Source organism: Traorella sp. mt218 (assembly GCF_055420025.1).
In genome coordinates this window covers 1-41,466 of the sequence record NZ_JBVAYM010000020.1, presented here as the reverse complement: position 1 = coordinate 41,466, position 41,466 = coordinate 1, and the positions used below count along the sequence as shown (strand labels likewise).

At 37.4% G+C, this 41,466-nt stretch carries 41 protein-coding genes and 3 tRNA genes; 5 read left to right on the top strand and 39 right to left on the bottom strand.

Translation table 11 applies throughout. From position 1 onward, the window contains the following. Positions 1 to 112: 112 nt before the first annotated feature. The 13 genes from ACZYT3_RS10010 to ACZYT3_RS09950 all read right to left on the bottom strand — a co-directional run bounded on the left by ACZYT3_RS10010 (position 113) and on the right by ACZYT3_RS09950 (position 13,150). Complete coding sequence (locus ACZYT3_RS10010; RefSeq protein ID WP_071441738.1) at positions 113 to 298, bottom strand: hypothetical protein; 186 nt, start codon at positions 296 to 298, stop codon at positions 113 to 115. A 67-nt stretch (positions 299 to 365) separates the two neighbouring features. Beyond that, on the bottom strand, positions 366 to 4,985 hold the full coding sequence (locus tag ACZYT3_RS10005) for a SpaA isopeptide-forming pilin-related protein (protein ID WP_464088548.1): 4,620 nt from the start codon (positions 4,983 to 4,985) through the stop codon (positions 366 to 368). Positions 4,986 to 5,238: 253 nt separating this feature from the next. After that, positions 5,239 to 6,255, bottom strand: coding sequence for a hypothetical protein (locus tag ACZYT3_RS10000; RefSeq protein ID WP_464088547.1), 1,017 nt, complete (start codon positions 6,253 to 6,255; stop codon positions 5,239 to 5,241). Between the two features lie 15 nt (positions 6,256 to 6,270). Then, the gene (locus tag ACZYT3_RS09995) at positions 6,271 to 6,531 is read right to left on the bottom strand and encodes a hypothetical protein (RefSeq protein WP_464088546.1); all 261 of its coding nucleotides are present in this window, start codon (positions 6,529 to 6,531) and stop codon (positions 6,271 to 6,273) included. A gap of 492 nt (positions 6,532 to 7,023) precedes the next feature. Next, positions 7,024 to 7,491: a hypothetical protein gene (locus tag ACZYT3_RS09990; RefSeq protein ID WP_071441744.1), complete on the bottom strand. Its 468-nt coding sequence runs from the start codon at positions 7,489 to 7,491 to the stop codon at positions 7,024 to 7,026. Positions 7,492 to 7,555: 64 nt separating this feature from the next. Beyond that, the gene (locus ACZYT3_RS09985; protein WP_464088545.1) at positions 7,556 to 10,270 is read right to left on the bottom strand and encodes an InlB B-repeat-containing protein; all 2,715 of its coding nucleotides are present in this window, start codon (positions 10,268 to 10,270) and stop codon (positions 7,556 to 7,558) included. Further along, a complete protein-coding gene (locus tag ACZYT3_RS09980) occupies positions 10,257 to 10,493 on the bottom strand; it encodes a hypothetical protein (RefSeq protein ID WP_464088544.1) in 237 nt (78 codons plus the stop codon). Before ACZYT3_RS09980 ends, ACZYT3_RS09985 begins: the two co-directional genes overlap by 14 nt. Before the next feature lie 20 nt (positions 10,494 to 10,513). Then, entirely contained in the window at positions 10,514 to 10,954 is a 441-nt protein-coding gene (locus ACZYT3_RS09975) for a hypothetical protein (RefSeq protein ID WP_464088543.1), read from the bottom strand. Positions 10,955 to 11,154: 200 nt separating this feature from the next. Next, positions 11,155 to 11,520: a DUF1492 domain-containing protein gene (locus ACZYT3_RS09970; RefSeq protein WP_464088542.1), complete on the bottom strand. Its 366-nt coding sequence runs from the start codon at positions 11,518 to 11,520 to the stop codon at positions 11,155 to 11,157. Next, positions 11,495 to 11,857: a UPF0175 family protein gene (locus tag ACZYT3_RS09965; protein WP_464088541.1), complete on the bottom strand. Its 363-nt coding sequence runs from the start codon at positions 11,855 to 11,857 to the stop codon at positions 11,495 to 11,497. Before ACZYT3_RS09965 ends, ACZYT3_RS09970 begins: the two co-directional genes overlap by 26 nt. Continuing rightward, a complete protein-coding gene (locus tag ACZYT3_RS09960; protein ID WP_464088540.1) occupies positions 11,847 to 12,077 on the bottom strand; it encodes a hypothetical protein in 231 nt (76 codons plus the stop codon). The genes ACZYT3_RS09965 and ACZYT3_RS09960 overlap by 11 nt, the downstream gene beginning before the upstream one ends. Beyond that, on the bottom strand, positions 12,052 to 12,843 hold the full coding sequence (locus ACZYT3_RS09955; RefSeq protein ID WP_464088539.1) for a hypothetical protein: 792 nt from the start codon (positions 12,841 to 12,843) through the stop codon (positions 12,052 to 12,054). Before ACZYT3_RS09955 ends, ACZYT3_RS09960 begins: the two co-directional genes overlap by 26 nt. A gap of 10 nt (positions 12,844 to 12,853) precedes the next feature. Next, a complete protein-coding gene (locus tag ACZYT3_RS09950; protein ID WP_464088538.1) occupies positions 12,854 to 13,150 on the bottom strand; it encodes a hypothetical protein in 297 nt (98 codons plus the stop codon). Positions 13,151 to 13,473: 323 nt separating this feature from the next. Between ACZYT3_RS09950 and ACZYT3_RS09945 the strand changes: the two genes are divergently transcribed. Then, on the top strand, positions 13,474 to 14,130 hold the full coding sequence (locus tag ACZYT3_RS09945) for a hypothetical protein (protein ID WP_464088537.1): 657 nt from the start codon (positions 13,474 to 13,476) through the stop codon (positions 14,128 to 14,130). A gap of 850 nt (positions 14,131 to 14,980) precedes the next feature. On the opposite strand, the gene ACZYT3_RS09940 is transcribed toward ACZYT3_RS09945, so the two are convergent. From ACZYT3_RS09940 to ACZYT3_RS09815, 26 genes are all read right to left on the bottom strand, one after another. After that, a complete protein-coding gene (locus tag ACZYT3_RS09940) occupies positions 14,981 to 15,181 on the bottom strand; it encodes a hypothetical protein (protein ID WP_464088536.1) in 201 nt (66 codons plus the stop codon). A gap of 5 nt (positions 15,182 to 15,186) precedes the next feature. Then, positions 15,187 to 15,603 carry a hypothetical protein gene (locus ACZYT3_RS09935; protein ID WP_464088535.1) on the bottom strand — a complete coding sequence of 139 codons (417 nt, stop codon included), beginning with the start codon at positions 15,601 to 15,603 and terminating at the stop codon, positions 15,187 to 15,189. Then, positions 15,593 to 15,778, bottom strand: coding sequence for a hypothetical protein (locus tag ACZYT3_RS09930; RefSeq protein WP_464088534.1), 186 nt, complete (start codon positions 15,776 to 15,778; stop codon positions 15,593 to 15,595). The genes ACZYT3_RS09935 and ACZYT3_RS09930 overlap by 11 nt, the downstream gene beginning before the upstream one ends. Next, positions 15,759 to 15,893, bottom strand: coding sequence for a hypothetical protein (locus ACZYT3_RS09925; protein WP_464088533.1), 135 nt, complete (start codon positions 15,891 to 15,893; stop codon positions 15,759 to 15,761). The genes ACZYT3_RS09930 and ACZYT3_RS09925 overlap by 20 nt, the downstream gene beginning before the upstream one ends. 228 nt (positions 15,894 to 16,121) lie before the next feature. After that, positions 16,122 to 17,339 carry a hypothetical protein gene (locus ACZYT3_RS09920; protein WP_464088532.1) on the bottom strand — a complete coding sequence of 406 codons (1,218 nt, stop codon included), beginning with the start codon at positions 17,337 to 17,339 and terminating at the stop codon, positions 16,122 to 16,124. An 88-nt stretch (positions 17,340 to 17,427) separates the two neighbouring features. After that, positions 17,428 to 17,706, bottom strand: a complete 279-nt coding sequence (locus tag ACZYT3_RS09915; RefSeq protein WP_464088531.1) for a helix-turn-helix domain-containing protein — start codon at positions 17,704 to 17,706, stop codon at positions 17,428 to 17,430. Positions 17,707 to 17,759: 53 nt separating this feature from the next. Beyond that, positions 17,760 to 18,485 carry a ParB/RepB/Spo0J family partition protein gene (locus ACZYT3_RS09910; protein WP_464088530.1) on the bottom strand — a complete coding sequence of 242 codons (726 nt, stop codon included), beginning with the start codon at positions 18,483 to 18,485 and terminating at the stop codon, positions 17,760 to 17,762. Further along, a complete protein-coding gene (locus ACZYT3_RS09905; protein WP_464088529.1) occupies positions 18,482 to 19,342 on the bottom strand; it encodes a ParA family protein in 861 nt (286 codons plus the stop codon). Before ACZYT3_RS09905 ends, ACZYT3_RS09910 begins: the two co-directional genes overlap by 4 nt. A 35-nt stretch (positions 19,343 to 19,377) precedes the next feature. After that, the gene (locus ACZYT3_RS09900) at positions 19,378 to 19,641 is read right to left on the bottom strand and encodes a cold-shock protein (protein WP_464088528.1); all 264 of its coding nucleotides are present in this window, start codon (positions 19,639 to 19,641) and stop codon (positions 19,378 to 19,380) included. Positions 19,642 to 19,689: 48 nt separating this feature from the next. After that, the gene (locus ACZYT3_RS09895) at positions 19,690 to 20,157 is read right to left on the bottom strand and encodes a hypothetical protein (RefSeq protein ID WP_464088527.1); all 468 of its coding nucleotides are present in this window, start codon (positions 20,155 to 20,157) and stop codon (positions 19,690 to 19,692) included. 468 nt (positions 20,158 to 20,625) lie between these two features. Next, a tRNA-Gly gene (locus ACZYT3_RS09890) sits at positions 20,626 to 20,699 on the bottom strand. 1 nt (position 20,700) lies between these two features. After that, positions 20,701 to 20,776 (bottom strand) — tRNA-Asp (locus tag ACZYT3_RS09885). 19 nt (positions 20,777 to 20,795) lie between these two features. After that, a tRNA-Ser gene (locus ACZYT3_RS09880) sits at positions 20,796 to 20,886 on the bottom strand. A 252-nt stretch (positions 20,887 to 21,138) separates the two neighbouring features. Further along, positions 21,139 to 22,140 carry an ABC transporter permease subunit gene (locus tag ACZYT3_RS09875; RefSeq protein ID WP_294561134.1) on the bottom strand — a complete coding sequence of 334 codons (1,002 nt, stop codon included), beginning with the start codon at positions 22,138 to 22,140 and terminating at the stop codon, positions 21,139 to 21,141. Between the two features lie 12 nt (positions 22,141 to 22,152). Then, on the bottom strand, positions 22,153 to 23,661 hold the full coding sequence (locus tag ACZYT3_RS09870) for a sugar ABC transporter ATP-binding protein (protein WP_464088526.1): 1,509 nt from the start codon (positions 23,659 to 23,661) through the stop codon (positions 22,153 to 22,155). Positions 23,662 to 23,719: 58 nt separating this feature from the next. Further along, positions 23,720 to 24,718: a galactose ABC transporter substrate-binding protein gene (locus tag ACZYT3_RS09865; protein WP_464088525.1), complete on the bottom strand. Its 999-nt coding sequence runs from the start codon at positions 24,716 to 24,718 to the stop codon at positions 23,720 to 23,722. A 121-nt stretch (positions 24,719 to 24,839) separates the two neighbouring features. Continuing rightward, on the bottom strand, positions 24,840 to 25,835 hold the full coding sequence (locus ACZYT3_RS09860; protein WP_464088524.1) for an aldose epimerase family protein: 996 nt from the start codon (positions 25,833 to 25,835) through the stop codon (positions 24,840 to 24,842). Next, a complete protein-coding gene (locus ACZYT3_RS09855; RefSeq protein ID WP_464088523.1) occupies positions 25,807 to 27,477 on the bottom strand; it encodes a glycoside hydrolase family 2 protein in 1,671 nt (556 codons plus the stop codon). The genes ACZYT3_RS09860 and ACZYT3_RS09855 overlap by 29 nt, the downstream gene beginning before the upstream one ends. Before the next feature lie 173 nt (positions 27,478 to 27,650). Continuing rightward, entirely contained in the window at positions 27,651 to 28,985 is a 1,335-nt protein-coding gene (gene glmM, locus ACZYT3_RS09850) for a phosphoglucosamine mutase (protein ID WP_294561129.1), read from the bottom strand. A 9-nt stretch (positions 28,986 to 28,994) separates the two neighbouring features. Further along, positions 28,995 to 30,371 carry a CdaR family protein gene (locus tag ACZYT3_RS09845; RefSeq protein WP_294561128.1) on the bottom strand — a complete coding sequence of 459 codons (1,377 nt, stop codon included), beginning with the start codon at positions 30,369 to 30,371 and terminating at the stop codon, positions 28,995 to 28,997. Continuing rightward, on the bottom strand, positions 30,371 to 31,585 hold the full coding sequence (cdaA, locus tag ACZYT3_RS09840) for a diadenylate cyclase CdaA (protein ID WP_464088522.1): 1,215 nt from the start codon (positions 31,583 to 31,585) through the stop codon (positions 30,371 to 30,373). The genes ACZYT3_RS09845 and cdaA overlap by 1 nt, the downstream gene beginning before the upstream one ends. A 108-nt stretch (positions 31,586 to 31,693) precedes the next feature. Next, positions 31,694 to 33,121, bottom strand: coding sequence for an ABC transporter permease (locus tag ACZYT3_RS09835; RefSeq protein WP_464088521.1), 1,428 nt, complete (start codon positions 33,119 to 33,121; stop codon positions 31,694 to 31,696). After that, positions 33,118 to 33,789 (bottom strand): ABC transporter ATP-binding protein, encoded by a 672-nt coding sequence (locus ACZYT3_RS09830; RefSeq protein WP_294561125.1) that lies wholly within the window; start codon positions 33,787 to 33,789, stop codon positions 33,118 to 33,120. Before ACZYT3_RS09830 ends, ACZYT3_RS09835 begins: the two co-directional genes overlap by 4 nt. 152 nt (positions 33,790 to 33,941) lie before the next feature. Beyond that, positions 33,942 to 35,171, bottom strand: coding sequence for a hypothetical protein (locus tag ACZYT3_RS09825; RefSeq protein ID WP_464088520.1), 1,230 nt, complete (start codon positions 35,169 to 35,171; stop codon positions 33,942 to 33,944). 12 nt (positions 35,172 to 35,183) lie between these two features. Then, positions 35,184 to 36,782, bottom strand: a complete 1,599-nt coding sequence (locus ACZYT3_RS09820) for an FtsX-like permease family protein (protein WP_464088519.1) — start codon at positions 36,780 to 36,782, stop codon at positions 35,184 to 35,186. 90 nt (positions 36,783 to 36,872) lie between these two features. Then, positions 36,873 to 37,274: a hypothetical protein gene (locus ACZYT3_RS09815; RefSeq protein ID WP_464088518.1), complete on the bottom strand. Its 402-nt coding sequence runs from the start codon at positions 37,272 to 37,274 to the stop codon at positions 36,873 to 36,875. A 270-nt stretch (positions 37,275 to 37,544) separates the two neighbouring features. Here ACZYT3_RS09815 and ACZYT3_RS09810 point away from each other — a divergent pair, with 270 nt between their 5' ends. The 4 genes from ACZYT3_RS09810 to ACZYT3_RS09795 all read left to right on the top strand — a co-directional run. After that, the gene (locus ACZYT3_RS09810) at positions 37,545 to 38,507 is read left to right on the top strand and encodes a zinc dependent phospholipase C family protein (protein ID WP_464088517.1); all 963 of its coding nucleotides are present in this window, start codon (positions 37,545 to 37,547) and stop codon (positions 38,505 to 38,507) included. Beyond that, complete coding sequence (locus tag ACZYT3_RS09805; RefSeq protein ID WP_294561120.1) at positions 38,494 to 39,429, top strand: dipeptidase; 936 nt, start codon at positions 38,494 to 38,496, stop codon at positions 39,427 to 39,429. Before ACZYT3_RS09810 ends, ACZYT3_RS09805 begins: the two co-directional genes overlap by 14 nt. A gap of 104 nt (positions 39,430 to 39,533) precedes the next feature. Continuing rightward, the gene (hpf, locus tag ACZYT3_RS09800; protein WP_294561119.1) at positions 39,534 to 40,055 is read left to right on the top strand and encodes a ribosome hibernation-promoting factor, HPF/YfiA family; all 522 of its coding nucleotides are present in this window, start codon (positions 39,534 to 39,536) and stop codon (positions 40,053 to 40,055) included. Positions 40,056 to 40,146: 91 nt separating this feature from the next. Next, the coding region (locus tag ACZYT3_RS09795) for an HdeD family acid-resistance protein (RefSeq protein ID WP_464088516.1) at positions 40,147 to 41,466 on the top strand (1,320 nt) is incomplete at its 3' end.

The following is a 41,466-nucleotide window of genomic DNA, read 5'->3' as shown; positions in this document are numbered from 1 at the left end:
TCATTTTATAAGTTCATATTCCTGCATTTTATTTTTTATGTGGGAATTGTAGTAAATTTTAAGCATTTTCCCTTGATGTCCATAAATGATTGCCTCTAAACAAATTATAGCATCATTTCTCGTTGAATTCTAGAATTTCCAGTTTTGGATCAAGAAAAATTATGTTTTCATTTTCAATTTTAAGTAGATCCATGATGTTGCATATACTCATACCAGTGATTTTTTTGTATGAAATTTTTGTATCATGCCTCTTTATTTTTAATTCTTTTTCAGAATTAGAAGAATTTTTGTTATTCATATTTTTACACTCTTTTCCTTTCTACATGGCAAATTGCCATGTAATAAAAAGAAAAAAGTGAGGCTAGTTATCTAACCTCACTAGTTTTTCTGTGCTTTAACAAAATAAAAATAAATGCAAACAAACTACATAACATAGCTATTAAATAGCTTTGCAATGGTGTGCTGTCATCTGTTTTTACAGAATCATCAGGAAGAATCGTATTTAAATAAGCGATAGAATAGTATCCATCTTCACCGGATTCAACAAGCTCGCCATTGACGAATAGGCCGGCATCGTTGTATTCAACTTTTACGACTTCATCTGATAATCGGTAACCCTGTGGAGCGGATGTTTCTTTAATGTACCAAGTACCATACGTTAACTCGAACTCAGCATAACCATCTGCAGTATTTCCTGCAACAGTTAGAATTTCTTCTGTGCATTTCGCATCACTGTATAATGTGAATGCGAAATCTTTGCTCAGAATAGCTTCACCGGTCTGAGAATCGATCTTGTTTACATGAACATAAGCCCATTTCAGTTCGTTCATGATAGCTTCACCATCGTTGATCGTGATCAGAACATTATCTTCATGCGACTGATCGATGCTGAAGTCGTGTTCATTTTCATCAAGAATGTAGGCACTGTTTGTAGACAATTCCTTGAGATAATAATTTCCTATAGGAAGACGAGGTACATCGACAAGATGACCTTCTTCATCGATGCCTACGGTAGCCACTAAGGTATCCGGTTCAATTGCGACATTGCCCATGTAATCATAAGTATCATCTCTCGTAAAGATGCCAAACACAACATCCTTATAGGCATCCGGATGCTCTGTATAGCCTTCTTCAAATGTCTTGGTAAAGTCCAGCTCATAGGAAGGAAGATCATTGACCAGTGTTGATTCGATCAGCTGTACTTCTGTAGACTGGCTGTCCTCGATTTTAAAATAGTGTCTTTCTGTATCTGGAATATATCCGATTGGTGTTTTGGTTTCAACATAATAGTAAGATCCTACCAGAAGATTCCTGCTTTCTACGGCATCCCAGTCACTTTCTAAGGTTTGAATGGCTTGATCCTTTTTGTAATAAGTATGATTACCGATCGTGATATCTTCAGCTGCATAGATCGTGATTTCAGCACCTAAAATGTTGGTTTCTTCAAATACCGGCGATTCAACGATACCGAATTCTGTCATTCCAATAACAGTGTGTGTAAAGATTTCTCCGGTTTTGTTCCATACAAGTCTTCCAACGACAAGTTCATCGTACATCTCTACTGTCTGAACCTCACCGGTAGGAAGTACAGTAAATTCAACATCCTGTGCGATCGCATATCCGTAAGGAGAGCTGGTTTCACGAAGAACATAGGTAACACCGACTTCCAGACCTTTGATCAGATGCGGTTTAATGCTTCCGTCTTCATTTTTGCCATCCTGTCCGGAGATCCATGTATCAAATACTGCTCCCGGATCGTCTTTCGGGAAGACAGTCAGATGAGCGTCTTCGATTTCCTCGCTGTTAGTAATATCCTTTTTGGATACTTCCACTTTAGTGATTTCATTGAGATCGTTAAAAGAGTTATTGACTGTCGTAATGGTCTGTTCTTTGAACTTCGTATCGACATCAAAAACAGCATCAGATAATACATACCCTGAAGGCTGTTTGATTTCCTTGACATAGAAGTGAACTTCATCATCTAAAGAGATTGGAAGATCTGCTTTAAATGCAAGCTTGCCATTCTCATCTGTAACAGCTTTTTCAATTAATGTATCAGCTGGTAATAAAACATTGCCATCAAGAATCAGATCCGTTTTGGAGTATAAGCCATAGACAGCACCGGATAACAAGGTTCCTTCATCATCTTTCTTCGTAAGTTCTATATTTACTTTCTGACGGTCATTTTTAAAACTGATCGCTTCTGAAACGACTTCTACTGTCTGATCTTCATATTCAAGTTTTACCTTCTGAATTTCAGTATTCAGTACCATGCCATTCTGTACCTTGATTTCTTCTACTCTGTAATCACCTAAAGGTAATTTACTAGAAGTAGCATATCCATCAGCACCAGTCGTAATCGTTTCTATGACTTCATCCTTTTCGTATAGAACGGTGCCATCATTGCTTGGATCTAGAATATCTGCATCCGCAATGATCTGGAATTCTGTATCGGACTGTCCTTTTGATTCATAATCAAAGGAATAGCTTCCGTCATCGTTCTGATGAATGCCACTCAGTTCTTCTCCCAGCTTGCTGACTGTAATCTGTCCTTTTACGGATAGATCTTCCATTTCTACAGTAATGACAGGTGTTTCACCGTCAGGACCGGTTTCATAGATTCCGTCCATCGAAACTGTAAATTTTACTGGCTCAGTGTTCAATACATAGCCATTTGGAGCAGTAATTTCTTCCAGCTGATAATTTCCATACATAACAACATCATTCAGGTAAACAATACCCTGATCTGTCGTAGACCAGGTATCAACCGTATGAGGAAGAGGGAACCAGACAAACTGTGTCAGATACTCTCCAGTATCAAGATTCCTGATCTTGAAGGTCGTATTTGGCAGCAATACCGTCTTGCCGGTTTCAGCATCTTTCTTCACGAGCTTCAGCATACCCTCAAACGGCTCATCATTCATGATGATCCAAGGCTGAGGTTCATCGCTGTCTTCGGTGATCGTAATGATGAAGTCTTCCACCGCATAATGTTCATCAGGAACTTTTGTTTCTCTTACGATATAAGTACCGTAAGGAAGCAGTCCGGATTCAAGATAGCCTTTTGAATCCGTTGTAGATACATCATAGACAGGAGCATTGTCCCAGCCTAGACGGTCTACATCAGATTTCAGTTTAGCTGTAAATTCTGCACCCTCAAGTGTCGGAATTTCACCAGCTGAACCGTTGCTTCCGGTTTTAATCAGACTGTATGCCTGTTCATTCGGCTTATCCTTATGTGTCACGAATACACTCACATTTGGAGTATTCTGATCTGCATACTCAACATCAGCTTGTACGTCCACAGTATTCACAACGACCGTACCATTACTTGTCACTTCATGGACGTCGTAAGATCCTAGATATAGATCAGTCCATATGATCTTGCCATCAGCATCTGTCTGTTTTGAAGTATTTGGAATCAGTGATCCCGCACTGTAGAGAACAGATCCATCCGCAGGATTTAAGATATTCTCATGAGCGAGAAGCTCATAGGTAACGCCATTCAAAACAGCATCGCCGGTCATGCCTGATTCTGTATCATCAAATTCTTTCTGAAGTGTGATACTTCCTTTGACTCTTGTATTGCTAATATCAATCGAATAGGTCTGATTGTTTACAATTACAGCAATCGGATTGCTTTCGCTTACGTTGACTGTATAGCCATTCGGTGCAGTTTTTTCTTTGACTTTATATGTTCCGTAATCAAGAAAATCTGAAATTGCGACACCTTCAGAGTTAGTCGTAATGGTTTGTACTACCTGATTACTGGTATTCAAGATATCAAACTGAGTACCTGCTTTTTTTACGGTTTCACCCGTTTCAGCATCTTTCTTTACGACTTGGATCTTTCCTTGTTTCCAGTTATTCGTTGCGGTAAAGAAAACAGTTTCATTCGGAACGATCGTAATGGAACGAATCGTGCTGTCAAGAATTAAATGATCGGGAACACTTACTTCCTGAACATAAACCGCCTGTGACAACAATTCATTGATCGTTACCGTACCATCAGAACCTGTTGTGTAGGTTCCAATCGGATCGCTCATATCTGAATTGTAGCTAATTCTAAACATTGTATTTGGCACAAAATTACCTTTGTCATCTTTCTTGGCAATGTTTAAATTACCGTATTTATTCACGGTAATGTTAATTGTCGCAATAGCAGGGTCGTAAACTTTTAAAGAAGATACGGCCTGTGCGTTGGAGTCAGTTGCACTTCTTACAACGAAATTAGTACCTAAAGCAGACAGTGAAATATTTCTTCTTAGTGAAATTGTTGCATTTTCCGAGGAGGATGATGTTGCTGTAATTGTCAGCTGATTTCCATTTTGTGACATGGTTAATCCTCCATCATACGTTACTATATATTGGCTTAGAATATTGTTTGTATCCGTCAATGTAATGGACTGGCCAACGTTGAGTGTATAGCTTCCACCATTGAAAGAAGGTCGAGTTTCCATTGCATTTACCTGAGCCAGTACATTAGCTCTCCATGCCATTTCGTTTGTACGGTCATATCGTGGATAACCAGCAGAAGCATTATAATAGTAATTGGCAGCTGGTGCGCCTAATTCTGCCCAGATCAAATTCTGAGTCAGCATATAGTTTGTATCGGTTGGATTTAATCTATATCCAATATAAGCAATATAAGCTAATCTCTTTCTTTGCGCTTCAGAGATACCTAAAGATGCCCATGAGATTTCATTCTGAACACCTTCTACGGCAGCATGTCCTGGTTCCACACAGAACGCAATCTCACCATCTAAAAGCATTCTTGTTCCCTGGCCAGGTGATCCATCAGGTAAACTCAAGTGATTGGCATACCAGCCAGTCACGAATTCTTCTACCAGTGTCGGACTAACCGCTTTAGCAGGCATGGTCATATTGGATAAGATCATGCCTAAGGCCAGAACACTCATTAAACATGATTTTAATTTATTCTTCATTTTACGTATGAATGAAGAATGTTTTTTCCTATCGTCCATATCTGTATTCCTTTCTGAGTTTTATACTCAATTTTGATCATTCTATAAAAAAAGAAGAAAGTATCCATTTCTTTCTTCCATAAAAGCAGCAATGATCATTTCTTTTTTTTGAATAGGAATTACTGTGGGCATAGATTGATCAGATCCTGTATTCCACCACCTTTTATTCTATACGGTCAACGCCGAAAGAGATATTGTAAATAATATAAAAGCATAAAATTCACCTCATAAAAAAAACATGGTCAAACCATGTTTATCTAAACCAAATTGCCCACATTTCATTCCAGACTCCACTTTGTTCACATATTGAACAATGAACTCTGTCTATACCATAATTACTAGGATATCCATATTTTTCAACAAATTCAGGAGTACCAATTTGATTGGCTAAAGCGTCACCTTTTATCTCTGCTTCTTTTGAAGTTGAACAGAATAATTCATCATCATAAGCATATACATTTCCATAGTCGTCTACCCAGACATGCGTATGAGCTGTCGGCTGGCTTGGAGGAGTTGTAGTTGATCCACCTGAACCAGATGATCCAGTGTTACTGCTTCCACTTGAACTACCAGTATTTGATGAGCCTCCTGTATTTGAACTGTTATTAGAACCACTGCCAGTTGAACTGTTGCTACTTCCAGATGAGGAATTAGAACTACTAGAACCTCCCGAAGATCCTCCTGAAGTATTTGGTGTTTCTACGGCTACTTCTTTTTCAGTGATTACGATGCTGCAGTCCTTTTCTGTAGCATTTTCATACTCGTCCTTTGCAGTCACTTTTACAGGATATGTACCAGCAGTATTGAAATCAACATTACCTTCAACAGTAATTTCTACACTAGAAGCATCTTCAGCTTTAAAAAGATTCTCTAAAGTAACATCAGCAGTACCCTGTTCGATAGATATCGTATCATTAAAATCTACAAATTCTGGTGCCGTAGTGTCCTCAACTGTAACATTTACATCCTCTACCTCATCATTGTATGAAAGCGATAGAATGTAATTGCCAACTTCAAGGTCTGATCCATCAGTTCCGAGTGCTTCTTCAGCTTTGACATCGCCTTCTACAACGAATACCTCAGCTGTTACTTCACTCAGAATATCCTCAGCAGTATCTTCAGCCAGATACTCTTTTGGATCAAGTGATAATGGATCACCATATTCAACAGTTATTTCTGTAACCTCCAGCTGAAGATTATCAGCTGATGAACAGGCGGCTACTGAGAGCATCAGTGCTATAGATAATAAACCCTTCATTAACTTTTTCATATTCAAGACCTCCTTTTATTTTCTCTTTATAATAGCGGGAATAATTTCTCTCTCCGACTGCAAATAAGCATAATAGATATTCAGACCATATATCAGTTTGTATCCTTCTGAACTAAAAGCTACTAAAATAGGTTCTGTTTCTTCTCCATTTTTCAATATATTTTTGTTTGCCTCGATTTCATTTGGATTAAAATCTTCTGCTACCGGGAGAGAAACTTTAATATCTTTTGTTCTTAAAGGTAATACTTTATTTTTTTTAGGGTTAATAATTACCACCTCTTATTCTTCAATTAGATTATAAAGCATAAAATTTTACGAATTCAATAACTTTGAAAGAAAATATAAAACCTTTTGTTGAATTTATAATATGCTATAATATTCACGGAGGTATTAGTCATGAATAATACTATCCTGATGTACCATTGCCACTCTACGACAAATGGATATAGGAATTATCATTCAGTTGATATTTCTTTATCTCATAGTCAAAGAGATAAAAAGAAAAGACTAGTCACCTAGTCTGATCTCAGGGCAATGGTACTAAAAAAGAGAGGACGGCAATCCTCTCTTTTCCGTAGTGGTTTTATTGCCACTCTACGACACCTAAATTATACCATATCCCGAAAGAATGTCAATTTTGAGTCAATGCCCGATATTTTCAAGACTATAGATAATTCTGCATGGCAAATTGCCATGTAGTTAATTTTCTTATTTACGACTTGCTGAAGACACAGGATCGGATGTATCTTCAGCAAGCCGCAAAACTTTTTATTTTACGACCTGAATAATCGTTTCCTGTGAAACACTGTTGCAAGGTTCCAGTGTTTCTATATCCAGTGTGTCCATCTGAATAGTAAGATTGTATTTTCCTTCATCTAAGGATGAATACAGATCCGGCGTAACCATTTTGTTTGGCGGAATGTAATCCGATTGATAGATCTGAGTACCATTTACGAATAAAGTAAACTGAAATAAAACAGTATTGTTTTCAGGATTAATCAGATAGATTGTTGGGTTAGCTTTATTGATCGCATAGCTTGAATCAAACCCAGGTACCTCAATGGCTTCCGTTTCGCCGTCATCCATGTATAATGGTTCGTTTATGACAATCTCTTCGCCACCGACCACAACTGTACGTGTTTCCTGGCGGTTCCATAATATATAAAAACCGGTTCCTATTCCAGCCAGCAGAAGAAGCACCAATAGAACCAGTCCTCTTTTCTTTTTCTTGCTCATATTTTTCCTTTCTTCTAATAAAATAATCAAAAGGCAGAGCTGACTCCGCCTTTTGATTGAAATCTTAACCTTTCGTTACAGTGATTTCACATGAACGGACATATTCCGTACCATCCGCATCAGTTACCGTACCGACAATAGCGGCAACACCTTCCTGTATCATCCAGAAATCGGCTCCATCTATTAGTATGACTTCCGAGTCTGTGGACTCCACCTGTATGCCGATATGAATATCATTCGGATCATAGCAGTACAGCAGACTTCCATATTTTAAGCTGAAAGTGACGGTGATCTTTGCAGGAGAATCATTTTCCAGTACACCTTCGAGGCTTTCAGGTTCAACAGTAAAGTATGAATCTTTTATTTTCAGATAGACTCCATAGTTTTTGCTTTCAGGTTCAGTACGTGTGCTGACCGCAGCGGAAGTAAATGAATCGTCGTCTCCAGTAACTAGCAGAATAGATCCTTCATTGATTGAAGCACCTTCAAACATACCAATAATATGCCAGCCTGTTTCGGAATTTCCTACTTTTGGAAGATTCAGAGTCATAATACCATCCAGTGACTGACAGTCTTTGAACATGTAGGAAGCATACTGAACATTAGACAAATCCATTTCCTCTAATGGTATTGATATCAAACTAGTACATCCGCTGAACATATATTCTGCATAGATCGTTGTACTGAAATCGATATTTTCAAGACCATCAATAGAAGTTAAAGAAGCAGCATTTTCAAATAGCCGGCTGCTGTTTTCATTAGCAATAATATGAATGCCTTTTCGCTGAGTTGATACTTTCCACGTAGTGCTATCCAGCCATGCGACAATGCCTTTGTCCTGGGCTGCAGATACATCTACTGCTTCAATTCCTTCAGGAGCAGCCTCATCCGTGAAGACAACAGATGTAACGCCTTCAGGTATATCCTCGCTGAATCTGGCTCCTGTTTCAAGAACTGTCGAAAGCTCTATCTTTTCCCAGACAGCCGTCAGATGCCTGTTTCCTGACGTTCCGGCTTCGATGGACTGAATTGTTTCACCGCTGTCCGCATCATGCCATCCGATAAATCGGTATCCTTCCTTCAGGGCATCCGGAAGAATAACTCTCCGGTCGCTTGTATATTCCGTAGGGTATTCAGCAGGCAGAGTGCCTCCGGCCGTATCGTAAGTGATTGAATAGGTTTCAGCAGGCTCCCACTGTGCTGTCAGGTTCAGATCGCCTGTAGATCCGACAGGAATGGAAGTAATGGCTTCTCCGGCAATTTTGATATTGCTGACTTCACATTCGCTAGGAGATCCGGAGGATATGATGAGCTGATAGCTTCCAGATTCGAGTTCGTGGGATATGTTGTAAACATAACCCGTACTCATCAGAGATTGTCCGGTCACGAGCGAACCGTCTTTATAAATGCTGTAGTACGGATATTCCCAAACCGGCATCCTCGACTGATTTACAAAATCAAACGATAAAGCTGCAGGATTGAATATTTCAAAATTGATTACCAGCTGTTTTTCACCATCATGTGTAAAAACGCCATTGTTTTCTGTCCATTCGCTTGAAGGATCTACTTCGTAAGGGATCATTTCTGCCCATCCGACAAATAAATATCCGTCTTTAGTCGGGACAGGCAAAGAATCAAGACCCTCTTCTGAATAATAATATGTCTGATATTCATCCGGCATTGTTCCGCCTGCCGGATCATAGCTGATCGAATAGGTAACAGCCGATTCCCAAACAGCTGTTAGATTCAGATTCCCGCTAGTTCCTTTAGGAATAGAATTTAATACCGGTTGAGAAACAACATTGAAATCTCTTACTGTTTCTGTAACACCTTGCTTCATTCCGATTAATTCTACATAGCCTTCAAAAATAATTTGATAATTTCCAGCTTCCAGATTTCTTGAATAATCCATTGTGCCTTTGATAAGTTCGCCTGTGCCTGAAGGAGTAAATTCATCTATCAGAGTCTCGTCTTTATATAGATAGAATTTTCCACCGCCTTCAGTCGAAGTGACTTCTGAAATTTTTCTTTCATAGTCAAACGAGAAACTCAGCATTGCTCCACTTTCCACCGGGAAGGTGATTTCACGATAAAGCGGCTTCACTCCATATATTTCAGGTGCTTTTGGCTGAGGGCCGCTATCTGCACCTGCATACAGATCGCTTACAAGCAACTTGCCGTCTTCACTGGTTTCCCAGTAATCGCCTAATTTGTATTCAATGGGTTCACCCCAGCCTAGAAATTTAGAATTTTCTTTAGTCGGAACTGGTAAAGAATCCAATCCTTCATCAGAATAATAATAAGTTGGATATGCTTCAGGCATTACGCCTCCAACAGGATCATAAGAAATATTGTAGGATTCTTTATGTGTGACAGTGAAATTGAGCTCACCAGTGTAAGTTCCTACTTTTTTCTCACCAAAAGAGATCGTACCCGTTTTTTCTATATATGAGTCGGTCTTCAGTTCGTTTCCGCTCCATTCTGCAGAAAAATCAACCGTTGCCGTATTGAGATAGTATTCATCGCCCGCACGCTTCATCGCAACCTCTTTATCAGCAGAAACTGTCACGATATCGTTATCATTCAGTTTGCCCTTTGCCTGCACAGAGAATGAAGCAATGTCTGCATTTCCCATATCAATATTTTTAGGAATTAATATGGAAAGATTGCTTGTGTTCTGAACAGATATATTGTCATTAGCAGAAATGGAGGCTGGCAGATAACTGGCACATAACGCTGCTACCAGAAATGAAAACATAGATTTTTTAATCAGTTTCATGCCGTTTCCTCCTTCCTTTCATCAGAATAGCTACCGATCCGGATGCTGTGAGCATCATCATATAGGAAGATATGCTAGACAAATCTGAAGTGTTTGGACTTTCTTGATTGTCTTCATCACCGTACCGGATTGCTGTCACTTCAGCAGTTTCGGCAGAAGCACTGACAGGATTTATCAGTGCTGCCGCCAATACTAAAGCGAATGTCAAAAAAAGCTTTTTCATAAGCTTTTCCTCATTTGATATTACTGCAATGTTACAGTAAATTCTGCTGTACCTGTGTATGAGCCGGCTTTAGTTTCTTCAAAAGTAACTGTACCGTTCTTTGAAGTATAATCAGAAGTCAGTGCATTTCCTGTCCATGTAGCATCTGCCAGTTCAGCAGTTGCACTTCCGCTGTATCCTGCATCACCAGTACGAGTCATGGCAATTGTTTCCTCGACAGTTACGCTAAGAGTCTGTGTAGGAGCAATGTTGCCTTTAGCCTGTACTGCAAACTCTTTTTCTGTAGCTGTACCCAAGTCGATTGCTTTAGGGATTAGTACGCTGTAGCTGCTTTCATTTGTTTTAGTTACTGTAGCCTGAGCGCCACCGTCATTTGTGATTTCAGTATCCTCAGCATGAACACCAACAACGGCAACAGCCATCATAGAAGCTACAGTTAATAAAGAAAGTAATTTTTTCATTTTTTTTGTCCTCCTTAGCCATTTTCGGCTTTTAAATGAAAATAAAAAAGACACATTTCCATGTGCCTGATAAAAAATTCAGTTTTCTTTTGGTACAGGAATTACATCAATCATATGTACAGCATGTTCGACCACCTTTTATCTGTTACGGTCTTAGCCGTCGCCTGACCCTCCGGTTAATATTTACTTCAAAATCAATCTTATTTAAACGATTCATACTCCTTCTCCTTGAATTGCATATTTATCCATTCTTTCCGTAAACGATAAAAAGTCGCACGAGCAATATTGAGCTTCTGCATAGCCTCTTTTGCAGTAATATCCTGACTATCGTAAATCTTCATAATCGCTTGTACTTTTTTATCTTTAATTGTTATTTTCCTCCGTCTTCCGAACCTGTATCCTGCCTGCTTCACTCTTTGGATACCTTTCATCTGGTTTTCTTTGTGTTTCTGCTGCTGCTTAAGAATTGTTTCCAGTTCTTTTTCGTCCTGTCTGATCTTTTCCAACAGTTCGTCATGTCCGAAAAGAATGGATTCAAGTTTATCCATTTCTTCTTTGCTCAGCATCTTTATTCACCTTCTGTTCTTTATACAGCTTTAAAAAGGCTGACTTCGATATATCCAGCATCGCTGCAGCCTGGCTGGAAGATACATGTTTTTCTTCATATAGATCTATGACTTTATGAAGTTCTTTCTGGTTCACTTTTACCCTCTTCCTTCCAACTCTGACACCGTTTTCTTTTGCTCTTTTCATTCCTTCGGCTATTTTTTTGCGTGTTTTTTCCTTCCTCGCAATTAATTCACCAAGCTGTTTCTGATCATCTGCAATCTTCTTAAACAGATCTTCACTGTTTTCTTCTTTCAGCAGATTTTCAAGAAGTATCATTTCTTCCTTACTCAGCATCTCTATTCCTCCTTCGATTTCTATAAATCAAAAATATAATGACAGCTGCAATAATGATAATCAGTATAATGACTATGAGCTTATCCATATTCGAGCCTGCTGCTAAAACTGCCCCGCCAATAGAAGCTAAAAGAATAGCAGCCACCGCTATAAGCGAAACGAACATCATCGATTTGAAATTCTTCCATAAATTTTTAAAGAATATGTCTATGAATCTCATTCTCCTTCTCCTTTCCATAATTTAAGCGTTGTTTGTTCAACTCATCATCAATGACAGCTGTCACTTCCTCAGATGCCAGGTCATAGCTAAATAGTGGCTTTTTGATTTCTAAGTTTTTTTCCACGTTTCTTTCGATTTCATAATGATTAAACCAGTCATCTGAGTCATAGACGCTGGACAGACGATTCTTTCTATATTGAATTCTTTCAGAAAGTTCATCTCTGAATTTGGATAAAGAAAAATCGGGTGTCTTTCCCGATTCCGATAAAAGCCATTCATTCATAATTGTTTTCTTTTCCTGTGGTATCTTGTCATCAATAAGATCTTTAATAAATTCATGCACTAGCTCTTTTCCTGTCATTTTTCTTGAAGCGGCGACTTTATTTAGTTTAGAAATATCATTTTCGTTCAGTTTTATGACGAGGCATTCTTTTTCGATTCTATCAATGTAAGCATTTAAATGTTTAAGAGCCTGTCTGGATCCATTCAGTGTTTCAAGATCATATTCCACTTCAAGCCTATTTGCAATACTTGTCTTTATTTCGGAGGGAATATATTCTATTGATTCTATATTGATTTCCTTGCTGATAAGATCCTCTATTTTATAAATAAGTGTACTCAAAGAGGTATTGATTTCAATATATGTTTTTTTTACAGCAGTAGGACAGTTAGGATCTTTTATTTTTTTGTTCAGTTCTTTGGAATATTCCTTTAGCTCTTTTTTTAATTCAAAAAGGGAATAGATACCTTGTTTTTCTGAAGTCATAATTCACCTCCTAGATGGTTTCAAAATCAATGTATAAATAATTTAGCCAAGCTTCAAGACAAACTATTTTTTCCAGTTCATATTCACTATCTCTATCGCAGTAGGATGCTTCTTCATGCCATTCTTTGAAACATTCTGTACAGCATCCATAATGCAGGACAGGAATATAAATGACACCCACCGGTAACTTCTTGTTACAAAAGTCACATTTATTGCCAAAGAGTCCGACCCTTTGCAGCATTCGCTGATTTAAGGAATCTATTTCATAAATTGTGAATCCTTTATGAGTTACTTTTTTCTTGATCATTATTTATTTTCCTTTCTGTGTCACCCAGTGACACTTTATCAGTTTGTGATAAATCCTTGAATACAAAGTCATCAAGACTTATATTGAAATATGAAGCAAGTCTGTAAATTGTTCCGAAAGTAATCTTATCAATATCGGTTAAACCTGTTTCAAGATTGTAAATATTTTTGAAATTAACTTTAGCTTCTTTTCCTAACTGTCTGAAGCTTAGATTGTAGAGATTTCTGAGATGATTCAGATTTGTTTGAAGATACATGGAATTCAGTCCTTTCTTGTGGTAAAATGTGTCATATAAAACACACCGAGGATGGGGAGAATATAGTATGTTTACGAATGAAAACTTATTTGAATTATTTAAAATATTGATACAATCAGCAGTTATTCCTTTTTTAGCTTGGGCGTTGAACAGTCTTTATGTTTATTTTAAAAATGAAGATAAAGAAATTCAGAAAAAAATGTTATTTAATGTCTATTTGCCTCTCAAAGAAATAATCAATACTAAGCCTAACTATTTATCAGTAAAAGATAAAACTGAGCAAAAAAAATTAAAAGAAAAATTTATTGAAAATAGATACAGGCACCTTAATAACATGTATCTTTTTCTACAAAATCCGTACATGGATTTATATGTTGATCCACATTTATATATTACTCTAATGAACTGTGTACCATATAAACCAAATACACATATAGTATTAAAGACAGTATTTATTATTTTTAGAGGAATGAACTATTATTTTTTTAAAAGATATGTAAATTCAACTATAAATAAATTAAGAAGGAAACTTGGCTATCCAACAAAAAGCTATAAATGTAAATTATCTAAAATTTCTGCTTGTTGTTGGTACTTTATCACTTGTGTTTTAGCATCTGAATCAATAACAAGTTTCATGCCTATGGAGTTTCTACTAATACTTAGTTTAATTTGGATTGTCTGCTTTATAACAGCATCATATACGATAAGTTATCTGTTTGAGTAATGATTACTTTTTATGACTAACTTACGATATAATAAGCGGGAATTAAAAGTGTTAAAAATAATCCTAATTTTAACAATAAACTTATAAAAGGATTAGTTTCGTCACATAAAATCGGAACAAAAATAAAAATAAATCCTAATGACCAGTAGTACAGATATTTTGACTCTATCAGAAATATAAGAGCATTTTTATCTTTCAAAATTTCATTTAATAATAAAATTAAGTAAAATATATCTAGACAGATAAAAATAATAGATACAATAAACGTAAAGTAAAATTTAATCATAGATAATATAAGTTATCTTTTTTCTGTGTATTCGTAATTTTCTTTATAATTCATTATTGATATTTCTCCATTTTATATTTAACAAAGGATGCTAGAATTTCATTGCAATGAAAACTGTCATCCCTATGATTTTTAGGGTAGGAACAGCAGGTTACCTAAATAACCTACGTTCCAATAATGAATACTGGACTTACATGACTGTCGGCAATGAATTTTATGGAAAGGAACCGACAGCCAATGCCAGCTGCAAATTAATTGAGGATGGAGATGCCAATACTTTTAAGCACTAGCATCTCCTGACAAGTGTGAGATTTACTTGACTGAGAATTAGGCGAAAATGGAATGATTGAAAATTGTCAAACAAGCAATGCTCACATGTTTCTAGGAAAGGGATCTAGTCTTTACTAGCGTCCCTTATATAATTTGGGACTTACATGGTTGCCGGCAAATGAGATTCGGAAAGGAACCGACAGCCAATGCCCATCGTTTCTTATTAATGTTTTTGCATCTGTATTTCAAATATATTGGATTCTTTTATTTTTGTATAAATCTTCATCATAAAATTTACCATTCAATTAAATCTTTTCTATTGACTTTGTATTCTGTTCCGTGTGCATATCTAAGAGCGTAGCCTTCATGGTTTTTATTTTGAAAATTAGACTGGACCTTTGTTGTTCTTGAATCATAGAATTGGTTTACAGATTCAGGAACGCCGACAATTGCTATCAGTTTCTTTATTTTCCTGATGATATCCTCATTTTTCACGTTGTTTACCTCTTTTCTTTCGATTGAATTGTTTCTATCATTTTCTGGAAGTTTTCATAACCTTTTTTTCTATGATCATAATCTGTATAAATTTTTATTCCGTTGAATACCCCAAACAGATGTGGATAATCTAAACGATTTATATCCGACAAATTTAGCTGAATTTCCTTCCATCTGAATAGGGAGTCTGTTACTTGAATGTAGAAGCAGATAGCGGGTGTTAAGTCCTGATTCATATAGAGATCATCAAAATAAATCCCTTTATCAGAGAAATAACTAATAGCTTTATCAAATACCTGCTGACTAATAGAAAGCATATAGGCTGCTGTCATATATTCTCGATCATTCAAGCATTTAGCGTTTTTCTCACAAATTTTGATATATCTTTCTTCATGCCCTTCATCTAGAAAGTTAAGTTTCATTTTTCAACTCCTCCATTTCATAAATATTTAGCTGCTGTGGTTCATCTAATTCAAATTTTCCATGATGTTCTTCCATGCATCGGCAGCAGACGATCATCTTTCCTTTATAAGACTCGTATTCGTGGCTCCAGGAACCACAAATATCACATTTCTCTTTAAATCTGTGCTTTGTCATATCTGTTTTCCTTCATTAGATTGGTCCAGTTGGTATCATTTAGAATGACTTTTATCAGTGCAAAAATGGCGATAAAAGCTATCAGATACTTAAAATCAATTACAATATTAATCATAAAAATTTCCTCCTTTGTGGCATGGTAACCACGAACTCTGTAAGGCTCATGTACCTTACACTTTCTTCGAATAGCAGCCAAGAAGGGAAGTCAAGCGGCAAGCACTTTAGTGCGAGACGCCGTAGGGCAACGCTTGATGACTGACTTGGTTGCGATATTCCATACTTCTTTTTCATGGCGATTAGGTTAAAAATAAAACCTGGGAAATGACCAGGCTAACTGAATATTTTATTGAGAAAGCTCAATTTGGTTTATTTCGGTGAAAAACATCTGCAGAAGAAGATATATATTGTGTTCAAACTGATCAACACGCTGATGGAATGGATCTATTTTACGCACTTCATCGTTATTGTCATGAAATTCCTTTTTATTGAATCGTGTGCGGTATTTTTCAAATACACTTTCAACCTCTTTATATGCCTTTGTTTTTATGAATACTGTATTTTTCGCTGGATTATAGGGTTCCAGATGCCGACAGTATCCATATTCATAAGATAAGATCACATTTGTAGTTTTCTGAATCGTACTCTTGGCAAAGTTCATCATTGCCAGTCTTCTTTTCGCAAAGTTATTATATTCTTTCTTGCAGATGCGCTTTGGAAGCACTTTTCCTTTAAATGGTTTCTTTCTTGAAACTCGAATGCAGGCGTTGATGACCTTTCTCTTCAGGATCATGATAAATTCATTAAATGTATCTCTTCCTGCTTTTGTTCCGTCTGCCCATCTGAAGATACGCTGGCATCTGGAAAAGTTGGCCATTACTGGGATCCTGTTGCCATCCTTGTCTTTTTTATAATCGCCTTTTCTGGCAATTACCTTTTTATAGTCATTGGGGCAGTTTCTGCTTGCCCAGCATCCTGTTCTTATATCGATGACAAGATCTTTTTTATATTTCTGCCATTCTTCTTTTTTCTCAAATTCTCTTTCTATAAGAAGGATCACTGCATATTTTGCCTTTCCTCGATGCTCATTATATACAAGGTAGGGAAGATCAGCTGTTGTATATGCGAATTCCTCTATCAGAGAGGCAATAAAACTTGATTCTGTTTTTTCTTCACGGATGCAGTTCGGATACAGGACACGGATACTGATTGCATATACCATCTTTCGCTTTTCTGTGCTGAAATTATAGGTATTCTTTTCCATAAAGTCATTATATAGGGTGAAGAATTCATTTTTTATCATTTTTCTTCCATTCAGTTCGGGAAGATGTTCAATCATATAAATTCTTTCTTCATTTATGATGTCCATCCATTCATCCTTATGCAGCCGATTAAATTCGATAAAGACATTGCTTTCATTTCTGCTTTCATCCTCTATAAGATCCACTTTGTTTTGGTTGTAAGCTCCTAAGACGCTTTTTCTGAATTTATATATATCTTTATTTTCTTTATCTATAAAGCTCCCGATCAATGAATCGACATCATAAGTCATTACGTTCTTCACTCATATACCCTCGCTTCCTTTAAATACGCATCTTTGGCACCGCCTTGCTTATATATACGAATTTCAAATTTGATAAAACCGAAAAGAATCACAGATTCATATCCTGTTCTGCCATCCTTTCATAGATGATATCATTGTTGAATTCCATGATCTGAATGTTAAGATCATCGCAAAAACGGACCAGTGTCTTGAACTGGACACATTTTTTTCCTGCCAGGAAAAGTTTAATATATACAATAGGCTCTCCTAGCCGTTCTGCCCACTGTTCTGCAGTAATACCGCGCCGTTTTAATATTTGTGCAAATTTAATGCCTGCCTCCGGCTTTGTACAGCCCCTTCTTACTGCGGATTTATTATTGGTTTTCACTTATATCGCTCTCCTTATAATAATATGAATATAGAAGGGCAGCAGAAGCCCTTCTATTCTTCGATAAGATTAAGAAGTTCCAGTATTCTGTTCAGATCTTCTGTGTCTGTATAGGAAATTGTCAGCTTTTTTGGTTTTACTGTTACTTTGGTTTGTAGCTTAGTCATAATGTTTTCCTGTACAGCTGTCAGAAACGGATCTGGTTCTTCTTTCTTTTTTTCTTTGATTTTTTCTTTGGTTGCACTAGCTAGAATATTCATATAATCCTGGACACTGCGGGGACTGAATCCCGTCTGCTGAGATATCCAGTCACGCTTGAGAGTGCCTGAAGGAATCATGCCTGCTGCTTTGGCTTCTTCATAATCATTCAGACATTCCCTGGTGATTAGAAGTTTGTTTTTTATTGGAATGTTATCACGGTGGACATTGGCAATGCGAACTTTGATCCTTCTTTCCAGAGGCGACAGCTCGTTATCGTTGATGATACACTCAAGTTCCTCAAACTGATCATATCCTAGTTCGATATTGATTAAAGCAGCTCTGTATCGTCTTTCGCCGGAAAGGATATCGTAGCGACCGTCTTCCCGCGGTGTTACGATCAGTGGCTGCTCCTGTCCGTTCATTCTTAAAGAAGCTGCCAGCTCGTCCAGATCCATCATTGGATAGTTTCTGTTTTCCGGAGAAGGTACCAGTTCATCTACCGAAAGCATCATTTTCTTTCTTCTCTTGGAAGAACGGTTCAGCATATCCACAACTACATCTTTATTTTCTGTACTCATAATATTTCCTCCAGTTCGCTGAGAAGCATTTCATAGTCTTCAGCAATATTGCTTTTTTTGATGTCCAATACTGTCAATCCTTTTTCATTGGCTTCGTTAATCGGACTTTCCTGAAACCGGATCGTTGTATTCAGCACTTTTTCTCCAAAAAAGGCACGTACAAGAGACTCGGTATTTTGATGAGATCTCATTCTGCTGCTTTTCATAGTTAGAAGAATTCGATAGTCGATATCAGCGATTTCATCATATTCTTCTCTAAGTGCGTTGATTTCCTGAAGAGTCAATGCAATTCCCTGGAGTGAATCGTCGCTAAAATCGACTGGAATCAGAACCAGCGGTTCAGTCATAAGTGCATTGACAGTCAATAACGATTTGGCCGGACTGCAGTCCATTACGGCCAGGTCGTAGCAATCTCGTACATGGTTTAATGCTTTTCGCAGTCGGTTTTCCTGCCGCTTCATTGTTTCAAGACGAAGCTTTGTATCTGTCTGTGAAAGTTCCAGATTGCTTGGCAGTACATCAAGATGATTGAATCTTGTAGAACGTATAGCTTCAATAATCTTTTTTGGATCATCGAAGACGTCGCTCAGGCAGACGCCGGTCTGCTGTTTTGAATACTGCTTGATAAAAAGTAATTCTTTTTCTTTTGAATAGGCACTATTCAGTTCACTGATTGCTTCGGTTAGACTTTTGATGTCGTTCGGAACCTGGGTGAATGATTTTGTGCTATTGCCTTGCGGATCGAGATCGATCTCAAGAACTCTTTTTCCACGCATGGCGAAACCTTTGCTGAGCGTTTTTGCCTGAGTTGTTTTTCCTGTTCCGCCTTTGATACTGTAAACCATAATCTTTTTCATGACCTTTTTACCTCCTTTGTGGCATCGATAACCACTTACTCGCCATATCTTCTGTATCTGTATTTTTCATACTTCACATGTACCGCTTTTGAACCTTTATCTGAAGATTCACGTCTGAAATAAACTTTTTGTCCTATGAACAGGTTTTTTGTTTCGGTTTCACAGATATCTGTGTAATGAACAAAAATGTCCTCCAGTTCTCCAGCATCAGGTCGAATGAAACCATATCCCTTTTTTGAGTTCCACATGACGACAACACCGCTCTCGTCTGTGCCGGTCTTTATTTTTTCATCCAGCATAATGCCACCTCCTTCTAATAAAAAAACAACCATAACTGGTTGTCATTGCTACATTTGTTCAATTTTAAAATTTCGCTGTTTCAGGTCATCAAGGGAAAAACTGACGTTGACTGCATAGATTCTTTGATTTTGAATATCGAATTGATAGAATACTCGCATTCCTTTTAGAAAGTATCCTTTTAATTTATCATCAATTCTTTTGGCTGAAAACCGCAGTGTCACTCTTGGATCATTTTTTGGGATAATCCATCCTTTAAATGTACATGGATCATAGTAGGCAACACTGCCCTCGTGACTGATCAGTGTTGCATCTTTGATAATAAGAAATCCTCTTTCTCTTTTTATACTATCAAATGCTACAGCAGCACCTTCTTCAATTTGGCTGATGGCCCCGCTTTTGAATGATTGGCGATTAAAGAAATAATTTATTTTTTCTTCTTTTGTACTTTTAGAATCGAGAACGATACCAAGATTTTTTTTCATATCCCAGTATGTAATTATTCCTGTTTTCAACATTGCGACAACCACCCCACTTTACTTTCTATTGATAGATACACAAAAGCTGCCTATAAATAACCCATATATAAATATAAGGATAGGCAGCTTTAATCTACTATCAAGTTTTTTAAATTTGTGTTTATAGTGTTGTCATCACCTTAGACTATGGATAGCATATCGTGCATCATTGGAATTTCACCAGCCCGCTTGGTCGGGCGACTCAGTTAACGTCAAGTACCATTATATCCAATAGCCTGTCATCGCGTACACATATTGATCGCTATTATTTTTTAAAATAATAAGTCACGGCGTACGGTATTCTCGCTATTTGCTCTTGGGAAGTTCCACAGCCCGTATTCAGTTATCAAAGAGCAAAATACTCTTTGCAAAAACAACTGACACAGACTATCGAACAGTTTCAAAAAGTTCGGAGAAGATATAAAAATAAAGCTAATTCACGGGACGAATTAGCTTTTCTTTCTGGAATGGAGCAGATGAGGGGAATCGAACCCCCGTATCAACCTTGGCAAGGTTGTGTTCTACCATTAAACTACATCTGCATGGCGGTCTAGATGGGACTCGAACCCACGATCTCCTCCGTGACAGGGAGGCATGTTAACCACTACACCACTAGACCATATCGCATGAATTTGAAATGGCGCAGAAGGAGGGATTTGAACCCTCGCACCAGTTTCCCGGCCTATACCCTTAGCAGGGGCACCTCTTCAACCACTTGAGTACTTCTGCAGTGCTTGAACTCGTTCATGCTTAAGTATAATACCATAAACGATTTCATTTGACAAGATATAATTTAATAAAAAATAAAAATGAAATGTACGGCCTATCAACACTTTCTGTTTCAAAATAGTGAATACTGCATTTTTCTATTCTTAATAGGAGCTATGGCAACTATTCAAAGGAAAAGAGTCCTGAACAAACAGGAACCGATGCCATTCATCACCGATTCCCATTTATTGTTTTTTCTTCTGCGATAGAGCTCTATTTTTTCGCCAGATACTTTCTGATATCTAAGGCAACAGCAATGATAATCACGGCTCCTTGGACGATAAACTGATAAGATGTATCAATTTTAAGAAACTGCATCGAGGTCTTTAAAAGCTCAAAGACTAATACACCTAATAAGATACCGGATACTTTTCCTACTCCTCCTGTTGTTGATACGCCTCCGATCGTACAAGCGGCAATGGCTTCCAATTCATAACTCAATCCCAGATTGACCGACGCTCCACCTGATTTGGCGGCCAGCAGGAATCCGGCAATACCATACATGATGCCAGCTACCGTATAGATCTTAATTTTTGATAAGGTGACATTGACACCTGATACTTCTGCGGCATTTTCATTTCCGCCAATGGCATACATATATTTACCGTAACGCGTCTTATTATAAAGAAACCAGAAAAGGATACCTAATAGGATACCGATCAGAAAAAGATATTTAAAGCTGAAACCACCGATTGAAAATAATTCTCCGGTCGCAAGTGAGGTATAATCCTTTCTTAAACCGCCGATCGGATCAGCTCCTGAATAGACAAGATTGATACCATATACGATCGTTTGCATTCCTAATGTTGCCAGAAACGGCGGTACCTTTAATATAGAAATGACCATACCATTCAACAAGCCAAAGAAGGCTGTCGCCAGTATGACAAGTAATAAGACTGCCAATAACGGATATTGTGCCAATTGTGGAAAAAAGCGATCCGCATAATCTGCTCTTTGAAGAAAGGTACAGGCAATGACACCACCCAGCCCTACCATTCTTCCAGCCGAAAGATCGGTACCTTTGGTAATCAAACAGCTGCTGACACCTAAGGCGATAATAAAACGAGGAACGACATTGGTCATGATATTATTGAAATTCGGACCGCTGAGAAATCCGGCTTGTGTGATTCCAACATATACGACCAACAGAATCAAAAGCAAGGTAATGGCATTATTGCTCATAAAATGGATGAGGCTCTTTTTTTCTATATTCATCTTTCTGCTCCCTTACATGTACTTAGTCGCAAGCATCATGATATTTTCCTGCGTAACCATCGCGGCATCAAGCAGACCCGAGGTTCTTCCTTCACACATGACCAGAATACGATCGCTCATGCCGATCAGCTCGCTCATTTCACTGGAAATCATGATAATTGATTTTCCCTGTGCCACCAAATCTTCCATAATTGTATAGATTTCATATTTAGCGCCAACATCAATCCCTCTTGTCGATTCATCAAGAATCAGAATATCGGGACCATTGGCCAGCCAGCGGCTGATAATGACCTTTTGCTGATTGCCGCCTGAAAGATTTTGAATGAGTGATTTGGCAGATGGCGCTTTGATGCTCATTTTATCTATGCTTTCATGTACTACTTCATTTAAGCTTTTTTTATTCAATATCGTTTTTAAAATCAAATGATGATCTAAAGAAGCTACCGTAACATTGTCAAAAATAGAAAGGACACCAAAGATGCCCATTGCCCTTCGGTCTTCGCTCAATAAGGCAATTCCTTTTGATATCGCATCCCGAGGACGCCTGACCTTTAAGATTTTATTTTTATAAGTGATCTGGCCCCCTGCGATAGTTCGCATTCCAAAAATACCTTCCATCAGTTCACTTCGCTGCGCCCCTACCAAGCCGCCAATACCTAATATTTCTCCTTTTCTGAGCTCAAAAGAAATATTTTTAAATGATTTCGGATCTGAGGATGTCAGATCTTCAACCTGTAAGATGACCTCTTGCGGATGACTTTTACGTAAAGGATAACGGTTTGTCAGTTCACGACCTACCATTTTTTGAATGATCCTATCGGTTGTCAGTTCAGTCGATGGCCAACTGCCAACATAGGCACCGTCACGCATGATCGTAACTTCATCTGCGATTTTCAGTATTTCTTCTATCTTATGTGATATATATATAATTGAGGTTCCGTTTTCTTTTAATCTTTGGATGATGTCAAATAATGCCTTGACCTCATGTTCGCTTAGAGAAGATGTCGGCTCATCCATGATCACCACTTTAGCGCTGCATGAAATAGCTTTTGCTATTTCAACCGACTGCCGTTGTGAAACAGATAAATCTGCCAGCTTAGTTTTAGGTGACAGCTTCAGATTGATTTCTGATAGCAGCTTTTCAGTATCTTCCATCATTTTTTTATGATCGATCATCTTTACATAAGCAACTTTTTTTATCGGATATCTTCCGCAAAAGATATTTTCCGCAATATTTCGTTCAGGTATGGATTGCAGTTCCTGATGAACCATCGCTATTCCTAATGTCAGGGCTTCCTGTGTGTCCTTGATATTGACAGGCTGGTTTTCAAGCAGTATCTCCCCGCTATCCATCTTATAAATACCGAAAAGACATTTCATCAATGTAGATTTACCGGCACCGTTTTCTCCCATCAAGGCATGGACACTCCCTTTTTTTATTTTTAAAGAAACATGATCCAGTGCTTGGACGCCGGGAAAGGTTTTACTGACATCTCTCATTTCTAATAAAATTTCACTCATATTCGGCTCCCTTTCACAAAATCAGGTGTGCTGCTGCACACCTGATTATCTTTTTGACTTACTTGAATTGTGAAGCATTCTTAGGAGTTACCTTCACATAATCTACCCAGTAATAAGCAGACAGCTTTTCACCATTAACAGCAGATATTGCGGCATCGACAGCCTTATGTGCCTGAGTGACATGATCATTTAAGACCGTTCCGCTCATCATATCCGTTGATACCAGATCCACAGCTTCCGCAAGAGCATCAACACCTACAAGATAAATATCCTTGCCTACCGTTCTTCCGGCAGCCGTAATAGCCTGCGCTGCCCCTAAAGCCATCGCATCATTGTTACAGAAGACAGCTTCGATCTTATCACCGTACTGAGTGAGAGCATTCGCAACAATTTCCTGTCCCTTGGCCTGATCCCAGTCACCACGCTGCTCATCGAGCTTTTCAACCTTATTGCCGCTTACTTCCTGATATTGTTCAATGGAATACTGAGTACGATATTTCGCATCCACATTTTCAGGATCACCGACAACCATTACATACTGAAGAATTCCATCACCATTCAGATCCCCTTTATTATCCAATTCCGCAATCAACTCACCCTGCATCTTGCCGGACTGCCGGGCATCTGCACCAACATAGCTGATCATTCCTTCATATTTTTTCATATCTTCTTCGCTTGGCTCACGATTAATAAAAATACATGGTTTCTCAGCAGCTTCGCATTTATCAATAATCGTTGCGGCTGAAGTTGACTGCACCAAATTTATAATCAAAACATCATAATCCTGAGCAATAAAATTGTCGATCTGATTGGTCTGCTCAGCCATATCATTCTTACCGTCCTGAACCGTGACATTATACGTCACTTCATCTGTATTCAGGCTTTTAAAATACTTTTCGATTTCCTGACGGTACAACGTCATGAAATTATCATCAAACTTATAGATCGACACACCGACATTCACCGTTTTCTTCTCATCTTTTGGCTCTGCATTTGTACAGGCAGTTAAGCCGACAACCATCATCAGACATGCAAATAAAGATACTATCTTTTTCATGTTTTCCTCCTGGATCCTATCCGTGCCTACTATACCATGAGAAGAAAGCGTTTACAATGCTTAGAAATTTAATTTCTTTCTGATGTTGATAGTAATCCTACATTTCCTAAAATCCTCTTTATCAAGATATCTCTTTTAATGTATATCTTATAAAATGTGTCATCGGCTGATTGGCCACCAGTACCGGTTTTGATACATGGGCATAATTGATTGCATTCGGATAATACTGACATTCAAAACAGATACCTGCATATTTTTGATATACCTGATTGTTTTTTCCCTTTAATGTGCCATTTAAATGATTGGCAGTATATAGATGCATATCTAAAAGATCACTTGTAACTTGTAGAAGCATATGATCATTTTTCAACGCTGCCATTTCTTTTATATCTGTATTCTCAAAGACATAATTATGATCATAACCATCTAAAAGATTCTCATGACCGATTTTTAAACGTTCTCCTATTTGATGAAAGTTTTGATAATCAAATGCTGTATCCTTTACATGGATGATTTTTTCTGTTGCCAGTGCATGTTCATCGTTTAAAGCAACACGATCCGTATTGATTTTCAACTCATGAGATAAGATATCTCCCTTCCCATTTAAATTAAAATAGGAATGATTCGTGATGTTCATGATCGTATCCTGATCACTGATGCCCTTGAACGTATAAACCAATGAATGGTTTTCAAGACGGTATTCTACCTCCAGCCTTAAATTTCCCGGATATCCCTCTTCATGATCCTTTGAATAATAAGTGAATAAAACCGCATTTTTTTCCTTTTTCATATCAAATATCTTAAAAGAAAAATTATCATATCCGCCATGGAGTGAATGAGGAAAACTGTTTTTGCTTAGATGGTATTCTTTTCCATTTAATACAAAACAACCGTTAGCGATCCGATTGGCACAACGACCGATCGTTGCTCCCATATAGGACCCCTGCTGATCCAAATAACCTTCATATGAATCAAACCCTAAGACGATATCGATCCCGCTTTTCTTATCAACAAAGGAAACAAGCGCAGCTCCCATGTTCATAACCGTAACCGAAATATATTCATTTTCAATCGTATGGCAACAAATATCATTTTTCATCATCTTTAAGCCTTTCATTTAGTTTCTTCATGACTTCAGCACTGACTTTGATTGTTTTACGGTCATAACTGATAAGACCGTTTACTTCACTTTCAACATCGCTTAACTGTGTATAGACACAAGCGGCTAACCCTAATTTCTTTGCTGGAATGATTTGTTGTTCATAGAGCTGAATAAGGTTTTCCTCCAGCTCTTTCTGACTTTCCATCCGCTTATAACCAAAGCTCTTTTTTCCTTTCTCAAATGACCATTGATAACCGCCAAATTCACTTAGGATGACACATCGTCCAAGTCCGTCCTTTTTAAATTTATAAGGTTTAAAGTAAACATGCCAGCTTTTAAAATCACCTATTTGCTGATCATGCCAGCCGCTTGCAGGATCGATCGTCCTTGTAGGATCCCATTTTTGAACAAGCTGCAAAGCTTTTGCACTGTCAAACTGTCCCCATCCTTCATTAAAAATCACCCACATCGAAATACTGACACAGTTATATAAATGATCGATCATTCCCTTCAGCTGTTCAATGAACATATTGCGCTGATGCTCATCCTTCCTGCCAAAGAGGCGGTAATGAGAATCTTTAAAGCTTTTATTCGTAATCAGAGGAAAGCTGATCGTTAAAAGATTATATGGACAGCCTCCATTCACCATATCCTGCCAGACCAGCATTCCCAAACGATCACAATGATAATACCAGCGCAAAGGTTCTATTTTGATATGTTTACGCAGCATATTAAAACCCATCGACTTTGCCAATTGAATGTCATCGATCATCATCTGATCATCTTTCCAGCTCATCAAACCTTCACTGTTATATCCCTGATCAAGCAATCCGCTCTGAAAATACGGCTGATTATTAAGAAAAAGACGCATGACTCCCTCTTCATCCTTCATGACGCCAAATTTGCGCATCCCAAAATAAGAAGCAACATGATCTTTCTTAAACGTTACCGTAAAATCATAAAGATAAGGATCTTGAGGTGTCCATGGATGCATATCATCCAGATAAAGACGGATCGCTGAATTACTTTCACCCTCGATACTTTTTTGACCACATGTAATGCATACCAATCCGGACGTATTTGTCTTGACAAAGATTTCAACACTTTTTTCATCAAAATAAGGTGTAATTTTCAGTGATTCGATATAATCCTCAAAAACGCTTTCCAGCCAAACGCTCTGCCAGATCCCGCTTTGTGCGGAATACCAGATACCCTTTGGATGCAGCGACTGTTTTCCTCTTAATTGACTACCGGTATCACTGGCATCATGAATCACAAGACAAATATGATTCTTCTTTTTTAGGACATTGGTGATATCAAGAACGATGGGCAGATAACCACACTCGCTCTCCCCTATCAATGAATCGTTGATCCAGATCTTGCATTGACCATCCACCGCATCAAAATGAAGCAGTACCCTGCCAACATTAAAGTCATCCAAAAGCTCAAAGTCCCGTTCCATGATCAATGTTTCATCCGGCTTTAAAGCCTCCCGGCTTCCACCTAATTTAGATTCTATTGAAAAAGGAACGATCACTTTGCCATTTTCATTTCTTTTTTCGCCGTGAATCGAAAAATCCCACTCCCCGTTTAAACATAGATAACTATTTCTTCGCATCTGTGGACGCGGATATTCACTGCATGGAATATGATTCATATTATCAACTCGCTTTCCATTTTGATTATACCTCATTTTTTTGTGAATAAGAATTCAAAACAGAAAAAAAACATGGTGATGCTTAACTATAAAAAAGCCATCATCGTTATATAACGTGATGGCTGACATCAAATTTTAGTGCATGCATCATCATGCATATCTTTTTTGCTTATTTACAGTCCTTTTTCCTTCACAAAATCAATGACCCGATAAACATAGTCATGGCATAGCTCATCGGTTTTAGCTTCAACCATCACTCTCAGCAAAGGCTCTGTTCCGCTTGGACGAACAAGGATACGTCCTTCACTTCCCAGCTCTTTTGCCACTTCATCGATTACCTTATTGACTTCCGGGTCTTTTAATACCGCTTCTTTATCCTTAACCCGCAGATTCACTAAAAGCTGCGGATAAATAAACAGATCTTCACCCAACTTCTTTAAAGAAGCCTTTTCATCGATCATTACCGCTAACAGCTGCAAGGCCGTAAACAATCCGTCACCTGTATTTTCATAATCCTTAAAAATGATATGTCCGGATTGTTCGCCACCAATTTTGTAATCATTAGCTTCCATGCTTTCAAAAACATATTTATCACCGACTGCTGTCTGTACGGAATAAATACCATTTTTCTCAAAAGACTTATATAAACCAAGATTGGCCATCACCGTCGTCACGACCGCATTATCCTTCAGTTTGCCCTGAGCAAGCATATGCTTGCCACAGATATGCAGGATATAGTCACCATTGATCAAATGACCATCTTCATCTACCGCAATCAAACGATCCGCATCACCATCAAAGGCAAAGCCCACATCATAGTTGCCTTCCTTCATCAGCTGCTGGAGCTCTTCAGGATGCGTCGAACCGCAATGATCATTGATATTGATTCCATTTGGTTCGCTATGAATCACTTCCAATGTAGCTCCCATTTCATTTAAACATTCCTGCGCTGTCGTTGTGGCACTGCCATTCGCCAAATCAAGAGCGATTTTAAAGCCGCTCAGATCAAGCGGATTCATCTCTCTTAACCATGAAAGATAAAGCTGCAGTCCATCCTCAAAATTTAAGACCTTACCGATTTTATCATCCTGTGCATAAGGAAGTTCTTCATCACTTTCAAAATAAGCCTCAATAGCATCTTCAACTTCAGGATCCATCTTCTTTCCTTCACCATTAAACAGCTTGATGCCATTATCATAATACGGATTGTGAGAAGCACTGACCATGATGCCACAATCAAAATTTTCTTTTCGAATCAGATATGACACACTCGGCGTCGGGCACACACCTAAAAGATAAACCGTTGCCCCACTGGCACTGGCACCTGCTGCCAGGGCCATTTCATACATGCTGCTGGACTGACGGGTATCCTTACCTATCAAGATCCTTGCATGACGATTCTTGCCATAATAATATCCCAAATAACGACCAATCTTGATGGCATAATCTAAACGCAAAGTATCATTGGCTTTGCCTCTGTAACCATCCGTACCAAAATATTTTCCCATTGTACCCTCCTACTTTGAAACATTCAATCTTACACTTTGACGATCGCTCTCAAAGGTCAGCATATTGTTATTTCCTTCAATATGAAGCGGTAATTCTACCAGACCGCTGCTATCCTCAGGAAGCTCTGAGAAATCAATATAAGCCTCAATACCGGAAACATCAAAGCTATCGATCATCTCCTGAGTACCTATGATCGTAACACTTACCGTAGCACTCTCATCCTCACTGATGGTTGCCTTCCAGTCACCACGGTTACGATACGTAATTTCAATATCATTAACGACCTTCTGCGTCTTATCTCCCAAGACGACCGTAATGCTTACGACGCTAGGATCTTTGCCGCGCACTCCGCTTGGAAGGTTGATCGGCATCGTCACCACATTGGTTTCATTTGTAAGATCATAAACCGGAAGCTGTATTTCAATCTGATTGATCGTGTCCAAAACATCCTGCGGTCCGTTGATCGTAACACTTGAATGTGTCAATGAAATAGAAGCTATCGCTTTATCATTCGGTATCTCGCCATTCGGTATCACTACGATCGGTACTTCCTTGCTTGGCGTAGTTACGCTGACCGTTGCCTTGATCGATTCCGGAACGATATCAACATCCATACGATTGCCATTTTGATCATAAGCCACCAAAGGCGCATCGACGGTGAAATCTCCTGTAATGTTCGACACATCGATCAAAGCATTTACAATAGAAATCTGATCGATCGTCTGCTGGGAAGCACGTACGATCACGGTATCCTTTTCAAATTCAGGTGTTCCTAATGCATAAATGTTATCCATTTTATTCGTATTGACAAACTGATAACCAATCGTAAATTCCATTGAGATCTTTTTCGTAATCGTCACAGTCACCTGATTTGGAACAATTGTGGCTCTTGTACTGCCGCTGAGTCCTAATGCCTGCAATTCAACTGTATGTGTTCCCTCTGTCAAACCGCTCAGATCGGCAACGATCTTTTGCTTATCAGCCGTAGCCAATGAAATGTCAGCCATTTCCCCCGTCAGGATCACATCAACCGTTTCCGGAAGTCCGCTGACCTCATAAACGGAATCATTGACCTCCACGCTCAATGGGATATCCTGAAATTCTTTGCTGTTTGACATTGAGCTGGTAACACTGGAAATACTGGAAGATGAATTTACCGATACATACAGCAGGACTGCCAAAAGCAAAGCAATTTCTTTTGAAAAACGGCGATTAAACAATAATCTGTCAAACCAATTTGAAAACCAACGAAAGGCTTTCACGAAGAAATTACCGAAATTCATATACGAACGTGTAATTTTTTCGCTTTGAGAGGCAATGGTCTTTGCCAGTTCTACTTTTTTCTCATCAATATTCGATGTCTTCTGTTTCCTTGGCTTTGCCATTACTCATTCCCTCCTTCACCATTATTATTTTCTTGGATCTGATCCATCAAAGCATCCAATTTATCATCATCTGAAAGAGTTTCATCCTGTATGTTATTTTCAGCGCTCTGTACTTCTTCCTTCTTGACCTCTTCCTTTTTCTTTCTGCCGCGTCGTTTAGGCTTTTCATCCAAAGCCTCAAAAACGATTTCCTCAGCAACTTCTTTTCCTGCTTTTTCACTATTCTTATTCACACGAGCTGCCTGCTTCTTATACGTAGACTTAACATCCGGCTCTTTTTCTTCCTTCTTGTCATCTACCTTTACCTTTGAATACTTCTTGGCATTCTTCAATAGATATGCGGTAATACGCGGTCCCTTATGAGAATCCTTCTCATGACCATATTCAAACTCGATCTCATCATCTTTCTGCTGAGAAACCTTTTGATCCGATACCACATTTTCCTGAAGACAGATTGCCTGAAGCAGATACTCCCGCAGCTTATCTTCATCAACGACCGTTAATCTTCCACCCTCAGCAATCGAAATCTTGCCCGTTTCCTCACTGACGACAATGCTGATGGAATCAGTGATCTCACTGATACCGATCGCTGCCCGATGACGTGCTCCATAGCTTGACGGAAAATCAAAGGTCGTCGGCGGAAAATATGCACTGGCACAGGCAATCTTATCCCCTTGGATGATGACCGCACCATCATGCAACGGTGTTCCCGGCACAAAAATCGAACACAAAAGTTCGCTCGTAACAATTGAATTCATTCTTGTACCCGTTTTGATATAGTCACTTAATGAATGTCCCTGTTCCAGCGTGATCAGTGCTCCCGTCTGTGTCTTGGAAAGTTCACCGGCAGCCTTCACCAGTTCATCCACCAGATATTCACGCTCATTGCTCGTTAACGTCGAGATTCTGGAAAGCACATTGGTCTTACCGATCTTTTCAAGAATGCTCCTGATCTCCGGAGAGAATAAGATGATCAATGCCAGTGGTCCCCAATTCACAAACATATTGGCCAGGACTGACATCGTTCTTAAATTAAACAGATTTGCGATAGCCTGAATGATAATTACAAAAACAATTCCTTTAAATATTTGAATCGTACGTGAATTATTGCGTACAATTTTTAGTACATAATAGAAAACGACCCATGTACAACAGATATCAACCACTGCATTTAATATCTGAAGCAATGTTGATGGATTGAATATATTTAACATACGAAACTCCTTTCGCTTTTTATTATAACACATCCCTCACTTCTCAAAAACCCTTTTTTCTCTCGATCTAAAAGTTGCTCAAAATAAAACAGGAACATGCGTCCTGTCTTATTCCAGCATAATATCTTTAGGTTTAAGCCTTATGACATAGAGCAAAGGTAAAAGAGAAGATATTAAAAAAGTTCCTACTGATAATCCAATAAGCCAAATAAAATCATCAACAGTTATCATAATCACATATTCATCTAAAATATCTTGTTGATCAATCTGATCTGGATTCAGGTAAAAAGAAACATCTGTATATTTTTCTGACACGCTCATTTCTCCATAAAAAGCTGTTCTCATCATATTTCTTGATAGATTTTGACTCAAAAACCAGCCGCTTGCAAAAGAGATAACGATTCCTAATAATCCGCTCAATATTACTTCTAAGATAATCTGAAAAAATAACTCCGATCTTTTGATTCCCATTGAAAGGTAAATACTTATTTCATGCTTTCGATCTTTTATGAAATAAAAAGAAATCAAAGCGGCAATAATACACATGGCAGCTATTGAGAAAATGACTGTTTTATGAGCCAAACCACTAAAACTATCAATGGGCCCTAATAAGTTTGACACACTATCATTACTCGTAGTGACTATAATATCAGTACCTTCAACATAATTATCAGCTGCCATCTCTAATGACTTCACATTCTGTGGCTGATCAACAGCTATGAGTGCTGAATCAATCCATATCTTAGAAACATAATCTTCTTGTGGATTCATTTCTAAATATGTTTCCGCAAGCTTTTGAATATTTCTGTTTGGTGTATAAAACATTTGAATATTATGAATATTTTTCACATCAGAATACTTATTTTCAATGATTTTAAAAGTGCCAACAACTGTATAAGTCACAATTTCATGATAAACATCTATCATTTCATTACTTTCAGAATCATAAGCTGAAATATTCATGACAAAATCAATGGTATCCCCTACTTTAATATTTTTCGAATTCTTTTTAATATCCTCATTGACAATTAAAACATTATCACCATTTTCCATCTGCCTATCAGTAAATATTTCGCCACCAGTAAGCTGAATAAACCCTTCTTTCTCATCCGCTAGATTAGCATAAGAGATACCATGTAAAATCGAAAATCCATTTTCATAACTTATATTCTCATCTAATTCATACTCTTCACTCTGACTTAATTCCATAAAATTAATATGATAATTAATATCAGCGTACGCAACATGATCACGAACGGTCAATGCCTTGAAACAATCTTCAAAAACAGTCCATTTTTTTCGATATTCGTCCAAGGTCAATCCTGTTACTTCTGCATCCGAAAAAAGAGAAGTGTCAGTTAATACTATTTTCCCGCCAATACGATTTAATAAATGATTTTGTGTATTTTCACCTGATTGCGCAATGCTCTCAGCACATATCAATACATTACCCATTAAAAATGTAAATAGAAAAAAAATCAAGGTGGCTGTCTTTCGTCGTGTAATACTTATCCAAACTCTTTTAAATACATTCATAAAACAAAATTATGCGTGTGCTCATAAAGATGGAGAATCACATCAGACTTTTCAGCAACATCCTGTGCATGTGTCACGACGATTACACATTTATTTAAATCATGTGCTAACTTCTGAAAGATTTCTACGATCATAGATCCTGTGTCCTTATCTAAATTTCCTGTTGGCTCATCAGCAACAATTAAATCTGCATTGCTTGCTAATGCACGAGCAATAGCAACCCTCTGTTGCTCACCACCGGAAAGACGCTTGATTCGACGTATCGCTTTCTTTTCATCGATACCGACACTTTCAAGAATTTTCAAAGCCTGCACCTTCATGTCCTTTTCCTTATTTTCACTAATTCCCATAGCTACTAAAACATTCTCAAAAGCATTCATATAAGGAATCAAATGATAATTTTGAAATACAATTCCAATATTATTGCGACGATAATTCTCCCATCCAATTTCATCTAAATTTTTTCCCTTATATAAGATATCTCCCTGTTTTGGCTTATCCAAAGCACTAATTAATGATAAAAATGTTGTTTTCCCGCATCCACTAGAACCTAAAATTGTATAAAATATACCTTCTTCGAAACTCATGGATGCATGATTCAAAATTACTCTTTCCTGATCACCATCAGGATATGTATAATATAAATCCTTTACCTCCAATATGCTCATAGGCCCACCTCACAGTTTGAATTGAAATCTTTTATTCCTTACATAATAATCCAGGACAAAGTATTTGTCCTACTTCTCTTCGAGGAAGCAAAGATGGAGTGCTTCCATTTATTATCAAAGATAATGCAATTAATAATTTAATAATGAACACGTTATCCCTCCTTGATATTTTCTTTCATTTTTAAAATATAGATCTGATAGCTGCGATAACTTCTTGTTTTTTTACACAATCTGCTCATTTCATATTCATACATCGTCCATAATGGCTCAGCATATATTTCCTGTTTTAACCTTTTCATGACTTCTTTTAATATAAATTGTTGAAGTTGTACAGGTGGAACACCCTCTGCGCATAATTGATAATATTTCAAACATGGATACAACGAATGATTTTCACAAATTGAATAATCAAAGCAAATAATTTGATTCAATCGACTCTTACATGCACAAATAAACAAAATATTTTTTTCATCATTCATGAGCTCGTTTGATCTTTCATAATATTTAAGAGCTTTCTCATAATCTTCATATAAATAATAATACATTCCTAGATTATAATATATCGATTTTTTCATTGAAACGGGTAATCTTTCATCTTTCACTATATCTTCCAGCTTCGACGTGTATATTTTACCTTTTTCCTGATCAACATCTCTATAAATACTGTGGATATCCATCAGCGTTCTTGTCTTTCGAAGAACATTATCTTCCCTCTCATAGTATTTCAAAAGATCCTTGTAAATCTCTAAAGCTTCAATATAATTGACTTTCATCTCACATTCTCTGGCATACCAATATCGTCCAATCGCATCATCTTTTTCTGCTGCTAATGGATATAACTGATTACAGATTTTTATATCTAAGATTTTTTTAATATTGCTTTGTTCACACACTTCCAGTAGTAGCGATCCCAAGGATTCAAATAGATTGATGTATGGAATAACTCTTAAAACTTCATCCCTAGTTAAATATTTACTATCAAGATAATATTTTTTCAAATAGTTTAAAACTTCGATTACTTCCCGATAAATCATCATTTCTTGATGTGAAAAACAGATTTCAAACAAAGAATTGATTTCTTTGTCAATTTTTTCTGATTGAAATTGCTCACACACTTGATAGAGAGCTTCGAATCTGTCTTCCAGGATTTGAAGGTCCTCATCATTCATCAAATATTTTAAATGATAAAAATGCAAAAGACCGTCATAATAATCATCATTTTTCTTGATTACTCCCTTTTCTATGTCTTGAACAGTTGCATGACCGCAAATGCCGGCATTATAGACCTGCAACAGACTAATATGATGCTTTTTTCTATAAAAACAGAAATATCTTCCCAATAATCTTTTTTCTCTATCTGAATAAAACTTGATTACGATCATTATAATTCTCCATTACAATAAAATGTCTTTTGGATTCATTCGCAAGATAAATAATGTAGAAATTCCAGTAGAAGCCGCTAAAACAATAACAGATGCTAACATTACACTACTTAAATCACCATTTTCCAACTGTGTTTCATATTGTTTTAAAACTTCTTTCTGACTGATTTCTTCCGGCATCATCTGCATATTTTCTTCCGCTAATTCCTTCTGGATATGACTTTCCATCAGCATCTCACTTATATCATGACTAATTCCTCGTACACTTATCGTAGAAGCAGAAATACCTATCAGGCCAATCAAGATCATTTCCAGCATTAACTGTCCCATCACACGTTTTTTCTTTTCACCAAGTACCAGTAAAATACCGATTTCATCCTTTCTTTCTCTCATAAAAAGAATACTGACCACTATTAATATGATCAAAGTCGCAGCAACAGCTACTATAAAAATCACTTTTGAAGAAACATTGATCGTTTCTAATGGTCCTGCCAATCTTAAATACATGTCATTATTCATCATAATGTCATAATCTAACTCATATTTTTCCAAGATATCTTTTGTCTTCTCAACAAAAGTCTTGATATCTTCTGAAGAATATAATTCAAAATAACTGAAATAATTATGATAATCGGTACTATTATAGTAAATATTGGATTCAATCTGATTCGCATCTACATAACGCATGATACGTTCATAATAATCTTCATGCTGATTCAAGTAAAAATTCATTGGAATCAAGGCCCTTGGATCATTACGAATATCATCACATTCCTGTGTTTCTATATCTGACTTGACATCATAAAAACCAATGATTTCAATCTCAATATGTTTTTCATCTAAAATAGAATCTAAATATTTTTCGTTAGCCTGCTGGATCATTGCTTCATTAATAAGACTGTCATCCCTGGTAAAATTATAGATAATATTATTAGGATTTTCAGAATAGACGCGACTTACAAATTCAATCGTATCACCAACTTTCAAATCGTTCCAGCTCAACATATCATTCTTTTCTATTATTTTTTTAGCACTGTTAGGAATGAGCATGACAGGAGCACCATTTTCAAGTTCTTCCTCAGTAAAATCTCTTCCATCTGTTATATAAATTTTTTGGGTATGCAAAGAATAAGAATCAGTTGTCGTAACGGTTGCAAAACTAAAAGAAGTATAATAAGTTGAATAAAGAAAATCATAATATGCTGAATCACCATAAAAATGACGTACATCCATATTATAAGGCTCACTGGTTTCCAAAAAACCTGCTATAAACCCATAATCACCATATCTGACTTCAGAAAGATTCTTAATTTCTTCATAAGCCTTTAGCTGTCTTTCCATCATAGAACGATTCACATCACCCGTATAATCCTGCTGATTGATTTCTGATTTCTGTTTTTCACTAAAAGCACAGGCCATATCTAACGGAGTATCCAGCATGGCAATTGGAACGATCTGAGCATTGATCTCATCTTTGATGGATTGACTTGTTTTGTATAAAATCAAAGACCCTGAAATCACATTTCCTGCAATAAAAACAATCGCCAACAACAGCAATGATTTTATCGGCCTTCGAATGATACTTAAAAGAAGTCTTTCCATTAGTTTCATTCATAATCACTCCTCATTTATGAATATTATAATAAATCATATAACACCTGTAAATATTCGATAAAGGCATTCCGTTAGAAATGCCCTGCTTTAAACATCAATTGAGTATGTCATCTGATTACTTCGATTTGTATGCATATCTTTTGCAAGTACTACAATTCTAATTCTCATACCACTACTTGTTGCTGAATAACTCCAATTTAAAATTGAACATTGATATCTTCCCATATATACTTGATTATCATCAGTGAAAGAAGTTGATTCATTATTTCTAAATTTCACAGAAATCTTAACATTTGAAAGTGATGGACCTGATGAGGAATAACGATAGCTTCCGGTAATAGAAAAAAATATATTTTCTAGTGGTCCAGAGCCGACTGATATCTTCTTTATTATTTTATCTTTATTCACTGTAACATCAATAAAAGAAGCATATGGAACAATTTCATTGGCTTTTGCTTGTGTTGAAGGTACAATAGTCACTCCACCCATCAGTAATCCTGCGCATAATATAGTTTTAAAAAATTTAGTCAGTTTTTTTCATTTTTTACACCTCCTCTGACTAAGTAATGAATGTAAGCACTTTATTACTTTGTAATTTTATTTTACCATAAAGCCTTTTCATGATTGACAACTTGGCAAACTTCTAAAAATGAAGCTTTAAAAGAAAATTATTTTAAATTGCCATTTTTAATTGTATCTTTTCACAATTCATGTCATAGATGTTAATCTATGTTATAATTATTAAAAAAGGAGGATTCTATGCCAAATATTATTACCCACGGTTTATTTGCGAAAGCCGTTTATGATGAAATCAGTGATCATAAGCTCAAAGAAATCATAAAAGAATTTCCAAGAGAATATATTATAGGAAGCAATGGTCCTGATTTTCTTTTTTTCTATAAATTTTTTCAAAAAAAATATGCTTCTGTCCGTCAATTAGGAAGCAAGGTACATGCCTCTCATGTCAATGATTTTTATGATCTTGCTTTAGACTTGATCCAACATGAAAAAGATGAAGTCCTAAAAAAAGCCATGACCTCATATGTTGCCGGTCACCTCTGTCACTGGGCCTTGGATTCCCGTGCACATCCTTATATTTTTTATAAGACAGGCTCTTACAGTGGCCTCTCGGCCAGCATGCACCATCGCTTTGAATCCATGATGGATGCCATGATGCTCATGAAACTGCGGCATGAAACAATCAGAACCTTTAAATTCTATTTATTGGCCAAACAGAGTCCTTACAGCGCTGAAGCCGTTGCCAATATCTATGTTCCTATCATAGAAACAATATTCCATGAAAAGATAAGCGCTAAAGAAATAAAAGACGCTTTAGATGACTGGTATAAGCTTCAAAACTGGCTTTATGATCCAAAAGGAGTCAAGACGCGCATATTGAAAGCTTATGAACAAAAAGCAGGACACCCATGGCTTTTCAGCGGTAATGTCGTACCTTATAAGATTGATGAAACCTATGATGTCTTAAACGAGAAAAAAGAAGTCTGGTGTCATCCGACAGATGAAACAAAAGTCAGTCATGAATCATTTATGGAAATCTTTGAGCGTGCCAAAAAAGATGTTCTGGATATCCTTGAACATCTCAATGAAAAAGATGTTGTGTTATCACTGCTTGGCAATGCCTCTTATGATACCCAGGAAAGCGAACCGAAAGAAATGAAATATTTTAATTTGATCTATGGAGATATGTATGAGAATCTTTGATTTACATGCCGATATCGGCGCTGATGTATTGAGTCAGCATCATTTAGGAAAAGAAAATGTATTGCTTACAAGACACAGTGACAAGTGTCTTAAAGGTGAAGTCAGTGCGATTGCCATGGCCTCTTTTTTCAGTGGCAAAGAAACATATGAAGAAATGCAGGAAATGATCCTTACTCTTGAAAATGAGCTTGAGAATCAACAAGTATGGAAAAGAGTTCTTTCCAGTCAGGATTTAAAAAACGAATCACCTTTAGCTCTAATGAGCGTAGAAGGAATGTGTGGTATCCGTGAGCATGAAACTGAAGCCATTGCATGGATGTATGAGCATGGCATTCGTTTGGCAAGCCTTTGCTGGAACGAAGAAAATGCACTGGCTACCGGTGTTAAGGGTAATCCTGAACGTGGATTAAGTGAAATGGGACGTCATGTCATTTCAAAAATGGATGAGCTGCATATGGTCATTGATGTATCACATGCCAATGAAAAGACCTTCTGGGATATCTTAGACTGTGCCAAAGGCCTCGTTATTGCCACTCATTCCAATGCCTATGCACTGTGCGACCATCCCCGCAATCTGAAAGATGAGCAGATCAAGGCATTGGCAGCAAGAGGCGGGCTCATCGGCATGAATAGCTGTGCTTATTTTATTGACCACGATCTGACAAAAGTCAATGTTGACGCCTTAGCCAAGCATGCGGCCTATATCAAAGAGCTCGTTGGGATCGATCATCTGGCATGCGGCTTTGATTTCATGGATTTCTTTGGTGAAGAAGATGCTGCTTATACCATCTGTGATATGAAAAATGCTTCTTATGCCCAAAACTTCATTCAGGCATTAAAAAACAATCACTTCAGTGACAGCGAAATCAGAAAGATCGCTTATCAAAACGTGATTGATCGTTTTTCTCAATACTTAAGATGACAGACCCATTGGCATCTTTATTATACCATAATTTCACAAAAAGAACAGACTATTTATCCGATCAGAATGCCGTATAATGTAAGTATAGAGAAGGAGGGATTTTGATGAAAGTCCAAATCTATGGAAAAAACATTTCAATCACGCAAGGGATGCAGGAGAAACTTGAAAACAAGCTAAAATTTCTCGATAAATATCTCATTATTGATGAGAACCTGACCGCTAATGTTGTTGTCAAGGTACATCCGAATGATGTGAAAGTCGAGATCACGATACCAACAAAACTTGCTGTTCTGCGTGCAGAAGTAACCCATAAAGACTTCTATGCCGCAGTTGATCTGGCGATTGACAAGCTTGAAGATCAGATCCGCAGACAAAAAACTCGTCTGGAAAGAAAACATAAGGATAAGCTGGCATTATCTTTTATAGAAAATGAAAGCGAAAAAGAAGAAGATGTCTATGTAAGGACAAAGTCTATTTCCGTAGAAGAAATGGATTTGGATGAAGCCATCATGCGTATGGAAATGCTTGGACATGATTTCTTTATTTATCGTGATGATGAAACCCACGAAATCAATGTTGTCTATGCAAGACATGATGGCGGATACGGTTGTATCGAAGTAGAATAGAAAGCGGAGAAGATCCGCTTTTTTTATACAGAATACAGAGAATGAAAAGGAACGATGGACAAGTTAAAAAAGATGGATTATAATAATGCCTATGGTTCAGTTAAGTAAAAGAATACAACGTTTATTTGATATCGCAACAACCTTTGTATCAGGGGTTGTTACTTTTGTATTGGGTGTTTTTATACTAACGGCAACACCGGATGATTATTATCATTTTATTTATTTAACAGCGGCCATTCTGATCTTTATCGGCTTTTTCCATTTATGGAAAGGCTGGCGCAAGAAAACAGAAAGAAAAGATTATTTTATACGAACCCTATTAGAAATCATATCCGGTATATTTATCGTTACATTTCCTAATTTACCGCTTAATATGCTTTCTCTTATCGTAGCGATCTATCTTTTGCTTTCATCACTCATTTATTTCATCAATTATTTCATTCTGAAACAACAGCATACAAGAGATAAATCCCTTGCATTATCTATAATATCGCTGATCGCCGGATGTTTTTTTATGCTTTCATTTATCTATGACTGGGATGCTTCGGTTTATCTCATTGCCGGATATTTTATGATCTGGGGTGGAAGCATGATGCTTAATGCATTGACCGACCTATTATTTAAAAATGCCAACAACCCTAAGATCCGTGTCTGTCTGCCGGCCATCATTGACTGTTTCATTCCAAACATGTGGCTCAATCGCGTCAATCGCTATTACCGGGAACAGCCAAACGAACCTTTAGTTGATGAGTGGGTCAATCAGGAGCATGATTTTGAAATATTCATCCATGCCTCACATAATGGTTTTAATACATTCGGACATGCTGACTTCATGTTTGATGGAGTTCTTTATTCCTATGGCAATTATGACGGAAAAAGCGAACAGTTTTTTTCTATGATCGGTGACGGCGTGCTTTTTAAAACAAAAGATCGTGATGCTTATATCCGCTTCTGTTTAAAAAGATGTCATAAAACGCTCTTTGTTTTCGGCTTAAAGCTAAGTGAAAAGCAAAAAGAAAGCGTTCGTGAACGACTTCAGCATCTAAATGAAACGCTCATTCCTTGGGATCCTCCATTTATCCATCAGCCGTTAAAGAAAAATGCTCCAAGCATCGATCTTCATGTCCACCAGATTTATAATGAAGCTAAAGGCATCCTTTACAAATTCAAGAGCGGACCTTTTAAAACATATTATGTCTTCGGCAGCAATTGTGTCCGCTTCGTCGATGATATCATCGGTAAAAATGTCGATATCGTTAAGATGGTAGGTATCATCACGCCCGGCACCTATCTGGATTATCTTGAAGGAGAGTTCAAACGGGCTTCAAGCAATGTTGTCAGCAAAGAAATTTACAGCATTCATAACTATGATATCGGTGAAGAAGATGAAAATGATCCTTATAAGGATTTT

Coding starts and splice junctions, on each gene's coding strand:
- ACZYT3_RS09930 (WP_464088534.1), bottom strand. CDS start 15,778: ATGACAAAGCACAGATTTAAAGAGAAATGTGATATTTGTGGTTCCTGG.
- ACZYT3_RS09820 (WP_464088519.1), bottom strand. CDS start 36,782: ATGAAACTAATGGAAAGACTTCTTTTAAGTATCATTCGAAGGCCGATA.
- ACZYT3_RS09810 (WP_464088517.1), top strand. CDS start 37,545: ATGCCAAATATTATTACCCACGGTTTATTTGCGAAAGCCGTTTATGAT.
- ACZYT3_RS09955 (WP_464088539.1), bottom strand. CDS start 12,843: ATGACTTCAGAAAAACAAGGTATCTATTCCCTTTTTGAATTAAAAAAA.
- ACZYT3_RS09870 (WP_464088526.1), bottom strand. CDS start 23,661: ATGAGTGAAATTTTATTAGAAATGAGAGATGTCAGTAAAACCTTTCCC.
- ACZYT3_RS09855 (WP_464088523.1), bottom strand. CDS start 27,477: ATGAATCATATTCCATGCAGTGAATATCCGCGTCCACAGATGCGAAGA.
- ACZYT3_RS10010 (WP_071441738.1), bottom strand. CDS start 298: ATGAATAACAAAAATTCTTCTAATTCTGAAAAAGAATTAAAAATAAAG.
- ACZYT3_RS09985 (WP_464088545.1), bottom strand. CDS start 10,270: ATGAAACTGATTAAAAAATCTATGTTTTCATTTCTGGTAGCAGCGTTA.
- ACZYT3_RS09990 (WP_071441744.1), bottom strand. CDS start 7,491: ATGAGCAAGAAAAAGAAAAGAGGACTGGTTCTATTGGTGCTTCTTCTG.
- ACZYT3_RS09895 (WP_464088527.1), bottom strand. CDS start 20,157: ATGTTGAAAACAGGAATAATTACATACTGGGATATGAAAAAAAATCTT.
- hpf (WP_294561119.1), top strand. CDS start 39,534: ATGAAAGTCCAAATCTATGGAAAAAACATTTCAATCACGCAAGGGATG.
- ACZYT3_RS09945 (WP_464088537.1), top strand. CDS start 13,474: ATGTTTACGAATGAAAACTTATTTGAATTATTTAAAATATTGATACAA.
- ACZYT3_RS09865 (WP_464088525.1), bottom strand. CDS start 24,718: ATGAAAAAGATAGTATCTTTATTTGCATGTCTGATGATGGTTGTCGGC.
- ACZYT3_RS09910 (WP_464088530.1), bottom strand. CDS start 18,485: ATGAGTACAGAAAATAAAGATGTAGTTGTGGATATGCTGAACCGTTCT.
- ACZYT3_RS10000 (WP_464088547.1), bottom strand. CDS start 6,255: ATGAAAAAGTTAATGAAGGGTTTATTATCTATAGCACTGATGCTCTCA.
- ACZYT3_RS09830 (WP_294561125.1), bottom strand. CDS start 33,789: ATGAGCATATTGGAGGTAAAGGATTTATATTATACATATCCTGATGGT.
- ACZYT3_RS09900 (WP_464088528.1), bottom strand. CDS start 19,641: ATGCTGGATGAAAAAATAAAGACCGGCACAGACGAGAGCGGTGTTGTC.
- ACZYT3_RS09980 (WP_464088544.1), bottom strand. CDS start 10,493: ATGAAAAAGCTTTTTTTGACATTCGCTTTAGTATTGGCGGCAGCACTG.
- ACZYT3_RS09905 (WP_464088529.1), bottom strand. CDS start 19,342: ATGAAAAAGATTATGGTTTACAGTATCAAAGGCGGAACAGGAAAAACA.
- ACZYT3_RS09825 (WP_464088520.1), bottom strand. CDS start 35,171: ATGATCGTAATCAAGTTTTATTCAGATAGAGAAAAAAGATTATTGGGA.
- ACZYT3_RS09805 (WP_294561120.1), top strand. CDS start 38,494: ATGAGAATCTTTGATTTACATGCCGATATCGGCGCTGATGTATTGAGT.
- ACZYT3_RS09835 (WP_464088521.1), bottom strand. CDS start 33,121: ATGAATGTATTTAAAAGAGTTTGGATAAGTATTACACGACGAAAGACA.
- ACZYT3_RS09950 (WP_464088538.1), bottom strand. CDS start 13,150: ATGATCAAGAAAAAAGTAACTCATAAAGGATTCACAATTTATGAAATA.
- ACZYT3_RS09970 (WP_464088542.1), bottom strand. CDS start 11,520: ATGCTGAGCAAAGAAGAAATGGATAAACTTGAATCCATTCTTTTCGGA.
- ACZYT3_RS09965 (WP_464088541.1), bottom strand. CDS start 11,857: ATGCTGAGTAAGGAAGAAATGATACTTCTTGAAAATCTGCTGAAAGAA.
- ACZYT3_RS09925 (WP_464088533.1), bottom strand. CDS start 15,893: ATGATTAATATTGTAATTGATTTTAAGTATCTGATAGCTTTTATCGCC.
- ACZYT3_RS09845 (WP_294561128.1), bottom strand. CDS start 30,371: ATGGCAAAGCCAAGGAAACAGAAGACATCGAATATTGATGAGAAAAAA.
- ACZYT3_RS09960 (WP_464088540.1), bottom strand. CDS start 12,077: ATGAGATTCATAGACATATTCTTTAAAAATTTATGGAAGAATTTCAAA.
- ACZYT3_RS09815 (WP_464088518.1), bottom strand. CDS start 37,274: ATGGGTGGAGTGACTATTGTACCTTCAACACAAGCAAAAGCCAATGAA.
- ACZYT3_RS09975 (WP_464088543.1), bottom strand. CDS start 10,954: ATGAAAAAATTACTTTCTTTATTAACTGTAGCTTCTATGATGGCTGTT.
- glmM (WP_294561129.1), bottom strand. CDS start 28,985: ATGGGAAAATATTTTGGTACGGATGGTTACAGAGGCAAAGCCAATGAT.
- ACZYT3_RS10005 (WP_464088548.1), bottom strand. CDS start 4,985: ATGGACGATAGGAAAAAACATTCTTCATTCATACGTAAAATGAAGAAT.
- ACZYT3_RS09935 (WP_464088535.1), bottom strand. CDS start 15,603: ATGAAACTTAACTTTCTAGATGAAGGGCATGAAGAAAGATATATCAAA.
- ACZYT3_RS09860 (WP_464088524.1), bottom strand. CDS start 25,835: ATGAAAGGCTTAAAGATGATGAAAAATGATATTTGTTGCCATACGATT.
- ACZYT3_RS09875 (WP_294561134.1), bottom strand. CDS start 22,140: ATGAATATAGAAAAAAAGAGCCTCATCCATTTTATGAGCAATAATGCC.
- cdaA (WP_464088522.1), bottom strand. CDS start 31,585: ATGTTAAATATATTCAATCCATCAACATTGCTTCAGATATTAAATGCA.